Raw genomic sequence first — 57,671 nt, 5'->3', positions numbered from 1 at the left:
GTCGATCCGGAGTTGTGTTACCGCAACGTCGTTCGCCTGGCCGAGGCAACCGAGCGCGCGGGAGCCGAACTGATGATCTCGGCGGAAGGCTCCGACCGTACCGGTCTTGTACTCGATATTCACGGCAAGCTATCGGAACAGTTCACTCACGTCGGTGTCACCGTTCAGGCGAGACTGCACCGAACAGCGCAGGACATCGCGACACTCCTCGATCGCCCCGGACGCATCAGACTGGTGAAAGGCGCTTTCCTGGAACCGGATTCAGTCGCATATCCGCGCGGAAGTGCTGAATTGCGGGACGCATACCTGACCTACGCGTCGAAGATCGTCGAGGCCGGACATCTCGTGGCGATCGCAACACACGACCAGGACATCCTCGAAACACTTCGAGCAGAACATGGTTCGGCGTTGGCTGCGGAACACGTCGAGTTTGAGATGCTGCTCGGCTTGGGAACTGCGCAACTGGACGCTTTGCAGGCCGACGGTTTCACCACTCGCGAATACGTAATCTTCGGGACCGAGTGGTGGCTCTACGTACTCAATCGCATTGCCGAGGAACCGGCGCGCGTCTACACAGCAATTGCCGACGCCGCAGTCTGATCGGAAATGCGCAGTGGGGCCGCACTGGCCCCACTGCGTGTTCTCCTACTGCTCGAGATGCATCTTGATACGCGCCAAGGTGGTGTCGATCCCGGCCGCCATGATGTGATCGCGGTCGCGGCCGAGAACCCCACTGCCGGAAAGCATCCGCACATACAGGGGCGCAGTCGCAAAGATTTCACGAGTCTCGGTGAGTAGAGTCCCCGTTCCCGACGACTCCACCAGAAAGCTCCATCGCGCCTTCGACTCAGCTACTTCGAAGGCGAACTTCTGCCCACCGACAACCTCGGTAATGGTGCAGCGCGTGCTCCACCGCACCGGACCATGCTTGTTGGTGCCCTTGAATGTTGCGCCCACCGTGCCCGGCTTTCCGGAAGTCCATGCACCACCAGTATTTTCGGGACTGAAACGACCCATCCCTTCGAGGTCGCTGACCAAAACCCAGACTGCGTCTGGCGTAGCTTCGATGTACGCGCTCGCGCGATCCACCCGCACCCCTACCGACCCGGAACCCAGGACATGATCTTGATGGCATGGGGCATGATCTTGGCCCACAGCTTGGCCGGAACTCCGCGTGGCCCACCAAGATTCATGACTCGAGTGGTCGCAACCGTCTGCGGTTCGGTGTACTTGATCAGACCTTCGGCGCCGTGCCGGCGTCCCACGCCCGAAACGCCCATGCCGCCCATCGGCGCAGCAGTGCTGCCCCAGGTAGGTGCGTAGCCCTCGTCGACGTTGACGGTTCCGGCGCGCACTCGCGCGGCGATTGCTTCACCAGCGGCTTTGCTTCCCGCCCACACGCTGGCATTGAGACCGTACTCGGTGTCGTTTGCAGCGGCGATTGCCTCTTCGGCGTCCTTGACAGGGTAGATCGAAACGAGGGGGCCGAAGGTCTCGTCGCGGTAGCACTCCGCGTCCTCGGGCACGCCCGTGAGGAGTGTGGGCTCGTAGAACAGCGGTCCGATATCCGGGCGGGCTTTTCCACCGGCAATGACGGTGGCGCCCTTCACCACAGCGTCGTCGACATGCGAAGAAATAGCCTTGACCTGGGCTTCGGAGACGAGGCTGCCCATCTCGGTTCCGAATTCGTACCCGGCGCCGATATTCATCTTCTTGACGCGGTCACCGAACATCCGGATGAACTCGGGTGCGATGGACTCTTCGACGTAGATGCGCTCGATGGAAATACACAACTGGCCGGAGTTGGAGAAGCACGCGCGCACAGCGGCGTCGGTGACCTCACGCAGATCTGCGCCGGCCAGAACGATCATCGGGTTCTTGCCACCGAGTTCTGCGGAGAACCCGATGAGACGACGGCCCGCCTGCTCGCCGAGCAACTGTCCGGTCGCGGTGGAACCGGTGAACATGAGGTAGTCGGTGTTCTCGACCAGCGTTGTTCCGACAACGCCGCCCGGGCCGGGAACAACGGCAAAGAGATCGCGGGGAAGCCCGGCCTTGTAGAGCAATTCGACGCAGGCAAGAGCGCAGTACGGAGTCTGGCTGTCGGGCTTGAGCACAACTCCGTTGCCGGCCAGGAGCGCGGCAATGGCGTCGGACACCGCCAGTGTCATCGGGTAGTTCCACGGCGAGATGACGCCCACAACACCCTTGGGCTGGTATCGCACAACCGTCTTGGTCAGGCCGGGAAGCATTCCGGATACTCGGCGCGGACGCAGCAGCTTCGGGGCGACGCGCGCGTAGTGCCGCGCCGTCATCGAAATGTCGAGAACTTCTTCTTGCGCGGCCGCGCGCGACTTGCCGGTCTCCGCCTGCGCCATGTCCATGAGGGCGTCGCGGTTCTCGAGGATGAGGTCGCGGTAGCGATGGAAGATCGCGGCACGCTCGAGGACGGGGCGCTTTGCCCACTCCTTCTGCGCGACGCGGGCGCGAGCGATGGCGGCAAGTGCGTCGTCGGCGGTGCCCACGGGGATGGTCGCCAGCTCCTTGCCGGTGAACACCTCGGTGATGGACTTCGTCGGGCGATCGGCAGCGTTGTCGATGGCGATCAGTTCGGCGAGCCGCGAGAAGGTCGCAGCGGACGGAGCTGGCATTTCGGTACCCCTACTGGTGAGTAGTTCTTGGAGTTACGTATAACTTACCCCGTCGGTGGTGCCGATCACAGTACGGCGTTTCGCAATCATCAGCGACATCACAGCGGCGATCGCGCACAGAGCGCCTGCCACGTAGAAGGCCGCGTCATACGAGCCGATCTGATCGCGGATCAGGCCCGCCAGGAAGGCCACCAGTCCCGCGCCGATCTGGTGCGAGGCCAGCACCCAACCGAACACGATGGGAGCGTCGGCGCCGAAGTGCTGACGGCACAGCGCGACGGTCGGCGGGACCGTCGCCACCCAGTCGAGTCCGTAGAAGATGACAAAGGCGATCATCGGCGGGTTCACCGTGTTCGCGAGGAGTAGCGGCAGGAAGAGCAGCGAGATTCCTCGAAACAGGTAATAGATGCCGAGCAGTTTCCGCGAGTCCACCCGGTCGGTGAACCACCCCGACGCGATTGTTCCGATCATGTCGAGGATTCCGATCAACGCCAGCAGCGACGCGGCCGTGGTGATCGGCATGCCGTGATCGTGCGACGCCGGAACGAAGTGAGTGCCGATCAGGCCGTTGGTGCTCGCGCCGCAGATCGCGAAAGTGCCCGCAAGAAGCCAGAACACCTTGGTCTTCGAGGCCATGATCAACACGGAAATTGCGCGGCCCCCAGCGCCGCCGCGCTGATGAACCGGCGCAGCGGGCGCGACGTAATCGGCTGGGGCACCGTATGGCGTCGTCCCGACGTCCGATGGGTAGTTGCGCAGGAACAGCAGAACGAACGGCACGACGGCCAGCGCGGCAAAGGAGACCGTGAAGGCGACACTCTTCCAGTCGTAGGTTTCGGCGATCCTTGCCAGGACGGGCAGGAACACCAATTGGCCGGCCGCTCCACCGGCTGTCAGGATGCCGGTGACGAGCCCACGGTTCTCGACAAACCAGCGGTCGACGACGGTGGCGACAAAGGCCAGTGCCATCGATCCGGTCCCCAGGCCGACAAAGACGCCCCACAGCAGGATCAACTGCCAACTCGACGTCATGAAGATCGTCAAACCACTGCCGAGCGAGATCAACGCCAGCGCCGAGGTGACAACAGCGCGGATACCGAAGCGCTCCATCAGGGCCGCAGCGAACGGCGAGGTGAGTCCGTACAGGACCAGATTCACCGATACCGCAGCCGAGATACTGGCTCGTGACCAGCCGAAATCCTCGTGTAGAGGGTCGATCAGAATGGACGGCGCCGCACGGAAACTGGCAGCACCGACCAACGCCAGGAAGGCCACGATCGCCACCGACCAGGCACGGTGGAAGCGCGGCGGGCGCACCCGCTGTTGGCCCGATTCGGGGAGAGCGGTCTCAGAAGTCACAAGAGGATTCTGCTGTACATCGCCAACCCACGACAGTGGCCAGATTGCCAATATATGAAAGAATCAGGCCATGAGCGGACCGCATCGAGTTGTTGTCCTTGCCCTCGGCGGTGTCATTCCCTTCGAGCTCGGCATCCCGGCGCGCATCTTCGGACGCGCGGTCGACGCCGAGGACAAGCCTCTGTACGAGATCCTCACCTGCACTGTCGATGGTCGGCCCGTGCAAACGGATGCCGATTTCAGTATCACCGTCGACCACGGCAGTGAACTACTCGCCACTGCGGACACCGTCGTCATTCCGGCGTCGTACGAACTTGGTCCCGCATACGAGGACGGTTACCTGTCCCCCGAGTTGGCGGCAGCATTCGAACACATCCGCCCCGGAACGCGGCTTGTATCGATCTGCACGGGCTCGTACGTTCTGGCCGCGGCCGGCCTGCTCGACGGCTTGAGGGCCACCACTCACTGGCGCAACACGGATCACTTCCAGCGCATCTACCCCAAGGTGAAGGTGGACCCCGACGTCCTGTTCGTCGACGAGGGCCACATCCTGACCTCCGCCGGAGTGGCCTCAGGCGTGGACCTGTGCCTCCACATCGTGCGGCGCGATCACGGCATGGAAGTGGCGAACACCGTCGCCCGGCGATGCGTCGTACCGCCGTGGCGCGACGGTGGGCAAGCCCAGTACATTCGACGCCCACTTGCCGACAAACCTTCCGAATCGACTGCCGCCGCTCGGCATTGGGCTCTCGAGCATCTCCGGGAACCGATCACTCTGACGGACCTCGCGAATCACGCCAACATGAGCGTCCGCACCTTCAGTCGTCGATTCCGCGACGAGGTCGGGACAACACCGAACCGCTGGCTCACCGCTCGGCGCATCGATCACGCCCGCGAACTACTCGAAGAAACCGATCTCTCGATCGACACGATCGCGGCCCGCACCGGATTCGGGACCGCCACATCGATGCGTCAGCACCTCAGTGACACGCTCGGTGTCTCGCCGAGCGCCTATCGCCGCACTTTCCAGGCACCGGGGTAAATCTGCCATTCCCGGCAACTACCCTGGAGGTATGGCTGAATCGACCCGCCCGAATTTCCTCCAGTACTGCGGATACCTTCTGGGCAAGACACTCCCCGACAGGTACCAGGATTGGGTTCGGAACGATCTAGTCGGACCGGGCGCCCAGGTTCGCTACATCGTTCGCTTCACCGTGCCGGCGACGCTCATCCTCCTGCTGTTTCTTCTGATTCCGGGGCCCATCTGGATCCCTCTCGCAATGATGGCGCTACTGCTCATTCCGCTGGCCTATTTTGTCGTGGCGCTGGGCAACATCTACCGCCGCCACCGACTTCAGAGTCACGGCCTGGACCCCGAACTGATGAACGAGAAAGCCCAGCGCCGCGCCGATCGCACTCGTGAGGACTACGAAAAGCGTCACGGTCGTTGATGTAGCGCTCGACCTTAGCGCGGTCAGCACGCCCCGGGGTTCACCTCTCCGCCCGCGAGCATCCTTGTCGTGAAGTCCATCGCATCGTTGTAGGACGCCGCGATTGCTCCGCGGTGATCGGCACCCTCGTAAGTCTTGAACTCGATGTCCGAGCCTTTGGCGCAGTAATCCTTGACGGCACCGGATGTACTTGCCACCGAGACAAGAACATCCGTGGTTCCCTGCGCGAACAACGTAGGCACCTTCGGGGTCACGGTCGACAGTTCCTGCTCGTTCAGGTTTGCCGTCAACGCCGTCAGATCTGCACCCTCACGGAAGATCTGATCAACGGGGACAGTGGGTACCGCACGCACTGCCGCCAGGCACCCCGTCCGGGCAGCTTCGAGGAGCGGCTGAGCCTGATCCGACAGCAAGTCTTCAGGAACTACAGACGGATCAACGGCCTGGACGCCCAGCAGGATGACCGGAACAAACGGCACTCCCCCAGCCATAGCCTGATTTCCCGTAGCAACCAATTCCGGGATCTGGGCGGTGCCGTTTCCGGGGGCTATCGATACCGCGCCCTTCAGATTCAGTTCCGGTGCCCGATCCTTGCCGATCTGCGACGTGAAAGCCGCTGCCTGCCCGCCTTGGCTGTGGCCCATCGCAAACCAGTCCTTACCAACCTGGTCGTCCACCTGCCGAGCGGCTCGAACGATATCTGTCACGGTATTGGCAGCGCTGGTTCCGTTCATGTACGAGTGCCCGCCGGGAGTACCGAGACCCTCGTAATCGGTTTGGACCACAACGTACCCACTGCTGACCCACTGGTCGAGCGTCTGGTCGACCACCGACAGGTAGTCGTGAACCGGACCGGCGGGAGTATCCGCCGACGGTGCACAGGCATCGGCAACACCGGTTGTGCCGTGTGCCCAACTGATCACCGGCCAGCCGCCCGCCGGCGCTGGCGCCTTGGGGATGGCAACAACACCAGAGACGAGAATCGGTTCGCCCGAAGCGCTTTGGGACATATAGGTAATGCGTTCATTCTTCGCAGCGCTGGGCAGTGCGGCAGATTCGGTGAGGTTGTGTGCGGTGATCAGAGTTCCCGGTGACAGCTGTGGTGCCTGTGGGTCTCCAAAGGACAGTGAACCTTCAGCGGACGCCGGGGCAGAACAGGCCGCTACTGATGCAGCCGCACACAGTGCCAGAGCTCCACTGGACACTCGGATCAGACGTTTCTTGCGGTCGAGCTTCACGAAAACTCCTCCAGATGAGTGAAAGTCAGTGCAGTGAAAGTCAGTGCAGTGAAAGTCAGTGCAACGCAACCGTTGCGCCGATCAAACCTTGCGCCTCGTAGATCTTGGCTGCGACTTCGTCACGCATCGCCACGAACTCGGGGGTCGAACGGATAGCGGTGTCGACGGGTTCGCGATTGTCACCCTTGAACCACACCTTGCGGTCGTAGATAACCCGACCTGGCCTGGCGCCCATCACAATCACTCGGGTTCCGAGGAAGATCGCCTCCTCCACACTGTGAGTGACGAAGAAGACCGTCTTACGACGCTCGCGCCACAAGTCGAGCAGTTCGAGCTGCAACTTCTCGCGGGTCATGGCGTCGAGTGCGCCAAAAGGCTCGTCCATCAGAATAATTCGCGGGTCGGTGATAAGAACACGGGCAATCTGGCAGCGTTGCTGCTGGCCACCGGAAAGCTCGTACGGCTTACGGTCACCATACAACTCCAAGCCGACCATTTCCAGCATCCGATCGGCCTCGGCGGCACGCTCGGCACGAGGAACTCCCCGCATCTTCAGCCCGAACTCGACGTTCTTCCGCACCGACAGCCACGGGTACAGATTTGCTTGCTGGAACACCACACCACGATCCGGGTCCGGCCCCTTGATGTGAGTGTTCCCGACCATGATGGTTCCCTCGGTCGGCGCCTGGAAACCGGCAAGCATCTGCAGGAGCGTCGTCTTGCCGCAACCGGACGGTCCGACGAGGCAGACAAATTCTTCCGGTTCGAAGGTCAAGCTGGTGGGGGCCAGCGCGAGTACCGATTCACCTGCGGTGACGTACTCCTTCCGAACCTCGGTGAGTACGACGCGAGTGCTGAGATCTGTAGCCGTGCTTGTCATGACTGGCCCACTTTCGTCACTGCGTCCGAGTAGATTCCCTCGGCGTAGGTACTGCTGGGGCTTACTGCGTCGATGTTTCCCTGCTGGAGCAGGAATTCCGCAGTGCCGAAAAGACTCTGAGTAAACTCGCCGCCGAGGAAGGCGGGGCCGGCTTGCTCCGCCGCCGAGAGGTACGTGTAGCCCGCCAACTGCGGCTTGATGACGTCGGGGGCAATACCGAGTTGAGCGGACATCGATACTGCAGCACCAGTGGGATCGGCATTGATCCGGCCGGCTGCGTAATCCTGCAGTTTGGTCCACATGAGCATGAATTCCGGATTGGCAGAGACGAATTCAGTGGTGGCACCCGAAAGATCGAACGTGGGCGCACCCTGTGCCGCAACATCGGCGCTACTCATGATGATGTGACCGTCGGCCGTCAGCTTCGACAGCGTCGGATCCCACACCCAGGCCGCGTCGATCTGTCCACCCTGCCACGCTCCGAGCATCGCGTCCGGTTTCAGACTCATGAGGGTGACATCGGCAGTCATGTTTGCCGCTCCGAGGGCTGCAAGCAGACTGTAGTGCGACGTACTACCGAACGGAGTCGCGATCTTCTTGCCCTTCAACCCTTCCAACGTGGTGATCGACGGGTCTTTGACAACCAGCGACTCGGCTTCACCGATCACGTCCTGAATCCACACGACCTGCATCGGGATGTTCAGCGGTGCCGACAACGCCATTGTTGCCGGACTCGACCCCAAGGTTCCCAGATCCAGGCTTCCGGAACCGAAGGCCTGCACTACATCCTGACCGGAACTGAACTTGCTCCACGTGATGTCCGCGTTGGGCATACACGCCTCGAGCAGTCCCTGATCCTTGACGATCAGATCACCGTTCGGAATATCCTGATACCCGATCCGCGCCGACGTAGTCACCGATTCATCCACTGTGACGGGACAACTCACCGAACTGTCCATCGAACGGCTCATCTCACCGCGACCCGTTTCCACACACGCCGTCAAAGTTGTTCCCAGAGCTGCAGCGGAAACCACCGCGATTGCAATACGCCTCGACTGACCGGTCATGCCTTACCCTTCCATGGTGCTACGAGTGTTCCGATTGCCTTGATCGCGGAGTCGAGAACAAGTGCGGCGCAACCGATCACGATGATGCATGCGATCGTGAGTGGTGTATTGAGCTGCGTGCCCGCAAGATAGGCCAACCCGCCGATACCGGGAATGCCGTTGTTGAGTTCCGCGGCCACCACGGTGGTCCATGCAAAGCCGACCGCTATTCGAATACCGTTGATCACTTCCGGCAACGTCGACGGAAAGACCACATTGGTGAGCACCTGAGTGCGGCTCGCACCCAGAGCTCGAGCGGCGTTGATCTGATCGACCTTCACCGAGGTGACGCCGTTGAGTGTCGCTATCGCGATCGGCGGGAAGGCTGCGAGGAACAGCAGCCAGATCTTCGACGTGTCGCCGATGCCGAACCAGACGATCAGCAGGCCGATGTAACCGAGCGGCGGCAACGCACGCAGGAAGTTCAGGTACGGCTCCACGAAGGTTCGGATCGGGACCGACATTCCCATCGCAAAACCGATCAGGGGGCCTACGATCACGGCCGCGCCGACGCCTGCCGCTATGCGCTGCCCACTGGCAATCAGGTGTTCCCAGAGAAAGTAGTTCTGTTCACCGAGCACCTCGCGGTCGACGCCGGGCGCCACCTGATGCCAGGTGTTGGCCCGAATGAACGCATCCCACACCGAACCTGGTGAAGGAAGGAATAACTCGTCGATCACACCGGCTGCGGTAATACCCCACCACACCACGAGGAACACAACCAGGGCCGCAATCCGAACTCCGATGGAGCGCAACCGTTCCGGTGTGAAGATCGGTGTGCGCTTCTTCGCAGACACTGCGGGCGGAAAAGGGGGCGCCGGCGCGACTTCGGTAGAACTTGCTGAAACAGTTGAACCCGGCGAAGCAGTTGTGGTCATGCCGTCCTCCTGTGCACTCGCTGAGCTGAGGTCTGGTCGCGAGCCAGTACAAGCATCGAGTCGACGTTGACTCGGCTCGGTCGGGTCACAACCCAGGCAACGCATTCCGCAATGTCGTCCGCGGTCAACGGATCGGCGCCGGCGTACACCGCGTCGGCGCGCTCCTTGTCGCCACCGAAGCGCACCATGCTGAACTCCGTCTCCACCATGCCGGGATCGATCTGGCAGACACGGATGGGTTCACCGAGCAGTTCGAGGCGCAGAACCCGAGTAAGCGCTGTCACAGCATGTTTCGCGGCGTTGTACCCAGCGCCGCCGAGGTACGGCTCGCGTCCGGCAATCGACCCGATGGTGACGACAGTAGCGTTTCCGCTTTCACGAAGGCGCGGGAGAAGTCGCTGTGTGACGCGCAGTACACCGAGCACGTTGACGTCGAACATCGCGGTCCAGTCGGCTTCGTCGGTGTCGGCGATACTGTCGGCTCCCAATGCGCCGCCGGCATTGTTGACCAGCACGTCACACCGCTCGATCGCGTCACAGAAGGCGTCGACGGATTCGACGTCCGTCACATCGAGAGACAGAGCGCGAGCACCTGTTTCGCGTGCCAACTCCTCGAGTCGGTCCATTCTGCGTGCACCCATCACCACGTCGAAACCCTCTTTGACGAGGTGGCGCACCGTAGCGGCACCGATGCCGCTGCTGGCCCCGGTGACCACGGCAACTGGAGCTTTCATGACGGACATAGTTGTGAACTCCTCGATGAATGATGTTTCGGCCCTGAGAGATCCGCAGACTCGAGATCCCGACGGCAATGAATGAACTGCTCACCAGTGTGCTCGTGATCTGGCACCCACTCCAGTGCCACCTGCGTAGTGAATTTCTCGGGCCAGTCGTAACGTAGCCGTCTCGTGTTAACGCAAGAGTTCCATCGTGTAACTGGCCCCAGGAGATGCCCTCGAATCTGGATCTGGCGCAGGACCACAACCATTCCCCATCCTTGAGTGGACTGAAGAAGTTCCAACCCTCGATCAGGAGGTTTCTGCCATGGCAGCTCCCGCAATCAGCACGTCACAACGCACGTACGAGTTGGATCGCGCACACGTCTTTCACTCATGGTCGGCACAGAAGTCCTTGCAGCCCATGGTGGTCGAGCGCACCGACGGCTGCTATCTGTGGGACGGCGACGGCAGGGAATACCTCGACTTCTCGTCGCAGCTCGTGTACACGAACGTCGGTCACCAGCATCCCAAGGTTGTCGCGGCGGTACAGGAGCAGGCTGCAAAGCTCTGCACCATCGCGCCGGCGCACGCAAACGAGGCCCGGTCCGAGGCAGCCCGTCTGATCGCCGAGATTTCACCCGAGGGTATGGACCGGGTGTTCTTCACCAGCGGCGGCGCAGATTCCAACGAGCACGCAATTCGCATGGCACGCTTGCATACCGGTCGGTACAAGATCCTTTCGGCCTACCGCTCGTACCACGGCGCTACTGCCGAGACGATCAATCTGTCGGGCGATCACCGTCGGTGGCCGAACGATTACGGAAACTCGGGCGTCGTTCATTTCCATGGACCGTTCCTGTATCGGTCCGAATTTCGTTCCGAGACAGAGGAACAGGAATGTGAGCGAGCTCTCGAACACCTCGAAACTCTGATCCGCTTCGAAGGTCCGGCCGCGTTTGCCGCGATCATCGTCGAATCCGTTCCGGGCACCTCCGGAATCATGCCGCCGCCGCCCGGATATCTGAAGGGTGTCCGTGACATCTGCGACCGATACGGCATCGTCTTGATCTGCGACGAAGTCATGTCCGGCTTCGGCCGCACGGGTGCCTGGCTGGCAATCGACCACTACGACGTCGTTCCCGACCTCATTACCTTTGCCAAGGGTGTGAACTCCGGTTACGTGCCCCTGGGCGGAGTCATCGTCGGCGAGAAGATCTACAACTCGTTTGCCGAGCGTCCGTACCCCGGCGGCATGACGTACTCCGGCCACCCACTTGCCTGCGCCGCAGCCGTGGCCACTATCACCACGATGCACGAGGAACGCATAGTCGAGAATGCCGAATTCATCGGTCGCACGTCGCTCGGACCGGGCCTACGAGCTCTCGCCGACAAGCACCCGAGCATCGGGGACGTCCGCGGTCTCGGAGTCTTCTGGGCACTCGATCTCGTCACGAACCGCGAGACGCGGGAGCCACTGTCGCCGTACGGCGGCACCAACGCCGCGATCGGCCAGACGATGGCCGCCGCCCGCGACGCCGGACTGCTCGTCTTCAACAACTACCACCGCATCCACGTCGTCCCGCCGTGCACCGTGACGCCGACGCAGGTCGACGCCGCACTCGCCATGCTCGACACTGCTCTCGACGTAGCCGATTCCTATTACGACGGTCCCCGGTGACAACGTCGGCCGTCCACACCAGTGCGCTCGACGACGCGCGCACACAACTCGCGGAGGCCGCGGCGGCCCTGGGCTACCCGGACGGCCTGCACCGCATCCTCGGGTCCGCCAGACGCGAGACGACTGTCAGCGTTCCCCTGGTCCGCGACAACGGCGACGTCGAAGTGTTCACCGGATACCGCGTGCAGCACAGCATCGCGCGCGGGCCGGCGAAGGGCGGAATCCGATACAGCGCCGGCGTGAATCTGGACGAAGTGCGCGCTCTCGCCATGTGGATGACGTGGAAATGCGCGCTCCTCGATATTCCGTACGGCGGGGCAAAAGGTGGGGTGGACGTCGATCCCCTGACTCTCTCCCCGGCCGAACTAGAGCGTCTGACACGAACGTATACCCAGGGCATCTCACCGGTTATCGGGCCGGACAACGATATTCCCGCTCCTGACATCGGAACCGACGAGCAGACCATGGCGTGGATGATGGACGCCTACTCCGTAACTCGGGGACGCGGTGTGCCCGGTGTGGTGACGGGCAAGCCGCTTGATCTCGGCGGCTCGCTCGGCCGTCGGACGTCGACGTCACGCGGAGTTGCGCACATTGCATTGTTGGCACTGAAAAGAGAAGGTGTAGAACCGCGCTCGGCCACTGCCACCGTCCAGGGATACGGCAAGGTGGGAGCCGACGCGGCCGACTACCTCGCCGATGCGGGAGTCCGAATCATCTCTGTCAGTGACAGATTCGGTGCGGTGCACAACGCCGACGGATTGAGCCTTCCCTCTCTGCGTGCCCACGTCACCGAGCACGGTTCCGTCGCAGGCTTCCCCGGAGGTCAGCCGATCGACCCGGATGCCGTTCTCGAACTCGAGGTCGACCTCCTGGTTCCCGCTGCGATTGAGGGTGTTATCCACGGCGGCAACGCACATCGCATCCAGGCACGAATTGTCGTGGAGGGCGCAAACGGGCCCACCACCGCCGAGGCCGACGACGTACTCGAGCGAGCCGGGGTGTTAGTGGTCCCGGACATCCTGGCCAACGCCGGCGGTGTAGTCGTGTCCTACTTCGAATGGGTTCAGGCGCAACAGGGTTACTGGTGGACTCTCCCCGAAGTAGAACGGGGACTCGATGATCGGATGACTGCGGCCTGGGCTGCGGTACTGGATCAGGCCAGAGCTACCGGCACCACGCTACGGCGCGCCGCGATGACCCTGGCGGTCGGTCGCGTCGCCCGGGCTCACCGAGCGCGGGGCCTCACTCACTGATCCGGCGAGATTCGTCCAGTAGCCGGTGAGCGATTCCGCCGAGCAGAGCGATCCCCGGTTCGATCGAATTCTGGTCTATCGAACCGAAACCCAGTCGCAGGCAGTTTCGGGAACCTGTCCCTGGAAAGAAGTAGCGCGAGCCGTCGGCCACCAGGATTCCCTGCAGGGCTGCACGTTCCGTGAGTTCGGCAGCGTCAAGATCCTCCGGGCCGGTGTACCAGACACTGACACCGCCCGGAGGAAACGACGGCGTCTCAACTCTTGGCATGTACTTGTTGATCGAGTTCGTGATGATTTCCCAGTTCTGCTTGAGCCGACGGCGATGCGAGCGCAACACCTTGTGGTAGTCACCGGACATGATGAACAACGCCAGCGACCGCTGGATATGTCCCGGAAGATGTTTGGTTCGATGGTGCCGTTCCGCTCGAAGTGCCGCAATGACAGGCGGATCTGCCACGATGTACCCGATGCGCAGGCCGGCCGAGAGAAACTTCGAGAAGGAACCGAGGTAGATCACCCGGCGGTTGTCTCCCAAGGACTTGAGGGAAGGAGTCGGCCTCCCACGAAAGCGGAATTCGCTGTCGTAGTCGTCTTCGATCACAAAACCGTTTCTCTCCTCCAGCAATTCGAGAAGCAACTTGCGGCGAGGCAGGCTCAATGTGACGTTGGTGGGGTGGTGATGGCTCGGAGTGAGGTACATGGCATCGAAGACGGTCGAGCGGTCGAACACCGCGCCGCGGCCGTCAACCGGAATGGGGGACAGTTCCACACCGGAGCGCTTGAAAATGTGCATGGCGTCGAGGTATCCGGGGTTCTCGAACCCCACGATCTTGTCGGGTCGCAACAGGACGTCGGCAATCAGCGACAAACCCTGCTGGGTTCCACTGGTCACCAATATCTCGTCGGCCGCTGCTTCGATGCCTCTTGACGGGAGAATCTCCTTGCGCAGCGCCTCCACCAGCAATGGGTCGTCCTGATCGACAGCGTCACGCACGCTGTATCGCAGATGCGGGCCCGTCATCGCCTCACTCGCCGCGCGCAACCAACCGCGGACCGGGAAGGAGCGCAGTTCGGGCTGAGAACTGATAAACGGGTACGGGTAGTCGAACGCGTCGGGATACCCAAGCGTGCGGGTGAACTCGACGCTCTCGCGGGGCTGGAGCAACGTGGACCAGTCAACTGCCGCAGCGGCCGGCGACGACTCTGCCGAAGGTGTTCGAGTGAGCGGGGCCGCCGCGTAAAGACCACTGCGAGGACGACTCTCGATAACTCCGAGCGCTATCAGTTCGTCATAGGCCGCTGCCACCGTGTTTCGGGAAACACCGAGTTCCTGCGCCAGGTAGCGGGTGGACGGCATGGGTCGACCACCGTCGAACACTCCACGTGCAAGTAGGTCTTCGAGCATGGCCCGGACGCGCCGGTACATCGGCGTGTTGGTGGCCGAGTCGAGATACTCCGACCTGCCCTCGAGAAACTCTCCGAGATTTTCGTGTGATCGCAACCGGCTCCTCCTGATTCTGGCCCCATTAATGCTCCCACGATCTGGATCTTCCGTCAGTGCCAGATTGCCCAGAGAATGGGATTGTGATTCTTCTCCTGGTTGCCTGCGTACTTGTTGCCTCTTCGGCGATTCAATCGGCAACCGGCTCGGGTTTCGGCTTGATCGCCGGACCCGCCCTGATTCTGATAGCCCCGTGGCTTGTTCCAGCCCCGCTACTGATTCTCACCATTCCGATGATGCTGATGGTGGCGGCGCGAGAACGCGGGCACTGTGACACTCGCACGGTCAAAATCGCGACCGTCACAATGATTCCCGGTATCGCCGCAGGCCTGTGGTTCATCCAACGCGTCGATACGGCGTCGGTTCAACTCCTGGTGGCAGTTCTCGCGCTGGCAGCGGGAGCCGCGATGCTCGCGGGCAAATCCATCACCGGATCGCGGCGAACCCTGGCAGGCGCCGGGGCCGCGGCCGGGTTCATGGGCGCACTGGCCGCGATGCCCGGTCCGCCGCTGTCGCTGACCTATCGGCCGAACGATGCTGCCGCCCTGCGATCTACGTTGTCGACGATCTTTCTTGTCATGGCCGCGGCGACGCTTATCGCTCTCCAGTTCCAGATCGGTGTTACCGGAAGCGAATTGCTCGCCGCAGTCGCATTGTCTCCACTGCTGGTGTGTGGACATCTGCTCGGCTCGTACCTGGCGCGGCGGATCTCTCTGGCGCTCTTGAGTCGCGCAACCACCTACATCATCCTCGTCGCGGCAACCGTGCTGTTTGCCAAAAGCGTAGCCGGGCTGGCCATGTGAATCCGAGTTTTAACCCTGCGGCCACCTGGACGCCTGTCCTATGGCCACTTACGGACGCTTAGCCGATCTAACTTCCTGTTCGTCGTGCCATATCGGCGCGAGCAGAAAGGAATCATCACATGCGAAGCCCCCGCTTCGGTTTGCTGGCGGCCGCAGGCGCTGTCGGACTCATGCTTGTCACGACCGGCACTTCGGCAGTTGCCGGCGCAACACCCTTCAGTTCATTCGACACAGGTTCTCTCGGCACTGGTTCTATCGAGACAGGTACACCTGCCGTCGGGGGCTTCACGTCCAAGACGCCGTATTCACCAGGACAGACTATCGGCGGACTCCAGGCCGTGCCGGCCGGTTTCACTCCCGTGTACACGGAAAGCGTTGCACGTCATGGTTCCCGCGCGCTCTCGAGCCTGAAGTACGACGACCTGAGCCTGCAACTCTGGGAGATCGCCGAAGCCGAGAACGCTCTAACTCCCGTCGGTAAGGAGTTCGGCCCCGTACTTCGTGAACTCATGGCGGCCAACCAGACGTTGGGCTACGGCAATCTGAGCGGCCTCGGCATCACCGAGCATCGCGAGATGGGTGCCCGTGTGACGGAACGCCTTCCACAACTATTCGACGCAATCGCCAGGCAGGACGGCTCGATCACCCTGACGTCCTCGGGTGTGGACCGCGCAGTGGACAGTGCCGCCAACTTCGCCCAGGGCGTGAGCACCGCCTTCCCGGCCGTCGCCGGAAATATCGGAGCCGTCACGTCTGATCCGGAAGTGCTCTACTTCCACGATTCCGATCTGAACGCGGACTACAAGGAATACGAGGATTCCGATCCTCGCCTCGAAGTAGTGGACGAGCAGATCGAGAACCTGCCTCGCACTCGCGACGTGTCACGTCACATGATGGAGAAGCTGTACTCGAAGGGCTTCGTGGATCGTCTTGTCGCCGGCGAGTTCTCACTCGTCGACCGCGGCAAGGGCTCGGAGGAGATCAACAACGAGGTCGACGCCGCGTACATGCTCTACAACACGTACATCATCACCCCGGGTATGTCCGAGGAAGGCGACTGGAACTTCGGTCGCTTCATCGACCAGGACGACGCTCAGTGGCTGGCGTACACCAACGACGCCGAGGACTTCTACGCCAAGGGTCCGGGATTTGCCGGTGAGGACGTCACCTACCGGATGGCGACGGTGCTCCGCGACGAATTCCTGGCGGGGCTCAAACAACATTCAGGCGCAGATTCCTTGCCCGGAGCCGACTTTCGATTTGCGCATGCCGAGACGATCATCCCCTTTGCAGCGCTGCTGAAGCTACCCGGCAGCACGGTCGCGCAGCCCGAAGGCACCCTGTACACGTACGACAACAACCCGTGGCGCGGCGAGCAAGTCAGCCCGATGGGCGCCAACATCCAGTGGGACGTCTTTGCCGGACCGGACAACGCGCAACTGGTTCGCATGCTCTACAACGAGCGTGAAACCGCGTTTGCCGCGCCCTGCACGCCGGTAGCGAGCGGAAGCTTCTTCTACACGCCGGCCGAACTCGAGCGCTGCCTACCGGAAATCGCTATGCGATAAACCGGCCGATCGTCGGATTGCTTTGGCAGATAGGGCTGCTGCCCCAGTTGATGGAACCGAAAGCGGTCGCAACAACGTTGCCGACACCGGTATTCACCGTCGCCGACAGATAGGGGTACGTCCCCATCAAATCGACGATTCCGGCCTTACCGGTGTCGGTGTTGACCCAAGCGACCGTGACCTGCCCGGCGGCCGGTATCGGTGCTGCCGCCGGGAAGGACTCGAAGCGTATGTCCCCCTTTGCGATCGGCGGATTAGCTTCGGGTCCGGACTGCCCCGTGAGACCGGTCATCGATGCCAGTGATCCCTGGTTGGGGCAACCGATGGTGACGGCAGCACCACCGAACGGATGCGGTGGATCCGCCGAAGCGGTGCCCACGTATGCGAGTGACGCAACGATCGGCAAACCTACGGCTGCCAGGATTCGGGCAGTACGGGAGATACTCATGGAAACTCCTCGGGTCGACAACTCCCTGATCGGATACCCCTGGTACAACACCCGAAACGACCGAACAGTGGCAATTCGACACCTCTAGACAACATGCGTTGTCAGAACTACTCTCGGTGGCACAGCTCACACCGAAGCCATGGGAGTGTTCACATGAAGCGCTACGACCTTCGCACGCGCACGGATCAACTCGATCCCGAAAACGACTACGAAGAGATGTCTCGCATTCTTGCTGCTCAAGAGTTTCCCTGGGACATCAACCAGGCTCTCAGTTTTGCGCTGTTCCGCACCTACGCGGTGCCGTCGATCGGCAATTTGCTCTTCTCCACGGGTGAATTCACCGACAGGGTCCAGAAACGATACGACGACACCAGCCTTATTCTCGATGCAGTCCTCGAGCACGGCCTGAGCAGCGACGAAGGTCGATCGAGTGTTCGCCGGATGAATCAGATGCACGGTTCGTACGACATCTCCAACGACGACATGCGATACGTATTGGCCACTTTTGTCGTCACTCCGGTGCGCTGGCTCGAGTCGTACGGTTGGCGCCCGTTGACACCCAACGAAATAGCCGGATCCACCTTCTATTACCGCGAACTCGGCCGTCACATGAACATCAAGGACATGCCCACCACCTACGACGGATTCGCGACGCTCTTGGACGAGTATGAGCGCGAACACTTTTCGTTCGATCCGGGCGCCAGGGCGGTTGCCGACTCAACACTTGAACTCATGTGCACGTTCCCGCCTAACAACCTGGCGCCGAAGCCCCTGATCAAGGCATTCGCCTACTCACTCATGGACGATCACCTTCTCGAGGCCTTCGGGTACAAGCGCCCACCCGCGGTGGTTCGTGCGCTCTCCCGCGGTGCACTCAAAGCTCGCGGCCGCCTGCTGCGATTCTTCCCACCGCGCACCACCCGGAAATTCGCCCACGATCTTCCGAATATCCGCAGCTACCCAGCCGGCTACAAGGTCGATCAACTCGGCACATTCCCCACGGGGTGTCCCGTCAAGCACGTGAAGTCGAGTGAGCAAGCCCAAGCGTGACGCGGCAGCACTCGTAAGACAAGAATGGGGCGCTTCCTTCGGCACAGATCGCGAAGGAAACGCCCCAAAAAAGTTAGATCGTGGATTCCAGTTCGTACTTACCCAGACCGGGTGCACCGGCGAGAAGTGGTCCCAAATCCTTGATAGCTCCCGGACCCGCGCGCCATTCGCGGTAAGCGGCATCAGCCTCGGCAGACGCCCACTTCTCGACGCACAACCAGTGCGTTTCGTCCTCTGCATCGATCACCACGTCGACGCCTTCGCAACCCTCGAAAGCACGGGTTTCAGCCAAAACTCGCCCGAACACCTCGCGCGCGGTATCAAGGCTCTCCTTCTTCAACCGCACATCCAAAATCGCGAAAATCGTCACAGAACACTCCTAGTCGTCAGCTGCGGTGGAATCGAATAATTCTCGGCAAGATTATCGGAAGGTCGTTCCGAAAACTATGTGTTGGGAGACGTTTCGCACCCAGTCGTAGAAGCCAATTTCTCGCCGGCGACTATTCTGTCGTGCATGACCGAGCCTGTAGCCACTGCTGACCTTGCCGACGAAATTGGACCAGACATCCGTAGCTGCGACACGCAGTTCACCCAGTTCGGTGGACGTGAGGTCTTTGCCGGCCCCATCACCACCATCAAGTGCTTCCAGGACAACCTGCTGGTGAAGCAGACCCTCAGCGAACCGGGCAACGGCGGCGTCCTCGTCGTCGACGGTGATGCGAGTATCCACACCGCACTGGTCGGCGACATCATCGCCGGCCGCGGAGTCGACAACGGCTGGGCCGGAGTGATCGTCAACGGCGCCGTCCGTGACTCCGCAATCCTGCGCACCCTCGACATCGGCGTCAAAGCGCTCGGCACCAACCCGCGCAAGAGCACACAGACCGGCTCGGGCGAAAAGAACGTGCCCGTCGAAATCGGCGGCGTCACCTTCAATCCCGGTGAAATTGTCTACAGCGACCAGGACGGGGTAGTCGTCCGCGAAAGCTAGAAGTGGAGCTCGAGATCAGGCGGGAGCTTCCACCTTGGCGGCCATCCCGCCGATCTCGACTACATCACCGTCACGCAGCTGACGCCCGCGACGGTCCTCCACCTCTCCGTTGACCGACACCATGCCGTCGGCGATGACTTCCTTGGCTTCTGCGCCGGATTCGATCAGGTTGGCGAGCTTGAGGAACTGGCCGAGACGGATCATTTCGTCGCGGATCGGTACAGCGGGAATGTTGGCGCTCATGGCAATCATTCTGCTCCTCACACAAAACCGGACATGAACGGCCACACTGAACAGTGAGACTGATCGACCGGTATGGGAGGAAGCTCGATGGCACCTATCAGCGAGATAACGGATACAACCGCGGAGTTGGTTGAAACTCCGCCGGAGAATCCGCGAAAGGCACGCCGCTTCCAGTCGGGGCGACTGAGCCAGGTCCCGCATATCTCAGGCTTGATCCTCGGAGTCTTCTCCGTCCTCGTCTTCCTGTGGAGCCTGTCGCCGACGCTGCGTCATATCGTCCGGGTCCCACGCGAATACATCGACAACTACTACTTCGACGCACCGGATACGAGCTTGTCGTGGGCGCTCGTCGTCGGTCTTCTTGCTGCCGCACTTGCCAGTCGCAAGCGCATCGCGTGGTGGCTGTTGACGGTCTATCTGTCCGTGATCGCTCTGAGCAACATTCTGTTCACGATCACCGACAAGAATCCGAACAATGCTGTCGCTGCTGTCGTGCTGCTGGTCGTCATCGGAATTCTGATCGCGGCCCGTCCCGAGTTCTACACTCGCGTACGACGCGGTGCCGGCTGGAAAGCTCTCGGCGTCCTGATCGGCGGTTTGACAATCGCCACCCTGTTGGGCTGGGGACTGGTCGAACTCTTCCCAGGCACACTTCCGGAAGATCAGCGTTTTGCGTGGGCGATCAACCGCGTCACCGCTGCGGCGGCGGTCGACAACGAAGTCTTCGACGGTCATCCGCATGCCTTCGTGAATACGATCCTCGGTCTCCTCGGTGCTATCGCACTCCTCGCTGCCGTCATCACGCTCTTCCGCGCCCAACGTTCCAACAACGCACTCACGGGCAACGACGAATCAGCGATCCGCGGTCTCATCCAAGGTTTCGGCGCCGACGATTCCCTCGCCTACTTCGCCACCCGACGCGACAAGGCAGCGATCTTCGCTCCGAGCGGGAAAGCCGCGGTCACCTACCGCGTCGAGATCGGCGTCTGCCTCGCCAGCGGCGATCCGATCGGCGATCCGGAAGCCTGGCCGCATGCGATCGAAGCGTGGCAGGACCTGGCGTCGCAGTACGGCTGGGCCACCGCCGTCATGGGTGCCAGCGAAACCGGCGCAACCGCCTACAAGCGGGCTGGACTCAACGTCCTGCAACTCGGCGACGAAGCCATCCTGCGTACGCGCGAATTCAATCTCAACGGACGCGACATGCGCCCCGTGCGCCAGGCAGTCACGCGCGTACGACGCGGCGGCGTGACCGTCCGGATGCGACGCCACCGCGACGTACCCCCGGTCGACATGTCCGCCGCCATCGTTCGCGCCGACGACTGGCGCGACACCGAAACCGAACGCGGCTTCTCCATGGCACTCGGCCGATTGGGCGATCCACTCGACGGCGACTGCCTCCTCGTCGAAGCCGTGATGGACGAAGGTACCGACGACGAGTCCGTCGTCGGCATGCTCTCGCTCGTCCCGTGGGGGGCGAACGGAGTCTCCCTCGACCTGATGCGTCGTAAGCCGACGGCACCCAACGGTGTTGTCGAGTTGATGGTCTCCGAACTTGCCACACGCTCCGACGAATTCGGCATCGTTCGGGTCTCACTCAATTTTGCGGTGTTCCGCTCCGTGTTCGAGGAAGGCTCCCGCATCGGCGCCGGACCGATCCTGCGTATCTGGCGATCGGTGTTGGTCTTCTTCTCTCGTTGGTGGCAACTCGAGGCTCTGTACCGCTCCAACGTGAAGTATCAGCCGGACTGGGAACCGCGCTTCCTGTGCTTCGAGGACAATCGCGAACTTCCACGCGTCGGATTCGCCTCGGCGATCGCCGAGGGTTTTGTGGTTCTCCCCTCCTTCAGTCGCAGATCGAGCAAGGCCACCAAGCACACCGGAATTCACGAAACGCTGCCTGCGGCACTGGTCACCGCCGAAGGTCTTCACGCCGACGGCAGCCTGCCGGACTCCGCACCCGCGATGGCAGCGCCGGGACCGCGGCGACCCGAGCAGGTTCGCGTCCGGATGAACAAACTGGCGGCGCTCGAGGACGAAGGCATCAGCGCGTATCCCGTCGCCTACCCCCCGACCCACACGATCGCCGCGGCGGCACAGTCGCCGGAAGGCACTCGCGTACGAATTGCCGGTCGAATCCTGCGGGTCCGCGACTACGGCGGCGTTGCATTCGCCGACGTACGCGATTGGTCCGGCGACATTCAGGTACTGGTCGACCAGGATCACGTCGGGCGCGAGAAGTTGACGGAGTTCGCCGTCGAATTCGATCTCGGCGACCTGATCGAGGTCAGTGGAACCATCGGTCGCAGCCGTAAGGGTGAACTGTCGCTGATCGCGCTCGAATGGCGCATGAACGGCAAGTGCCTGCATCCGCTTCCGGACAAGTGGAAGGGCCTGTCGGATCCCGAAACTCGCGTTCGTCAGCGGTACCTCGACATCGCTCTCAACCCGAAGGCCCGCGACCTACTCGAAGCCAGAAGTGCCGTCGTCAAGTCGCTGCGTGATTCACTCGGCAACCGTGGGTTCCTCGAAGTGGAGACACCGATCCTGCAGCAGGTTCACGGCGGCGCCAACGCTGCACCGTTCCTGACGCACATCAACGCGTACAACCTCGACCTGTACCTGCGCATCGCGCCCGAGCTGTACCTGAAGCGGTTGTGTGTCGCCGGCATGGAGAAGGTGTTCGAGATCGGTCGCGTGTTCCGCAACGAAGGTGTCGACTTCAAGCACAACCCCGAATTCACGATCCTCGAGGCGTACGAAGCGCACAGCGACTACGAGGGCATGATGCGAATGTGCCGCGAGCTCATCCAAGCTGCGGCCGTGGCTGCTTTCGGGCGCGAGATCATCATGCGGCCAGGACCCGACGGCGAACTGGTCGAGGTCGACATCTCCGGCGAGTGGCCCGTCAAGACGATGCACGGCGCCGTTGCCGAAAAACTAGGCGTTGACGTCTCTCCGGAGACGAGCCTCGAAAAGCTGCAAAAACTGTGCGACGACAACGAAATTCCCTATCAGTCCAACTGGGACGCGGGCGCCGTGGCACAGGAAATGTACGAGCATCTGGTCGAGGACTTCACCGAGTTTCCGACGTTCTACACCAACTTTCCCACCTCGATGTCGCCGCTCACCCGCCCGCACCGCAGCATCCCCGGCGTTGCGGAGAAGTGGGACCTGGTGGCGTGGGGAGTGGAACTCGGAACGGCGTACAGCGAGCTGACGGACCCGATTGATCAGCGCAATCGCCTCACCGAGCAGTCGATGCTGGCGGCAGGCGGCGATCCGGAGGCCATGGAATTGGACGAGGAATTCCTCCAGGCTCTCGAGCACGCAATGCCGCCGACCGGTGGACTCGGAATGGGCGTCGACCGTGTTGTCATGCTGATCACCGGCGGCAGCATCCGCGAAACCTTGGCGTTCCCCCTCGCGAAACCACGCCAGTAATCGAGGCACTGGTGCCGGGACTGTTCCACGTGAAACCACCGGGCGAGTTGATGACGGTCGGCGGGAACCGTCTGCACGTGCTCGTAGAGGGCGACGGACCCGCCGTCGTCCTCTGCGGCGGACTGGCCGGCAACTGGTTCGACTGGGACGACTGCGCGCGCAACCTCAGTCTCGATCACACCGTGGTCCGGTTCGATCGGCCGGGTTTCGGACTCAGCGAACCCTCGGCCGAAATCCCGACCGTTCACGGCGAAGCGCAGCGCATCGCCGACGTCCTCGATGCCGTGGGAATCACCGAACCAACTGTGGCAGTAGGTCATTCGATAGCCGGATTCTATGCTGAAGGCTTTGCCCGGTTGTTCCCCGATCGGGCGGCCGGCATCCTGCTCCTCGACTCCAGCGCCGAGAAGAACCCGAAGCGGCTCGTCCCGCGCAACCTTCTTCTCACGGCCTCACACCTGGCCGCTGCAACCGCCAGTACCGCTGGGATACAACGGCTTCTGGGCACCACCACCCGAAAGATTCTCAACCAATCCGTGCCCCCGACAGGCCCGTCCCACGCAATGACCGAATGGGTTGGGCACATCTACCGCGAACCGCACTACCTCGAAGCCGCCATGATCGAATACGTCGCCTACACGGATATGGCGATGGAGCTCAACAAGTTACGCGAATCCGAGGATCACCGACTGCCGGACATCGGCATCAGCGTCGTAGCTGCTCACACCGGCCACTCGACCCCGTGGTCGGTATCCTGGATGGCCAAACAACAGCGGCTCGCAACCTACCTGGGTGGGCGCTTCCACGTCCTGCGTCCCGCCCACCATCACGCGATGATCGATCAGCCCGAAAAACTCGCCGAGCTGATCCGATCCGTCAGATGAGAATGATATTCTCATTTCATGGTCCTCGCGAACGGCTCGTCGCCGCAGGTGCTTGCAAGCATGAAAACCTTCACTTCCGACTTCGGGCTGGCCTCGTTCCAGCCGACGCGGGAGCGCTCGCTGATGCGCGCCGACCTCACCGACAAACTGCGGTCACACGGGGGCCAGGCTTCCCTGGGGGTTCTGGTCACCGTGGCGGATTATGTGACCTCCGACCCGGCATTGGTGGCCTGCCGACCCGATTGGACTGCAACCCAAGACCTCTCGCTGCATTCCGCCGGTCCGCTAACCGAGGGGCCGATCGTCGTCGACAGTAACCTCGTGCGCATCGGCAAGAAGACGATCATCGTCTCCGCCGATGTCTACGACGGCCACGGCCTCACCGACCTCCGTGAGCTGGCCGACGCGATCGACTCGGGCAGCGGACCCACCCTCGCTGCCCGCGGACTCGTCACCTTTGCCCGTATTCCCCGTTCGGCCGCTGGGGACGCGGATTCGTACACCCCGGACCAGTGGATCGGCACAATCAGGGAGCATCCGACCGAAGAGGTCGAAGGAACGATTTACTCCCGGCTGGCAATGCGTGTCATCGATGCTTCGGCCGGCGTTCTCGAACTCGATCTCACTCCGTTCGTGGTCAATCAGATCGGCACGATCATGGGCGGCGCGCAGGCGCTGCTCGTGGAGTCGGCAGCCCAGGCCATGCGGCCCGAGCTGGTTGCAACAGACATGCAGATGCACTACCTGTCGCAAGTCCGAACCGGACCAGCGCGGTCCTACGGCACGGTGATCCGCGACGCCGATGATCACGCCGTGCTGAGCATCCAACTGGTCGACGCCAGTGCGGACGATCGACTGCTCGCATTGGCAACGGTGACTCTCCACAAGCCGCTGCTTACGCAGCCCAACCGTCTTACGCAGCCCAACCGTCCAGAATGACGCTGACTGCGTGATTCAGGCGGAGGGCGTCGCCGCCCCAGTCGGGCACTACCGCATCGTCGGCGATCTCACCACTGAGCAATCGATCCGCGAAACCCACTGACGGCGGCGCCGGTTCCATCACCGAACCGCCACGAAGCCGGAACTCGAATTGTTGCTCTCCACTCGCAGTAATCGTGAATTCATCGCGGTGCAACGCCCGATGGCACGTGCCGCACAACATGATCAGATTGTCCAGATCCGTCTTCCCACCAGCGCGCCAGAATCGAACGTGATGAGCGCGCAAGAAGCGCGTGCGTCCACATCCTGGTGTGCGGCAACACCCGTCGCGGTACATGAGCGCCGTCATCTGCTTTGCGCTGGTGATGCGGGTGCGCCGACCCAGACTGAGCATGCACTTCTGCTTGGTAGTTGCGGCCCGCACCCGTGCGTCACACAGCACTTCGTCGGCATCAGCGTCCTCGAGCGCGGGCCCGCCGGACTTCGGCTGGGCGGGTACGTTTGCCGGCATCCGTTGCTACCGCGACGATGTCAGCCATCGCGACCAGTGCCGGACCGATGTTGCGCAGTGGGCGCCGCACCGTCTTGCGCTGCGAGGCGTCCTCGGAAAACGAAGTCACCGGTATCCGGATCCCAGTGCCATCGGGTTTCGAACCGGTCCAGTTTCGGCTTGCCCTGATCATCTTTCGTTGCCTTACGCAGGCCGGCAACAAGACGGTCGATCTGGCCGGCCGGAGCACTCGTACCGAGGCGCACCATCTGTTGGTCGTTGAGCGGCGTGGCGACGCGAGTCAAAGATCGGACTTTGGAATAGGACAGGCGACCTTCTTCAAACGCAGCACGCATGTTCGGCAGCGTTGTGAGAGCTTTTGCAACCCGGACATATTCGCGCCCGGTATGCTGGCTGAGCCCACACTTCCAGGAAAGCCAATGGGCGCACGAATGCAGGCCAGGCCCCGTCCAGCCGCGAGCCTCGTCGAATCGCGCCACCAAAGTCAGAAATCTGGCGGTAGCTGCCGCAATGTGCGTCGACAGTAGCCGCGGGTACCGACAGGTTTGCCGAAAGCGTCCCCGCGGGGACGTCTCGACCTCGAAACCTCGGACTTCTCACTCAACAAGACTGCCGAAATTCGAACGTACTCAACCTGTTAGAACGGAAGGGTGCCCCACGAATCCCCGAATCTGCCTGACAAAATCTCCCGCGACAGCGAATGGTGGCGCAGCGCCGCGATCTACCAGGTGTACATTCGCAGCTTTGCCGACGGAAATGGTGACGGCGTCGGCGACATCGCCGGAATCCGAAATCGATTGAGCTATCTGGCAGAGTTGGGCGTCGATGCCATCTGGGTCAACCCGTGGTACCCGTCGCCGATGGAGGATGCGGGCTACGACATCTCCGACTACCGCAGCATCGAACCGTCATTCGGCACGATGGAACAGGCCCAGGCCATGATCGCCGAAGCTCATGATCTCGGGATGCGCGTCATCCTCGACCTGGTGCCCAACCACGTCTCCGAGGCACATCCCTGGTTCCAGGAAGCCCTGCTCGCACAGCCCGGATCGCCCGAGCGCGACCGGTTCCACGTCCGCCCGGGCAAAGGCGCGGCCGGCGAAGAGGCACCCAACGACTGGGTCAGTTCCTTCGGCGGTCCCGCGTGGACTCGGATCAAGGATTCGGACGGCAATCCGGGTGAGTGGTACCTACACCTGTTCACACCGGGCCAGCCGGATGTGAACTGGCGCAACGAGGATATCCGCGGCGACTTCGAGACCACGTTGCGGTTCTGGTTCGATCGCGGCGTCGACGGATTCCGCATCGACGTCGCCCAGTCACTGTGCAAGGACCCTGATCTGCCCGACCTGAACGGGCTGACGTACCCCACGCCGGTCCCCGCCGACGGATCCGAACCGGTGGAGCATCCGCACTTCGACCGCGACGAGGTCCACGACATCTACCGTTCCTGGCGGGCGGTGGCCGACAGTTACGACCCGCCACGCGTTTTTGTCGCCGAAGCCTGGGTGGGCAACCCCGCGCGCCTCACCCGCTACCTGCGTCCGGACGAACTCCACAGTGCCTTCAACTTCAACTTCCTGCTCGCTCCGTGGAACGGGTCGACGCTGCGCAGCGTCATCGATACGACAATCACGTCGCACGCCGCGGTGAATGCATCTCCCACCTGGGTACTGTCCAACCATGACGGCGTCCGGCACCTGTCGAAATATGCGAGGCCGCAGACAGATTCGCGCACCTGGTTTCTGAGCCAGATCCGCGACATCCCCGGCGACTTCGAACTCGGCGAGCGCCGGGCACGCGCCGCGGCAATGCTGATGCTTGCACTCCCCGGCGGCGTCTACATCTATCAGGGCGAAGAACTCGGCCTGGCTGAGGTGGAGGACATACCGGACAACCAATTGCAGGATCCGATCTGGGAGCGGACCGGGCACCGCGAACGTGGGCGCGACGGCTGCCGTGTCCCGCTGCCGTGGTCGGGCGAGGCGGCGCCGTACGGGTTCAGCCCCGCGAACGCCAATCAGGCGCCCTGGCTGCCGCAGCCGCAGGGTTGGGGTGAGCGCACCGTCAAGTTCCAGACGGGCAGGGCCGACTCCACCCTCGAGCTCTACCGAAGCGCCCTAGCGCTACGCCGAAGTCTGTCGGCGCTTGCCAGCGAGCCACTGACTACCGCACCACTGACCTGGATGAGCGACGACAACGATCAAGTGCTGGATTTCCGGCGTGGCAGTGCGCTGCGCTGCGTCGTCAACACGTCCTCGCAGTCGATCGCGCTTCCCGACGGTGAGGTTCTGCTTGCCAGTGGTCCGCTACCCGGCGACGGCACGATTCCCGCCGACACAGCCGTCTGGCAAGGTGTCCCGTGTGCAACTACTCCTGATCCGACACGCGCTCCCTGAACTGGCAGAGGTCACCGAGGGTCGCGCTGATCCCGCGCTGACAGACGAGGGCCACGCCCAGGCACACCGGCTGCCTGCGGCGTTGGCCCCGTACCGGATCACGGGACTCTTCAGCAGCCCGCAGAAGCGCGCTCTGGAAACCGCTGCACCGGTATCGGACGTTCTCGGGCTACCGGTCACCGAGCATGCGGGCCTGGCCGAGTACGACGCCGAGCAATCCCACTACATCCCCATGCACCAGGTCTTGGAGCGAGCACCTCAGACCTACGAGCGCATCAAAGCCGGTTGGCTGCCCGAATCGATCGACGCCGACGCCTTCCGCACGCGTGTCCTCGGAGCGATCGACGACATCGTCGCGTCAACGGACAACGACGCCACCGTGGCGGTGTTCTGCCACGGCGGCGTCGTCAATATCGTTCTGCAGGAGCTACTCGGTCTGGAGCGTCCTCTGACGTTCCCGATCGAGTACGTCTCGGTCACTCGTATTCTCGTGTCCCGCAACGGTAACCGACGGGTTGCGTCGGTCAACGAAACGGGACACGTTCGAAACATGTTGCGCGTCTAGCTCATCTCACACGTTGTGGCACGCCACCTGGTGGCCACCGTCGACGAGTCGTAGCTCCGGAACTTCCTCGGCGCAGCGATCCGTGGCAAGAGGGCACCGGGTGCGGAACCGGCAGCCGCTCGGCGGGTTCAGCGGCGACGGAAGCTCGACGACCTTCTGGTCGACGTTCTGCGCCGCGGTCACCGTTGCGTCGGGATCGGGGATCGAGGACAGCAGCAGCTGCGTGTACGGATGCAGTGCACGGTTCTGCATGTCTTCTGCTGGAACGATTTCGCAGACGCGGCCCAAGTACATGATCATCACGCGGTCGCTGATGTTCTTCACAACGGCCATGTTGTGCGCGATGAAGAGCAGTGACAGCCCGTGCCGCTTCTTGGCATCTTCGAGCAGGTTCAGGATCTGGGCCTGCACCGAGACGTCGAGACTGGAGACGGGTTCGTCGCAGATCAGCACCTTGGGATCGAGCATCAAAGCTCGTGCGATGCAGACACGTTGGCACTGGCCGCCAGACAATTCGCGAGGGGTGCGATCCCAGACCACGTCCGGGTCGAGGCCGACCTCGGCGAGGACGGCGCGGGCGCGAGCCTCGATCGCGGCCTTGTCCTCTCCACCCCAGATCGACGGTCCTTCGGTCACGAGCGCCTTGACCTTGCGGCGCGGGTTGAGCGAGGAAATCGGATCCTGGAAGATCATCTGCAGCTGAGTACGGCTGCGACGCAACTCCTCCGAGCCCAGCTCCGTCATCTCCACGTCACCGAGTCGGATGGAACCCGATGTCGGCGAGGGCAACTGCATGATGGCTCGTCCTGCGGTCGATTTACCGCAACCGGATTCACCCACCACGCCCAGGGTTTCACCCGCAGCGACGGTGAAGCTGATTCCGGACACAGCATGAACTGTCTGGCCCTTGCCGACGTTGAACTCGACAACGAGATCTTCGACCGTCAATGCGTCGTCGAGCTTTGCCGGCTTCTTGGTATCGGTTGCTGCAGTCATCAGACCATCTCCTTCACCGCGAGCGAGAGGCCCGCTGCGGTCTTGCCGGCCTTCTCGTTGGCTACCAATGCCGCCGTGCCCTCAGGGGTGTCGACGGGGAAATGGCACGCAAACGAGTGGCCGTCCGACGTATTGTCGCCCGGTCCGCCGAGCGCGAGTGCCGGGTCGCCGGTCAGGCAGTCGTCCTGCGCGTACTTGCAGCGAGCTGCAAAGCGGCAACCGGTCATCGGCTTTGTCATGTCCGGCAGTCCACCCGGAATGGTTTGCAGCACCGTATGCGTCGGCGATTCGAGTCGCGGAATCGCGGCCATCAACGCTTCGGTGTACGGGTGCCGCGGACGCGAGAAAAGCTCTTCCGTCGCCGATGTTTCCACAACGGAACCGGCGTACATGACGGCAACGCGATCGGATCGTCCCGACACCACGCCCAGGTCGTGACTGATGAGAATCACAGCCATGTTGAGCTTGTCGTTGAGCGATGCGAGCAGATCCAGGATCTGCTTCTGCACCGTCACGTCCAGCGCTGTGGTCGGCTCGTCCGCGATCAGCAGCTTCGGCTCGCAAGCCAAAGCCATTGCGATGACAACTCGTTGGCGCATACCACCGGACAACTCGTGGGGGTACTGGTCGAGGCGACGCTTCGGCTCCGGAATTCCCACCATCGACAGGAGTTCCGCGGCGCGGTCACGGGCCGCATCCTTCTTGAGTCCGAGATGGAACTTCAAGGATTCGGTGATGTGCGTGCCGATGCGCTTGAACGGGTTGAGCGACGTCATCGGATCCTGGAAGACCATGGCGATCTCCGGGCCCCAGAAGTGCTTCATCTCCGACTTTTTCATCGTCGACATGTCGCGGCCGGCAAACGTGACCGTTCCGGTGATGTCGAGAGCCGGTCCCTTTTGGAGCAGACCCATGATGGTGCGTCCGAGAACCGACTTGCCGGAACCCGATTCACCGACGATGCCAAGAGTCTCACCCTCGGAAACGTGGATCGACACACCGTCGACGGCCCGCAGTTTTCCTCGGGGAGTCGCGAATACGGTTCGGATGTTGTCCGCTTGCAGCAGCGGTACGCCATTGTTCGTCACAGTTTGCTCCGATACTTCTCACCGATGAGGTTGAAGGAGAACACCGTCAGGAAGAGGAAGACGCCGGGCACCAGGACGATGAACGGGTGCTTCTCCACGATGCCACCCTGGCCTTCTGCGATCATGTTGCCCCACGTGGGATCCGGCTGAGCGATGCCGAGTCCGAGGAAGCTGAGCGATGCTTCCGCGACGATCAGGCCGGACACGGCGACGAGGCCGAGTGCTGCGACGGGAACCAGAACGTTGGGTACCAGTTCTCGCCAGATGACTCGCCATTTGGTCGCACCCATCGCCCGGGCGGCGAGCACGAACTCGCGTTGGGCGACCACTATCGTATTGGCCCTTGCTATTCGAACCATGCTGGGAATGCAGAGGATCGACAGTGCGAGCGTGATGTTGCGCAGGTTCGACGTGAGGACGGCAGCCAGCGCGATCAGCAGAACCAGGGACGGGATTGCGAGCAGCGAGTTGGTGAGGATCCCGACTACCGCGTCGATCTTGCCGCGGAAGTACCCGGCCATGACGCCGATCGTGCCGCCGATGACGATACCGATGAGCACGGCGCAGATCGCGACGGTCAGCGAGGCACGCGCTCCGTACAGCGCGCGGGCCAGGAGATCGAGACCGAAGTTGTTGGTACCGAGCGGATGCTCCGAAAGCAGGCTCGGAGGTGCGAAGCCGGGCTCGGCCAGAGTCTTGACCGTGTCCTTGTATTCACCGAGCGGCAAGAGCGGCGCGACGATGGCCGCAACAACCAGCGCTACGAGCCAGATGCAGGCCAGCCAGTAGGACAGGTCGAATTGGCTTCCCCACTTGCCCACACCGATCTTCCCCAGTCCCTTGAACAGGAACACGAGCGAGGCCAGGCCGATGACGATCCGAACGACCATCATGATGCCGGACCCGAAGAGGGCGGTGCCGAGTAGAGCGATACCGACGACGGTCAGGATCGTGCCGATCAGGACCAGATTCTTCGGCTTCTCCAGCGTCTCTATCGGACCGGGCGCAAGCAGGACGGTCTGCTGCCGATATGTCATCACCTCGGACGGGGCCGGCGCGGGGGCCGCTCCGTCGGGCGTCACTTCAGACATGGACACGACGACTCCTCGGGTCAAGATAGGTGTACAGAACGTCGATCGCACTGTTGACGACCACGTAGATGACGGCGATCACGACCACCGCACCCAACAGCATCGGCGAATCGCCTTGTTGTGCAGCCCGAACGATGAGTGTGCCCATGCCGGGTAGCGAGAACAGTGTCTCGACGATGACGGTGCTGCCGATCATGCCGCCGAGCGCCAGACCCATCATCGTGATGAGCGAGAACGACGACGGCCGCAAGGCGTCACTGAACAGGACGCGCAGCGTGGGCATACCCTTGGCCTTCGAGGCGAGGATGTAATCCTCACGCAAGGTGGTCACGAGGTCGCTGCGCAGAACGCGGGTGAACATCGCCATCTCGAGAAGACTGATGGTGATTGCGGGAAGTATTGCGTGCGAGAGATTTCCGGAGATGCTGTCACCGATACGCACCCACTGCGAGCGGGGGAACCAACCCAACCAGTTCACCGTCACCATGATGAGGAGCAGACCGGCCAGGAAGCTCGGAATCGAGAGAACACCGAACGTTGCGGCGCTGATGACGCGGTCGATGACGCCACCCTCGTGATGTGCCGACCACAGTGCGAGCGGAACGGCGACGACAAGAGCGATGACAAGGCCCATCACTGCAAGCTGAACGCTGACGGGTAGTGCCGAGCCGATTGCCGTGAGAACTTCCTGCTGCGGCGGGACCAGCGAGGTGCCGAGATCACCGGTCAGGGCGCTCGTCAGCCAGTCCCAATAACGAACCAGGAGTGGATCGTTGAGTCCGAGCTGCTGGCGCATTTCCTCGTATTCGGCGGGGGTACGACCCTCACCCAATACCGCGACCGCCGGGTCACCGGGGATCAACGACGCCAGTACGAAGGTTCCGAAACTGACGATGAGGAGCACAATGACGAGCTGGCCCAACTTCTTTCCGATTGCGCCGATGTTCATAGATTTCGTCTCCTTCGGGCAGCCAACTCGCACATCACAGCAATTCCTCGTATCTCATTCGTCTCGGTTAACGTGTCCGGGTCCCGCGGGACCCGGACACGTCTAGATCGAGTCAGGACTTCCAAACGCTGTCGAACAGCATGATTCCGTCGATGCTCTGCTTCAGGCCGTGAACGTTCTCGTTCCACACGTCCAGCGTCGGGACGTTGCCCCAGACGATCCACGGCACCGTCTCGGTGGCGCGTTCCTGAATCTTGGCGAGAACAGCCTTCTTGTCCTCGTCGTTGGTGGCAACACCGAGCTGATCGAGAAGGAGATCCATCTCGGCGTCGGCGTAGTTGGTGACGTTGTTACGGCCACCGGACTTGATGCCCGTGTACAGACGCTCGAACGGATCGGCCTCGGACAGCGAACCGGCTGCGGTGCTCATGTCGTAATCGCGGTCGACGTACATCCGCTTGACCAGATCGCCTGCGCCGGTGACGTACTCGATCTGCGTGTCGAAACCGACTGCATTGAGCATTGCCTGCACGCCGAGAGCGGTCGACTGTGCCGACGGCTCCTGGATGGAGAGGAAGGTGACCTTGCCGTCGAAGCCGTCTGCCTTGGCCGCATCGAGCAGTTCCTTGGCCTTGGCCGGATCCACACCGGTCGGTGCGACGTCGTTGTGCCAGCGGGAGGTGTCCTGGAAGATCACCTGTCCGGGAAGGCCCTTGCCGTTGTTGACGCGGGTGTTGAGCGTTTCGGGGTCGATCGCCAATGCCATTGCCTGGCGCACACGAAGATCCGAACCGGGGCGACCCTCGGCCATGTTGACGTTGGCGATGTAGCCGAGCGACGGGATGTCGATGAAGCCCGGGTTGCCGTTCTCGATCAGATCGAGGATCGGGGTGAGCGTGCGCATGTACGCCGCGTCGATGCCACCGGTCTTGAGAGCCTCGGCGGTGGGCTGAGCTCCGACGATGCTGATGAGCTTGAGCTTGTCGACCTTCGGTGCGCCGCCGAAGTAATCGGGACGGGCAGCGAGCAACAGCTCCTCGTTGGGAGCAAAACGTTCGAGCGTGAATGCACCGGCGCCGATCGGGGTGAACTGATCACCCTGCTGCGCAGCCGGAGCGACGATCATCCCGGGACCGGTCGAGAGCATCGACTCGATACCCGTCCACGGATCAACCAGGTTGAAGACAACCGTCGACGCGTCGGGGGCGTCCATGGAGGCAACCTTGGCTGCCCACAGGCTGGACTGCGCTGCCTTGTTGTTGACGTAGCGGTTGATGCTGTCGACAACTGCCTTGGAATCGAGAGCCGTTCCGTCACTGAACTTGACGCCGTCACGAAGCTTCAGCGTCCACGTCTTGCTGTCCGAGCTCGGCTCGAGCGACTGCGCCAACTGCGGAACGAACGTCTTCTCGATGGGGTCGTAGCGCATCAGTACGTCGTAGATCGCGCTGAGTTCACTACCACCCGTTGCGCCGGCGACCTGGATCTTCGCCGGATCGAGGGACGTCACCGCGGAATAGCCACTGAACGTCAGCGTGCCACCCGTGGTCGGGGTTCCGGGATCGGACTGTTCGTTGACCATTCCGATCTTGAGCGCGGAACCCGACTCGACGGATTCACCGCCGCCGCTCGAACCGTTGTCGGCGCACGACGCCAGGAACATACTTGCGGTGATCGCCAGCGTGACCGCAGCTAATCTGCGATGCCCGCGGCGGGAACTACGACTCATTCTGATGCCTCCAAGGCAGGAAAAACTGTGACTTCTTGTTGAACAAGAAACAGTGTGTGATGCGACGCACAGAATGGTTCGAACGAGTCCCGCTCAGTGGAATTGGTTAAGTTGCGGTCCTCAACGGTTATCTAAATCGCCCTGGCCTGCGCATACCGACAAACCAAAGAGACCTATCGGTCTAGTCCCGAACTAGTCCCGATCAAGCGTCGCTTCCTCCAGATCCAGCTCACGTAGTACCTTCCGTAGGACCTCGTCATCGATGCGGCCGCCATCGCGTTCAGCAATGAACACTGTCCGCTCGGCGTCGATCATCTCGAGACGCAAAGCCCGGAATGCCGCCGACGGGCTCTCCCCCAGATCGTCGTCGCTACGCCCCAGCCGCTCCCACGCCGAATTGGCTCGGTGCGTGTTCCAGGTCCGCAGGATGTCCGCGGCTCGATCCCGCACCGCGGGCACACCTCCGTCCTGCTCTGCAACCAACTCGTCCAGCCGCGCTGCTGCTGCCCGCGCCGCCTTGTCCTGCGCCGCCGCCTCCGCTCTCGCGTCGGACTGCGCTTCCTCCCCCTGAACACCGAGTGTGCGGATCACCCACGGCAACGAAAGACCGTGCAGGAGCAACGTTCCGACCACGACGACAAAGGTCAGGAACAAGATCAGCGAACGCCCCGGGAACTCCGCGCCGCTGTTCACCGTCAAGGGAATGGCAAAAGCCGCTGCCAGCGACACAACTCCGCGCATCCCTGCCCACGACACGACAAAGACCGATCGCACCGAGACGTCCGGCTCCCGCGCGCGGATCCGCGGCGACAACCACCGCGGCAGGTAGGTGAACGGAAAGACCCACGCGATCCGCACAACCACAACGGTCGCGAGCACGGCAATGGACGCCCACACGACCATCGAGGTGCTGTACCCCTGCAATCCGCTGACGACACTGGGTAATTGGAGCCCGATCAACAAGAACACAAACGACTCGAGGATCAGGTCGACGGCCTTCCAGACCGCCGTGTCCTGCAGGCGTGTCGCATAACTGGCCCGGGTAGAGCGCTGTCCCAGGAAAAGTCCGGCCACTACTACGGCAATGACGCCCGACGCATGAATCTCTTCCGCGGCCAGGTAGGTGAAGAACGGCACCACCAAGCCGATTGCGCTCTCCATCACCGGATCGCGAAGTTTGCCACGCACTTTGGAGATCACAAACCCCACCGCAAGCCCGATCGCTGTTCCGCCGACAGCGGCGATCACAAACGTCTCGAACCCGCTCGCCAATGTGGCACCCGTGCCCACGGCAGCCGCCAAGGCAACCTTGTATGCCGTCAGGGCGGTGGCGTCGTTGAGCAGACTCTCACCGCCCAGGAGTGTCATGATCCGACGCGGCAGGCCGAGCCTGCGTCCGATTGCGCTCGCCGACACCGCATCCGGCGGCGCCACAATCGCACCGAGAACCAACGCCGCGGCAATCGAGAACTCCGGCACGATCAGATATGCGACCAAGCCGACTGCGGCCGTCGTCGCGAGCGGCAGACCCACCGCGAGAAAGCCGATGGGCCGCAGGTTCGATCGCAATGCCAGATATGAACTGTCCAACGCAGCCGAGTACAGCAACGGTGGTAACACCACGAACAAAACAAGATCAGGATCGAGCTCGAGATCCGGTACGCCGGGTATCTGGCACGCGATCAAACCGAAGACCACCAGTATCAGCGGCGACGACAATCCGAATCGACGCGCAACCGCTGCGACCAGCAAAGCCGCTACAACAACCCCCAGTAATATGCCGTTCACTCTGGCAGCATGCAGGATCGGCGGTCACCGTGCACTATGGATGGTGATGAAAAAAATCCTGAAGCGCGTCGCCGCCCGCACACCGGCACCCGAACCGGTGGCAAGCGGTTGCGAAGAATTGGCTGAAACGCCCGAAACCGACCCGGCCGCTTTAACTCCCGGCGTCTGCCAAGAATGCGCCGAGCTGGGCGAGGACAACTGGTCACACTTGCGAATCTGCCTCACCTGCGGCCACGTCGGATGCTGCGACTCCAGCCCGCACCAACACGCCACCAATCACTATCGCGAGACCGGACACCCGGTGATGCGGTCACATGAACCAGGCGAGTCCTGGCGCTGGTGCTACGTCCACGATCTGATGGGCTAGATACCGGAAATACACCGAAGCCGGAGATGCAGTGCGCATCCCCGGCTTCAGCCATGCCCGTATTCAGTTATTCACGTTCCGTCAGTTGGTCTTCCACGCCTCGTCGAAGAACATGATTCCGTCGATGCTCTGCTGGACACCGTGAACGTTCTTGGCCCACACGCCAAGCCACGGCGTGTTGCCGAGGATCTGCCACGGCACAACCTCAGTGGCGCGTGCCTGGATCTTGGCCAGGACCTCTCTCTTCGCGTCATCGGACGTCGCGACACCCAACTCGTCGAGCAGCGTATCCATCTGAGCGTCGGAGAAGCTTGTTGCGTTGTTACGTCCACCGGTCTTGAGGTTCGAGTACAAACGCTCGAACGGATCGGCTTCCGGAAGGTTGGCGGAGCCGGTCGACATGTCGAAGTCGCGGTCGACGTACAAACGCTTGACGACGTCGGCAACCGAGTTGACGTACTCGATCTGGAAATCGAAACCAACGGCATTTGCCATCGACTGCAGCGCGAGAGCCATCGCCTGAGCCGAATTCTCCTGCATTGTCAGGTACGTGATCTTGCCGTCGTAACCGTCAGCCTTGGCCTCGTCGAGAAGCTGCTTGGCCTTGGCCGGGTCGACACCGATCGGAGCCTCGTCGTTGTGCCAGCGTGAGCTGTCCTGGAAGATGACCTGCCCCGGTAGGCCCTTACCTTCATTGAGTCGGTTGTCGAGTGCAACGGGATCCGTTGCCAGAGCCAGTGCCTGGCGCACGCGCACGTCGGCGCCCGGGCGACCCGGAGCCGTGTTGAGCAGCGACAGGTACGACAGCGACGGGATGTCGACGTAGCCGGGGTAGCCGGTGTCGATGAGGTCGAGCACGTTCGGCAGTGATCGCATGTACGCGGCATCTGCGCCGCCACTCTTGAGTGACTCACTCGTTGCCTGCGAACCGACGATGCTGATCATGCGCAACTTGTCCACGTTCGGGGCACCCGCGAAGTAATCCTCACGAGCGTCGAGAATCAGCTCCTCGTTGGGAGCGAACTTCTCGAGTGTGAACGCACCCGCGCCGATCGGCGTGAACTGGTCACCCTGCTGCGCGCTGGGCGCAACGATCATTCCGGGGCCGGTGGCGAGCAGCGACTCGATACCCGTCCACGGGTCGACGAGATTGAAGACAACCGTCGACGCGTCCGGCGTGTCAACCGACGCGACCTTCGACGCGTACAGGCTGGACTGCGGTCCCTTGTTGGTGACGTATCGAGCCAGGCTCGACGACACTGCCGCAGAGTCGACCTGCGTGCCGTCACTGAACTTCACACCGTCGCGCAGCTTGAGCGTCCAGGTCTTGAAATCCGAGCTCGGCGACATCGAGTTGGCGAGCTTCGGAACGAACTTCTGCGACGTCGGATCGTAACGAAGCAGGGTGTCGTAGATCGCCCCGAGCTCCGAGCCGGCCACCGAGCCGGCAATCTGCGTCTTCGAGGGATCGAGACTTGTCACCGCGGAGTATCCACTGAATGTCAGCGTTCCCCCCTTGACCGGATCGCCCTCGTTCGTCTGCGCGTTAACGGGACCGATCGTCAGAGCTGAGCCGGACTCGGGTGCGTCGCCGCTGCCGCCGTCCGCTCCACTGTCGGCACACGAAGCCAAGAACAAACCGGCGGAAACAGCCAGTGCGACTGCTGCGACCTTTCGACTGCCGCGCCTAGAACTGCGACTCATTTACGAACCTCCAGATCGGACCTTCAACTGTGATGTGATGCGAAGCTGTCACAGTTTGTGACCTAAGGCACAAGTATTAATTCTCAGTCCCACTCAGTGGAAAGTGTGTGGCCAGGGCTGTGCGCCTTTCCGGCAGCGGGGGCCACCAGAAAGGCGCACTGGGACGTAGCCCCTACTTCTTCCACACCTCGTCGAAGAGCAGGATCCCGTCGATACTCGGCTGAAGTCCGTGCACATTCTGATTCCACACGTCCAAAGCCGGTCCGGTGCCCCACACCTGCCACGGCAGGGTTTCGTTGGCGCGTTCCTGAATCTTCACGAGGACGGCCTTCTTGTCGTCGTCACTGATTGCAACACCCAACTCGTCGAGCAACTGATCCATTTCGGCGTCCGAGTAGCCCGTGGTGTTGTTACGCCCACCGGTCTTGAGACCCGTGTAGAGACGTTCGGAGGGGTCCGCCTCGGTGAGGTTGAGAGCAGCGGTCGCCATGTCGTAATCGCGATCGGCGTACATCCGCTTGACCAGGTCACCGACGTTGTTGACGTTCTCGATCTGGACGTCGAACCCGACAGCGTTGAGCATGGCCTGCACAGCGAGTGCCGTGGCCTGCGCCGACGGCTCCTGCATGGTGAGGTAGCTGATCTTGCCGTCGTAACCGTCCGCCTTCGCCTGATCGAGCAGTTCCTTGGCCTTGGCCGGATCCACACCGATCGGAGCGACATCGTTGTGCCAGCGAGACGTGTCCTGGAAGATCACCTGACCCGGAAGTCCCTTACCGTCATTGGCCCGGACATCAAGAGTGGCCGGATCGACGGCGTATGCCATCGCTTGGCGCACACGCAGATCCGCTCCGGGTCGACCAGGGGCCATGTTGACGTTTGCGATGTAGCCGAGCGAGGGAATGTCGATGAATCCCGGGTAGCCGGACTCCACCAGATCGAGGATCGGCCCCAACGTTCGTATGTACGCGGCGTCGATGCCGCCGGACTTCAACGCCTCGGAGGTGGGCTGTGCACCGAGAATGCTGACCATCTTGAGCTTGTCGACATTCGGTGCTCCGCCGTAGTAATCGGCGCGAGCGGCGAGCAGCATTTCCTCGTTGGGAGCAAACTTCTCGAGCGTGAACGCGCCGGCGCCGATCGGCGTGAACTGATCACCCTGCTGCGCAGCCGGAGCGACGATCATGCCGGGGCCGGTGGAGAGCATCGGCTCGATTCCCGTCCAGGGATCAACCAGGTTGAAGACGACCGTCGTCGCATCCGGCGTGTCCATCGAGGCGACCTTGGCAATCCACAACCCCGACTGCGGTCCCTTGTTGGTCATGTACCGATTGATACTCGCCGTGACGGCCTGCGCATCGAAAGGTGTTCCGTCGCTGAACGTCACACCGTCCCGCAGCTTCAACGTCCACGTTGTGCTTTCTGCATTCGGCTCGAGCGACTCCGCCAGCTGCGGTTCAAACGTCTGCTCGATGGGGTCGTATCGCATCAGCACGTCGTAAATTGCACTGAGCTCACTGCCGCCGGTGGAGCCACTCACTTGAGCCTTGGCCGGATCAAGCGTCGTCACCGGCGAGTAGCCGCTGAACGTGAGAGTGCCGCCCTTGGTGGGCGAGCCGGGATCGGCCTGCTCGTTGACCATTCCGATCTTCAACGCCGACCCGGAATCAGCCGACTCGCCTCCGCCCCCGCCCTCGTTGTCGTCATTTCCAGCACATGAGGCAAGGAACAAACTTGCGGTGATCGCCAGCGCGGCAGCCGCCGCGCGGCGACTACCTGATCGGGAATTGCGGCCCATCGAAACCTCCAGGTCGGTCGTACAACTGCGGTGTGAAGCGAAGCTCTCACAGTTTGTGACCTGAGACACAGTGTTTCGCAAAATAGCTTAAGCTGCGCAAAACGACGGGGGAAACACATGAGACTGAACCGCATGGGACTGAACCGCATGGGACTGATCAGGGACATCGGGAGTTGGCGACGCGGAGCAAAGCTGCAGCGACGCCTACGCGACCTCACGGGAACCCTCGTGGTTGTCACCGGAGCCGGCAGTGGCATCGGCCGCGAGACCGCGCTCGCTTTTGCCGCCGAGGGTGCAATCGTCGTTGTGTGCGACGTCAACCTCGAAAGCGCCCAGGACACAGCCGCACTCGTCAACTCACCGGCGAGTGCCGGCGGAGCCGAAGCCGTCTTCGGTGGCGGCGCCCACGCGTATCACGTAGACGTTTCCGACGAGCAAGCCATGACTCGATTCGCGGAAACAGTCGCAGCACACCACGGAGTTCCCGACATCGTGGTCAACAATGCCGGTATCGGCTTCTCAGGAACCTTCGCAGACACCACTGTGGCCCAGTTCGAGCGAGTCATGAACATCAACTTCTGGGGAGTTGTGTACGGCTGCCGCGCCTTCTCACCGATGATGATCAAACGCGGCTCCGGCGGACACATCGTCAACCTCTCGTCCGCCGCGGCATACACACCCCAAAAAGCGTTGACCGCATACTCGACCAGCAAAGCCGCAGTCTTCATGCTCTCCGATTGCTTACGCGCAGAACTACTTCCGCACGGAATCGGCGTCAGTACCATCTGCCCGGGAATTGTCGACACCAACATCGTCAAGACCACCGAATTTTCCGGAACCACTGCAGCGGAACAGCTTCGAAATCAAACCAAAGCGGACAACTTCTACCGTCGTCGAAACTTCACGCCCGACCGAGTGGCAAGCGCGATCGTCAAGGCAGTGCGGACCAACAAGGCAATTGTGCCTGTCACCCCCGAAGCGAAACTCGGGTACCGGCTCAGCCGGTTCTACCCGAGTTCCATGCGCGTCGGAGCCCGCCTCAATGCTTTATGAGGCAGCTTTATGAGGCGGCTGTCAGCTTCCGAATGAAAGACTTCCCGTAAATCCTTGCCGGACGTCGTCTTTCGAACGGGGAAGCACTTCATACGTGTCCGCGTACTGCCCACTGAAGCCGGTCACGGTGATGGGTCGACCAACCAGAATCGACGCTGGGTCGAGACCCGCCTGCGTGTTCACGAAGATGACAGTGTTTCCTCCCGCTCCCGACACCAAGATCTTGTGTCCGTACGGCAGATCGTCGACGACCGGCGCGCTGACGATGCCGGACACCGTGACAAGCCGTCCCTCACTGCTCTCGCCGATGGCACTGAGCGGCAACCGCTCCGGCCGTACCGCCGGGGCGGAACCAAGACGCGTGATCGCGTTCGGACGAATGACAAGCAGGCCCTCCTGATCCGCGAGAACACCACTGACCTCGACCTGGTCACCAACAGATACGGCCGAATTATCAGGATCACTGATATAAATGCCCGAATTACCGTTCTGGAGACCAAATCCCTTGTCATAGAAGCTGGATTCGAAATCCCCGGACGACGTGGTCGCGCTTCCCGACACCGTAACCTCGGTGCCGATAGGCAGCGAGCGAGCGACCTCGATCGAATTGACCGCTACCACCGATGGCGCCAGGGGCAAAGGTTCGGCAACTGCAGGTGCGCCTGTGAATAACGCTACTCCCACGGCACCTGCAGCCGCCCAAGACAGAACTCGAACATGATTCATCGGTGAATCTCTCCCGTATGTAGTGAGCAGCCGACAATGACTGCTGACAATACTGAGCTACGGGCAAATATGAGGCAACCGATGGCGAAGCTCGGCAAGAATGGTCAGGAACCCGAGCTACCACTCGACCCGAGTGAGCCCGTTCCACCACCGAGGTCGTCGAGTGGATCGGATCCGTCCAGACCGCCCGGGAACAGGTATGCCGTGGACACCGTGTTGAGCGACGTACCCGACGTTGCGGGCGCCTTGGCTCGCCAATTGACGATCGGATTCAACACACCGAACGGGCCACAACCACTGGCAGACGGAATAGCGAAATCGGTTGTCGCACTCTTGACCGGGCTGACCTTCAACGCGCCGGACGGCGCTACCTCGAAGGCCGGACTGGAGTCAGCCGTGGGCGTGAGATGGAAGTTCACCGGCGCCGCTTCGGATCCCAAGTAGCAGTTGTTGCCAAGGAAGGCGTTGTTGATCTTCATCCGAACCGGAAGGCTGATGTCCATGTTGGTGATCAGGTCGTTGAAGACGGGCACGCCCACCGCCTGCACCTCAGCGGTGACTCCCGCCAACCCGAACAGATTGTTGAACGGCAGATCAAAACCGAGTACTCCACCCGGCACCGTCATCGGCTTGGCGTAAACACCGAAATGACCGTCATCGCGAGGCAGGAGAACAGTGCTCACACCCTCCCCCGCACCGGCTTCTGCAGCAATGATCATGTCGCCGTCGCCGATGGGCAGGTTGAAGCCGTTGTTCTCGAAGGTCCCACTGTTGACTACAACGGATACACAAGATTCTGCGGTTGCGGGACAAACGGCCGCGCCCGGAATCGACTCGGCCACAGGATCTTGCGCCGACGCCATCGGAGCCGATATCGCCAGGACGACACCGACAGTGCCCGCAACTACAGTCGCGCGAATACTTGTTTTCTTGTGAGAATTCCGCACAGATGACTCCCTTTTCGAGATCGATAAATGGACTGTCGCTGCTTGTGTTCTGCTGGGCGACTGGGCCGCAGGGGAATGTTCTTACTCACAAGTAACAACTTAGGGATATATAACACGGCATTTCGGTCCAAAGGAAGAGTGAAAGGAAATTTCCTTAAAACGTACAAACTACCCGGGACGATGTGTAACACTCACTAGCGATGAACACCAGACTTCTGATCGCGTGCCTTGCCGCCGGCGGCCTGCTCCTCGCAGCCTGCGGCAACGAATCAGCAACTGAGACAACAAGTTCCGCTTCCACGGAACCGACCGCCATTGTTGCGGCAGCGTCATCTACGGCAACCTCCGAAACAGCGACGTCCGAGATGGCGCCACCCACTCCTGCGGCGTCGACGTCTGCGGTACAGTCACCGCCGACCGACTCTGTGGAATCGACTCCGGCACAACCGTTGCCGCCGGCAGTTACCGAAGCAGGTGCGCCGATCGACGCGCGCTCACCGGACGAGATTGTTGCCGGAGCCGGTGAACGGGGTCAGCGTTATCTCGCGGCACTGAGGTTGGCGGGAATCCCCCCGAGCGGCATGGACTCCGCCGAGATCCTTTATGCCGACGGAACCTGCAACGCCATCGCCCAGGGCATGCCACGATCCGAGGTGCTCGCAGAGTTCAAGGCAGTTGCCGACGTCTATGCCCAGATCACGCCGATGTCGTCACAGCGAATCGCCGAAATCTATGTGGAGACAGCAGAAAACACGTACTGCTGATTTCAGGCTTTACCAGCCAGCCAGTTGTGCAGCCACGACGTAGCCGTTGTGCCCGAACCGTCGACCACATAACGGGTGTAGTCGGTATGCACCTGTGACCCGTAGAAATCGACCAACTGATCGACGCGTCGGCTGTTGGCGCCGGGATCAAGTTGCGCCATGAGTGCGGGAAGTCCACCCGCAGTGATCAAGTCACGAACGATCACAGCGGCTTCGTCGCGCAGAGCAAGAGCCGATGCCGGAGTGGGATCGGAAACCTGGGCCATGAATCCGGCCAGACGCATGACAAAATCGTCTTCGGGCGTCGAGCAGTACAGATCGCCAGCAGCACACAAAGTGACGGTATCGGCTGACAGCCAACCGAATCCGCCGATGCGAGCACCACTGGCGCCGTTTCCGCCAACCCAGGGACCGACCAACACATCGGACTCGGCTCGACGCGGATCGGACAACAAACCGACTCCGGCAACACGATTGGGCGGTACGACGCCGATGCCTGTCCCGATCTCGGCAGCGAGGTCCCCGGCCGCGTCGGCGCCCTGGCTGTACCCGACTATCGCGAATCGAGTGTCACCGCACGATGCCGCCATTGCGCCGATCATGCCGCGCGCATTGTCGACCGCCTGCTTCTTCGACCTGGCATAGACATTTGATTCCCACGGGAAGGCGGTAGCCGAGTACGTGACGTAGTCGGTTCGCACCGACGACGGGAGGCCACTGGTTACCGGCGCGAGCATGCCTGCACCGGGCGAAGCGCCGGAGGGCTCCCACGTTCCCGGAATCGCCACGACATACAGTTCGGGGCAGGGCGCTGCGGACGCCGTCGGTGCGCCGACGGCCTGCACAACACCTGCGGCCGCAACAACCGACAACATCGCAACAAAGCGCTTCACGCCCATCAAACACCCCACATCCGACCAGGCAGACCCCTGCGGTCACCACAGATATTTGAGCAGCATACTTGGTCAGAGCCCTCCTGCGGCGACCTCAACCAGTACTTTCATCCGGCGACCGGCAGACGCCGCCTCAACTCCTTCGACCACGATGTCCGCAAGGGGGACACATTCCACCCAGTGGTCGAGTGGATAAGCGCCCGCCGCCATCCGGTCGATGACGCTCTCGAATTCCTTACGCGAACACGAGAGCGACGACATCACTCGTGCCTCGGTCAACATCAGCGCATACGGGTTGAACTGGAGCGGTTCCTTGTACGTCGCTACCAGGACGACTGCGCCGCGCGCTCGCACCGATGCCAGTGCACTCTCGACTGTCGCTGCGACACCGGCACATTCGAACACCGCGTCGGCGCCGTTCCCGTCCGTTCGCTGGGCGACGGCCGCAGCCAGATCATCGATACCGGGATCGATCACGTCGAACCCCATCTTCGTGGCCACAGCTTGGCGTAACGGCGAGGGCTCACTCAGCAGAATCCGGTCCACTCCACCGGCCCGGAGGTTGAGGGCAGTCGCGATACCGATGGGCCCCGCTCCCAGGACGAGGGCAAACTGACCCGCCTCCGCGCCGGAGAGCTCTACCGCATGCAGTGCGACGGACAACGGTTCGATCACCGCGCCCTGCCTGAGCGTCACCGAGTCCGGGAGGACGTGCACGGCACTCGCCGGGACTGCAGTGCGCTCGGACAACCCGCCGCCATGCGCGTTGATCCCATGGAAGGCCGCCATCACACACAGATGCTCGAGACCGCTACGGCATCGCGCGCATTCACCACAGCAATAGTTGGGCGCCACCGCTACTCGGTCACCGACTGCCACGTCCACGACACCGACACCGATCTCACAGACGATTCCGGAGAATTCGTGGCCGAGGACCTGCGGTCCACACGCACCGGTCAGGGGATGCGGCTGATCGGAAATTCCGTAGGCGTGAATCAAGCCGAGGTCGCTGCCGCAGATGCCGTTGAACGCCACCTCGACCATCACGTAGCCCGCGCGAAGTTCCGGTTCCGGAACATCCTCGACGCGAAGGTCGTCGATGCCATACAGGACAGCCGCCCTCATGCCTTTGCCGCCAATTCGTCTTCGTACTTCTTTGTCATGTGCGCTATCGCGGCATGTTGTGCCTCGTTGTGACTTTCGCGTACCTTGCCCGCCCTGGTTGCCGCGTCGAATGTGGGCTGCGACTGTCCCTGGAAGTGCGGCGCCACTTGCTGCGCGATCAACTCGAACGAGCGCCGAGTTGCAGCGGGGTTCGCCCAGTCGGTACCCATGATCAGCATCGATCCGAACCCACCTGACTGCTCGACGAGTTTGCCGATCAGTTCCCGCGCCTGAGCCGGAGTTCCGATAACGCCCATGCCGGAGTGGTTCATGTACGCGATCATCTGTTCCATGTCGGCGCCGCCGGAGCCGAAATGCGGGAACGCCGCGACCTTGCCGAAGTAGTCGATCCACTCCCCGAGCCCGAACCGCACATCTTCCTGCGCTTGCTCTTCCGTCTCCGCAATGTGCATGGGGCACACCAGTCGCCACTGGTCACGATCGACGACGGTACCGAACTCGGTGGCACGTTCCTCCATGATCCCGAAGTGGTGACCGAGCGCGTCGAAGCCTTCCGGCGTGAGGGTCGCACCGATCGAGAGCAACCCCAGACCGTGCTTACCGGCCAACCGGGGTCCGGTCGGCGAGGCCACGCCGGCGACCACAATGTCGAACATCGGGTGCGAGTACGGACGAAGCTGCAGTTGCGCGTCGACCAGACTATGCGTCTTGGTCTTAGCGGTGACGCGCTCACCGTTCAACAGTCGTACCACGATGTCGAGGTTGTCCTCGAGCAGTTCGCGGCACTCCGTGGGATCGAGTCCGATCATTGACGAGTCGGTCGGCAGTGAACCTGGACCGACACCGAGCATTACGCGGCCACGAGTGAGGTGATCGAGAAGCACCAACCGGTCCGCGACCCAAAGCGGGTTGTGGTAACTCAGCGACGTCACACCGGTGCCGAGCTTGATCCGTTTGGTGCGTTCTGCCGCTGCGGCGATGAAGATCTCGGGGCTGCTGATAATCTCACTGCCCGCGCTGTGGTGCTCACCGATCCACACCTCGTCGAAATCGAGACGATCGAGATGCTCCACCAGCTCCAGGTCACGTTGCAACGCGAGCGTCGGGTTCTGTCCAACCGCATGATGCGGTGCTACGAAAGCACCGAAACGTAGCCTGCCCATGGAAATACTCCTCAATATCGATTGAACCAGTCGATACGACGCTAGAATTAGTTCTAGCTCAGCACCAGTGCACTTTGGGGGACATCAGTGAGTGACATCGCGTTGACCGCTGCCGAATACGAGCGAGTTTTCGCAGTCCTCGATCGCTGCGATTCGGTGCGAACGGTGACGGAGTTCCGGGACGTCGTAGTCGAGGCGATACCCGCAGCATTCCCGATCCGGCACGCATCCTGTTTCGTAGGCGACACCTTCGAGAGCCAGTTCACCGACCGGAACGCCACGGTGACAGCTGCCGGCTCCGGCAGCTGGGAGACGATCAAGGCGAATTACCAAGATCATTGGGCACGCCACGACGTATTCAATCTCCCGCAAGCCCGGCAGCAGCTCCAATCGACAAGAGTCGCGTCACTTTCCGAGTTGGGCGGGCTACCCAAGCCAGCGGCGGTTTACGTTCACGAATATCTTCATCCGCACCAGATGCATTCGATCACTGCGATGCACCTTGATCTGGCGGCGGGCGGGCATGCACTGATCGGGCTGTTCGATCCCGACAAAGATGCGATAAGGCCGAAAGATCTTCTGGCTCTTCGACTCTTGGCCCGGCAGCTCTCGATACTCACTCGCGGCCTCCAGACCCTGCCCGGACTCGACCTGTTTGCAAAGCTCACGGCGCGCCAGCGAGAGGTAGCAACATTGGTCGCCGACGGCTGCAGCAATGCCTCGATCGCCCAGCAACTGAATCTCACCCAGGACACCGTCAAGAAGTACGTCAGCCGAATCCTTGCTGCGACCGGATGCGCATCCCGCACCGAGCTGGCAATCGATGTTCGACGCCAATCTGTCTGATCAGTCGCCACTCGGATAAACCCGCTTCACGAAAAACCGCACCCCACCGTCGAGGTGGGGTGCGGTTTTGTCTTATCTCGTGCGACTAGCGCTGCGGAGCCGCCGTCGGGAGGATCGGAGCCGGAAGCGCCGTCTCACCTTCGAGGTAGGTATCCACAGCAGCTGCTGCGGAACGTCCCTCGGCGATGGCCCAGACGATCAAGGACTGACCGCGGCCCATGTCGCCGGCCACGAAGACACCGTCGACGTTGGTGTTCCACTTGGACGTGCGGGCGACGTTGCCGCGCTCGTTCAAGTCGACACCGAGATCGGTGAGCAGACCCGGCTTTTCGGGTCCGACGAAGCCCATCGCCAGGAACACGAGGTCAGCCTCGAGCTCGAAGTCCGAGCCCTCGACCTTCTCGAAGCGACCCGACTTCATCTCGACCTCGTGAGCCTTGAGGGCGGTGACCTTGCCGTCTTCACCGACAAACTTCTCGGTGTTGACGGAGAACAGGCGCTCGCCGCCCTCCTCGTGAGCCGAAGCCACGCGGTACATCAACGGGTATGTCGGCCACGGAGTCTGCTCGGCGCGAGTCTCCGGCGGGCGCGGCATGATCTCGAACTGATGGACGCTTGCAGCGCCCTGACGGTGCGAGGTACCGAGGCAGTCGGCGCCGGTGTCGCCGCCACCGATGATGACAACCTTCTTGTCCTTGGCATCGATGGTCGGAGCATCGAGATCACCGAGCTGAACGCGGTTGGCGATCGGGAGGTACTCCATAGCCTGGTGGATGCCGTCGAGTTCGCGGCCGGGGATCGGCAGGTCGCGAGCTGCGGTAGCGCCGCCGGCCAGAACCACTGCGTCGAACTGCTCGCGCAGCTCGTCAGCCGTGATGTCCACGCCCACATTGACGTTGGCCTTGAAGACGGTGCCTTCGGCTTCCATCTGCTCGAGACGGCGGTCGATGTGGCGCTTCTCCATCTTGAACTCGGGGATGCCGTAGCGCAGCAGACCACCGATGCGGTCAGCCCGCTCGAAGACCGTCACTGCGTGACCGGCGCGGGTCAGCTGCTGCGCTGCAGCCAGACCAGCAGGACCACTACCGACAACTGCGACGCGCTTGTTGGTGGAACGAGCGGCGCGAACCGGCTTGACCCATCCCTCGTCGAAGGCCTTGTCGATGATCTCGACCTCGACCTGCTTGATGGTGACCGGATCCTGGTTGATGCCCAGGACGCAGGACGCCTCACAGGGAGCGGGGCACAGGCGACCGGTGAACTCCGGGAAGTTGTTGGTCGCATGCAGACGCTCGATAGCGTCGTGCCAGTGGTCCTTGTACACCAGGTCGTTCCACTCGGGAATCAAGTTTCCGAGAGGGCAACCATTGTGGCAGAACGGAATTCCGCAGTCCATGCAACGGCTGGCCTGGGTCTTGAGGGTTTCCTTCGGGAACTCCTCGTACACCTCTTTCCAGTCGAGCAAGCGCAGTGGAACGGGACGACGGACCGGCAATTCGCGCGAACCGTGCTTCAGGAAACCGCTTGGATCACCCACGAGCTGCCTCCATGATTGCCTCGTCGACGTTTGCGCCGCGAATCTCGGCGTCCTTGATTGCCATCAGTACCTTCTTGTAGTCACGCGGCATCACCTTGGCGAAGTGGGTCACCTGCTGGGACCAGTCCGCGAGGATCCGCGCAGCAACCTCGGAACCTGTTTCGTCGCGGTGCCTTTCGATGACACTCTTGAGCCAGACGTACTCGTCGCCCTCGAGGTCCTCGATATCCACCAGTTCGCTGTTGACGTTGGCTTCGAAATCACGGTCCGGATTGAAGACGAAAGCGACGCCACCGGACATACCGGCACCGAAGTTACGTCCGGTCTTACCGAGAATGACCACCTTGCCGCCGGTCATGTACTCGCAACCATGATCGCCCACACCCTCGACGACGGCAGTGGCGCCGGAGTTACGGACTGCGAAGCGTTCGCCGACGATCCCACGCAGTAGCGCCTCGCCACTGGTGGCGCCGAACAGGATCACGTTGCCACCGATGATGTTGTCCTCGGCGACAAAGCCTTCCGCTGCGTTGAGCGGCGGGCGTACGACGATGCGTCCACCCGAGAGACCCTTGCCGACGAAGTCGTTGGCGTCGCCGTTCAGGCGCAGGGTCATACCGCGAGGCACGAATGCACCGAAGCTGTTACCGGCGGAACCGGTGAACGTGATGTCGATGGTGTTGTCGGGCAAGCCCTCTCCACCGAACGCCTTGGTGACCTCGTGGCCGAGCATGGTGCCGACCGTGCGGTTGACGTTGGTGATCGCGGACTCGAATGCGACCGGCTCACCCTTGTCGAGTGCATTGCGAGCGGAGACGATCAACTGCTGATCGAGCGCCTTGTCCAGGCCGTGATCCTGCGTGCCGGTGCAGTGGACATCCTGATCCATGAACGCGGACTCGACCTGGGTGAGGATCGGCGACAGATCGAGATTGCCTGCCTTGCTTCCCTTCCAGTGATCGAGAGCGCGCGTGGTGTCCAGCATGTCGACCTGGCCGACTGCTTCGAGCAGCGTGCGGAAACCGAGTTCCGCGAGAAGCTCGCGAACCTCTTCGGCGATGAACATGAAGAAGTTCTCGACGAATTCCGGCTTGCCACTGAAACGCTTGCGCAGCACCGGGTTCTGCGTCGCAACACCAACGGGGCAGGTGTCGAGATGGCAGACGCGCATCATGATGCAGCCCGAAACCACCAGCGGTGCGGTAGCGAAACCGAACTCCTCGCCGCCGAGCAGAGCAGCAACAACAACGTCGCGACCCGTCTTGAGCTGGCCGTCGACCTGCACGACGATGCGGTCACGAAGACCGTTGAGCAGCAACGTCTGCTGGGTCTCGGCGAGGCCGAGCTCCCACGGTGCGCCGGCGTGCTTCACGGAGGTCAGCGGGGTGGCACCGGTGCCACCGTCGTGACCGGAGATCAAGACGACGTCGGCATGTGCCTTGGAGACACCGGCCGCGACGGTTCCGACACCGACCTCGGAGACCAGCTTCACGTGGATGCGGGCCTGCGGGTTGGCATTCTTCAGGTCGTGGATCAGCTGAGCGAGATCCTCGATCGAGTAGATGTCATGGTGCGGCGGCGGCGAGATGAGTCCGACGCCAGGCGTGGAGTGCCGAACCTCGGCCACCCACGGGTACACCTTGTGAGCCGGAAGCTGGCCGCCCTCACCGGGCTTGGCTCCCTGCGCCATCTTGATCTGGATGTCGGTGCAGTTGCTCAGGTAGTGCGAGGTGACACCGAAGCGTCCCGACGCGACCTGCTTGATCGCACTGCGACGCGAGTCACCGTTCTCGTCCGGCGTGAAGCGTGACGGATGTTCGCCGCCCTCACCGGAATTGGAACGAGCGCCCAGACGGTTCATCGCAATGGCGAGGGTCTCGTGCGCCTCGGCGGAGATGGAGCCGTAGCTCATCGCACCCGTCGAGAAACGCTTGACGATCTCGCTGGCCGGCTCGACCTCGTCGATCGAGATCGACGGCCGCTTGCCGATGTTGAAGTCGAACAGACCACGCAGAGCCGCAAGGCGCTCCGACTGGTCGTTGACCATGGTCGTGTACTCCTTGAACACCTCGTACTGACCGGTGCGAGTTGCATGCTGGAGCTTGAAGACCGTGTCCGGGTTGAACAGGTGGTATTCGCCCTCACGACGCCACTGGTACTCGCCGCCGACCTCGAGCTCGCGGTGAGCGCGCTCTTCCGGACGATCGAGGTACGCGATGCGGTGACGTGCAGCTACATCGGCTGCGATCTGATCGAGGCCGATACCGCCGAGCTGCGACTGCAGACCGGTGAAGTATTCGTCCGTCAGCTCCTGCGACAGGCCGATGACCTGGAACAGCTGAGCACCGGTGTACGACGCGAGCGTCGAGATGCCCATCTTGGACATCACCTTCAGGACGCCCTTGCCGGCCGCCTTGATGTAGTTGGCAATGCCCTTCTCGAGGGTCAGACCCTCGAGTTCCTTGTTCTGCAGGAACTCGTCGATGGTCTCGAAAGCCATGTACGGGTTGACCGCGGCAGCACCGAAGCCGATGAGGAGCGCCATGTGGTGCACCTCGCGGGCGTCGCCGGCCTCGACGATGAGACCGACCTTGGTGCGCGACTTCTCACGAACCAAGTGGTGGTGCACAGCCGAGGTCAGGAGCAGCGACGGGATCGGCGCGTAATCCTCGGTGGACTCGCGATCCGAGAGCACGACGAGGCGTGCGCCACCCGCGATTGCCTGCGAAACCTGGTACTTGATGCCGTCGAGCGCACGACGGATACCGTCGCCGCCTTCCTTGACGGGGTACAGGCCACGGATGACAACACTGCGGAAGCCGGGGAATTCGCCGTCGTCGTTGACGTGAACAAGCTTCGACAGATCGTCGTTGTGAAGGATCGGCTGCGGGAGCGCGATCTGCTTGCAGGAATCAGCGCTCGGGTGAAGAAGGTCGCCCTCGGGACCGAGCGTGGCGCCGAGGCTGGTGACAACCTCTTCACGAATAGCGTCGAGCGGCGGGTTGGTGACCTGAGCGAACAGCTGCGAGAAGTAGTCGAACAGCATCCGAGGACGTGCGGAGAGCACGGCGATCGGGGTGTCGGTACCCATCGAGCCCAGAGCCTCGGCGCCCGAGAGAGCCATCGGCTTGACGAGCAGGTTGACCTCTTCGCTCGTGAAACCGAAGAGCTGCTGACGCAGAACGACCCGCTCGTGCGACATGTACGTGTACGGGCGATCCGGCAGATCGTCCATGTGGATCAGACCTTCGTCGATCCACTGCTGGTACGGGTGCTCGGCAGCGAGTTCGGACTTGAGTTCGTCGTCGCTGATGACCCGGCCCTGAGCCGTGTCCACGAGGAACATGCGGCCGGGCTGCAGGCGGACCTTCTTGACCACGGTGGACGGATCGATCGGCAGAACGCCGACCTCCGACGCCATGACGACAAGGCCGTCTTCGGTGATCCACAGACGCGACGGACGCAGACCGTTGCGGTCCAGCACGGCGCCGATGACGGTGCCGTCGGTGAAGCACACCGACGCCGGTCCGTCCCAAGGCTCCATGAGAGCCGAGTGGTATTCGTAGAACGCCCGACGAGCGGGGTCCATGCTCTCGTGCTTCTCCCAGGCTTCCGGGATCATCATGAGAACTGCGTGCGGCAGGCTGCGGCCGGCGAGGTGCAGCATCTCGAGCACCTCGTCGAAACGAGCGGTGTCGGATGCGCCCTGGGTGCAGATCGGGAAGATCTTCTCGAGGTTCTCGCGGCCACCGAAGACGTCGCTGTCGATGAGGGACTCGCGAGCGCGCATCCAATTCTCGTTGCCGGTGACCGTGTTGATCTCACCGTTGTGAGCGACCCGACGGAACGGGTGCGCCAGCGGCCACGACGGGAACGTGTTGGTGGAGAAACGCGAGTGGACGAGGCCCAAAGCGCTCTCGACACGATCGTCCTGCAGATCCAGGTAGAAACCCTTGAGCTGCGGGGTGGTGAGCATGCCCTTGTAGACGAACGTCTGGCCGGAGAGGCTGGGGAAGTACACCGTCTCGCTACCCGGGCCGCCCTTACCGGCGCCCGCGCTGCCGAGTTCGTGCTCGGTGCGCTTACGCACGACGTAAGCACGACGCTCGAGGTCCATGCCGGTGAACTTGTCACCCTCGGAACCGATGAAGATCTGACGGAACGTCGGCATCGCGTCGCGCGCCAGTGCGCCAAGCGACGAGTCGTCGGTTCCGACCTCACGCCAACCGAGAACCGTCAGGCCCTCTTCGACGACGATCTTCTCGACCGCGGCAGCGGCCTCGTGAGCTTCGGCATCGCCCTGCGGCAGGAATGCGATACCCGTTGCGTACGCGCCTTCGGCGGGCAGCGAGAAGTCCACGACAGCTCGGAAGAACTTGTCGGGAACCTGCAGCAGAATGCCCGCGCCGTCGCCCGTGTTGGGTTCGGATCCGGCAGCACCGCGATGCTCGAGGTTCACCAGAGCGGTAATCGCCTTTTCGACGATGTCGCGACTACGGCGACCCTTCATGTCGACAACAAATGCGACTCCGCAGGAGTCGTGCTCATTGGACGGGTGATAGAGGCCCTGGGGGCCTGGAAGTTGCTTCATACCCAGCCTTCGTATGCCATAAATATGCACCGACGACCAGCAACGCTGATGGCCATCAACTTGCAATGCAAGTCACTGCGCACCGGCACGACGATGTGTCCGGCACAGTCGGTTGAAACTACTGTGAGTCAACCGTGTAACAAAAACGATAATTCAGAACCCCAGCATCCGCGCAACTAAGGTAGCCCTATGTTTGCTCTGAACTGCGGCGATGCAGGACGCTGGAGAGCGCCTCGGGAAGATTCAGGGCTGCGTTCGTGCAGAAAAGTTCCGCTTCACAGGATACCGAATCCCCAGGCAACCGGCCTAAAAGTGCGATAAATGCAACAACTGGCCGCAGCGATAAAGATCAGCTGCGGCCAGTGTGTCTGAAACTGTAGCAAAAGTTGATCGATCAACCAAGGGCCGCTGCGGCATCAATTGTTAACGGAATCTCATTGGTGTGATTTCCCTACGCTCCCTGTGATTTACGTACGCTCAGCCGCATGACAACAGCGGTGGTCGTGGGCAGCGGCCCCAACGGCCTGGCGGCGGCAATCGAACTCGCCCGACACGGCGTCGCGGTCCACGTCATCGAAGGCGCCGACAAGATCGGCGGCGGCACCCGCAGCAGTGAGTACATCGTCGACGGACTCATCCACGACGACTGCGCGGGCTTCCACCCCACTGCACTGGCATCACCGTTCTTCCGCGGACTCGACCGGGAATTCGGTTTCGCCGATCACGGATTGGAGTGGCTCTGGCCAGAAATCGATCTCGTCCACCCACTCGACGACGGGACCGCCGGGGTCCTGTGGCGCGATATCGACCGAACTGCCGACGAGATGGGCGTCGACGGTAAGCGGTGGCGCTCGGTATTCGGGTATCTGTCGGAACACTTCGACGAGTTGGTGGAGGACGTCTTTCAACCGGTCGTCCACACCCCGAAGCACCCGCTGATACTGGCCAGGTTCGGCGCCGGCGCGATTCTTCCGGCAATGAGTTTCGCGCGGATGTGGAAGACCACACAGGCCCAGGCACTGTTCGGTGGCAGCGCCGCGCACATGTTCGGGGCGCTGACTACACCGCTGTCCAGTGCGGGCGGACTCATGCTCACCGCCGGCGCCCACGCACACGGCTGGCCAGTCGCCCGCGGCGGCTCCGGCTCTATTGCCTCTGCTCTGACCTCCATTCTGCGTAGCCTCGGCGGCACCATCGAAACCGGGAACCGGGTCAAAGACTTCTCCTCGTTGGCCGGCTACGACATCGTCATGCTCGACCTCGCACCCGACGCCGCGGCACGACTCCTCGACGGTCGTCAGCCCGATCGAATTGCGCGGGCCTACCGCAAGTACCGCTACGGACCCGCCGCCTACAAAGTCGACTACGCCGTGCGCGGTGACTCCGACGGAACCGTCGTACCGTGGACGAATCCACACGCCCGAAAAGCCGGCGCCTTGCATCTCGCCGGGTCGATGGCGGAAATCGGCGCCGTCGAACGTCAGACTGCCCGGGGTCAAATGCCTTCTGCACCATTTATTCTCGTGGGTCAGCAGTTCCTGGCCGACCCATCGCGATCGGTGGGAGACACACACCCACTGTGGTCGTACGCACATGTCCCGCACGGATATTCGGGGGATGTCACCGAGTCCGTCACTCGGCAGATCGAACGCTTCGCGCCGGGTTTCCGGGACCGGATCGTGGGCGTGCATGTTCGCAATGTCCCGCAAATGGAGGCCTACAACCCCAATTACGCGGGTGGGGATATATCTGCAGGAGCGAACACCCCGAGGCAGCTCATCGCCCGCCCCAGATTCGGGTTGGATCCTTATGCCACCGGAGTTCCTGGTGTCTTCCTCTGCTCGTCCGCAACTCCCCCGAGCGGCGGCGTCCACGGGATGTGTGGCTACAACGCGGCCCAATCGGCTTTGAAAACCAGGAGCTGAAACGTCCCCGCGGGGACGTCTTTTCGGACAAATACGTCGCCACCAGAGGATGGTCGCCTAGTCGTCCGGACACCACTTCAATGTCACAGGCGTCAGCTCACCCGATTCGGGATCGAAAGGGACTATGCGGAAATATCCTGAGTTCGGATCAACCTCGTCCTTAGCGTTGAATTTGATTCCCGACCAGATACCCATCATTGTCGAACCTGCGTGAGCGAGTGCATGTTCGACTTCGCGTTGGGTCACCAGAACAGCAGCGCCAAGAGTCTGTGTGCCTTTGGCTTCCAGGTACAGGAGCTCTCCGTTCTTTTCGGCCGTCGCGTCGAAGGGACTTCCAAGCCTGGTATCCGTTATCTCCCAGCCGCGCGAACGATAGTGTTCCATCAGGCGCTCTTGTGCAGCATCTTCGATCTTCTTCCGGAGCACCGGGTCCTGCAGCCGCCCCTGAGTTTTCCCGCTGCCCGAGCGACCTTCCGCCTCGACATCAAGACTGTCACGGTGTGCCACCCACAACATTTCGAGATTCAGCGCTGCGTTCGCCGCCAGCATGATGCCGCCGCCCTGAGGCCGCCAATGCTGTTCAGGCATAGCCTCTTCCAAGGACTCGGTCGGTAGTAAATCTTCTACAGCAAGGACTGCGTCCCATCTGAGGTCGACATAGTTTGCCGGACGCTTGGAACCATCCCAATGATTGCTCTCGTAAATTTCGCTGGTCACTCTTCCGCTGGCAACTATTCCTCGTCCCTTAGTTCCCTGACGAAGCAAAAAGACCCGGTCACCTGGGCCGACCCCGCCCTTCCGTCCACCGGTAGACCAGCTGTCCTCGACCTTGACGCGTTTTGCTGTTTGGTCGATGGCATCGAGATAGGCGGCACCCCAATCCCATTGATCCGGATTCCACGTAACTATCAATGCGGCATGCATGGCCAGTACCTCCTGCGCAGACTGGTCCGTACCAAGATTCGTCCACGATGCTTGGTACGGATATTGACTGATGGCCAATAGTAGGGTTCTGACGCACTTAGAGTTCGACTACGAGCAGCATCTGTCTGAAGTGCGTAGATTCTGATCGAAACGTCCCCGCGGGGACGTCTTTTCGGACAAAGCGGGAGGCAACGGCATTGGACGATCCACCCGAAGAGGCATACGGACGAGTGACGAATCCGGAACGATTCACCCCGTTGATACCTGCTGCCGAAGAGCTGATCAGCGATCTCGCCCGCAGGTTCGACGTGACTATTGCCCGCGATCCGGCGTCGCCGTCGAAATCGAAAACTATCGCGACGCTGGAGTCGGTGCGGATAACTCCGGTTCACCCGGACCAGGCACCGCTCACGATCACCTTCACGTCGTTTCCCGGGCTGTATCTCGACGTCGGTGCGTGGCAGCACATCGCGCTCCCCTCATGCGGATGCGATGCGTGCGGTGAGGACGCAGAAGACGCCATACGGGAATTGGCTGAATACAAAGAGGCTCTGACCGCCGGGCAACTTTCCGAACGCATCACCGGCAATCTTCGGCCAATGCTCGAGCATTCATGGAAAGGGAACGGCTGGGGTCGTAGCGGCAATACGCCGCTATCGAAGGAGCGAGCCGCTGAGCTTCGGGCAGGACCTGTGCAACCGCCGGCGGATGGGCGTTGGAAACCGTGGTCAACGACAGTGCCCTCCTAACGACACTGCCCTCCTAGACTGAAATCTCAGACGCGAAAGACAGGAGGCTGAGGTGGCCGATACAGGTGGGGTGGCCGATACGACGGTGGCCGAGGTGATGACCGAACTGGCCGAGCTCGAGGATCCGAGGGCCCGCGCGGTGAACGAGAAGCACGGCGACGACCACGGCGTGAACCTCACCAAATTGCGTGCCATCGCGAAGCGGCTGAAGACGCAGCAGGAACTTGCACAACAGCTTTGGAAGACGGATGACACCGCCGCTCGCTTACTGGCGATCCTGATCTGCCGCCCGAAGGCGTTCGACCGCGAGGAGTTGGACGCAATGTTGCGCGAGGCGCGCACGCCCAAGGTGCACG

General features: G+C 61.9%; 51 protein-coding genes (2 of these 51 cut by a window edge). 21 read left to right on the top strand and 30 right to left on the bottom strand.

Going from position 1 to position 57,671, the window contains the following annotated elements:
- Window positions 1–600 carry the 3' portion of a proline dehydrogenase family protein gene (locus V2B23_RS08055; protein ID WP_430949872.1) on the top strand. The gene continues 342 nt to the left of window position 1, outside the view, so 600 of the gene's 942 nt are visible here — the last part of the coding sequence; the start codon falls outside the window, past its left edge; it ends in the stop codon at window positions 598–600.
- 45 nt (window positions 601–645) lie between these two features.
- Here the strand turns inward: V2B23_RS08055 and V2B23_RS08050 are convergent, their stop codons facing one another.
- Genes V2B23_RS08050 through V2B23_RS08040 form a run of 3 tightly spaced genes read right to left on the bottom strand, consistent with a single transcriptional unit; the run spans window position 646 to window position 4,010 of the window.
- Window positions 646–1,089, bottom strand: coding sequence for an SRPBCC family protein (locus V2B23_RS08050; protein ID WP_430949871.1), 444 nt, complete (start codon window positions 1,087–1,089; stop codon window positions 646–648).
- 8 nt (window positions 1,090–1,097) lie between these two features.
- Window positions 1,098–2,651 (bottom strand): succinic semialdehyde dehydrogenase, encoded by a 1,554-nt coding sequence (locus tag V2B23_RS08045; protein ID WP_430949870.1) that lies wholly within the window; start codon window positions 2,649–2,651, stop codon window positions 1,098–1,100.
- Between the two features lie 33 nt (window positions 2,652–2,684).
- The gene (locus tag V2B23_RS08040) at window positions 2,685–4,010 is read right to left on the bottom strand and encodes an MFS transporter (RefSeq protein WP_430949869.1); all 1,326 of its coding nucleotides are present in this window, start codon (window positions 4,008–4,010) and stop codon (window positions 2,685–2,687) included.
- 70 nt (window positions 4,011–4,080) lie between these two features.
- On the opposite strand from V2B23_RS08040, the gene V2B23_RS08035 reads away from it, so the two are divergent.
- On the top strand, window positions 4,081–5,052 hold the full coding sequence (locus tag V2B23_RS08035) for a GlxA family transcriptional regulator (RefSeq protein ID WP_430949868.1): 972 nt from the start codon (window positions 4,081–4,083) through the stop codon (window positions 5,050–5,052).
- 31 nt (window positions 5,053–5,083) lie between these two features.
- On the top strand, window positions 5,084–5,461 hold the full coding sequence (locus V2B23_RS08030; protein WP_430949867.1) for a DUF5313 family protein: 378 nt from the start codon (window positions 5,084–5,086) through the stop codon (window positions 5,459–5,461).
- 23 nt (window positions 5,462–5,484) lie between these two features.
- On the opposite strand, the gene V2B23_RS08025 is transcribed toward V2B23_RS08030, so the two are convergent.
- The 5 genes from V2B23_RS08025 to V2B23_RS08005 are packed head-to-tail and all read right to left on the bottom strand — an operon-like array spanning window position 5,485 to window position 10,306.
- Window positions 5,485–6,699 (bottom strand): lipase family protein, encoded by a 1,215-nt coding sequence (locus V2B23_RS08025; protein ID WP_430949866.1) that lies wholly within the window; start codon window positions 6,697–6,699, stop codon window positions 5,485–5,487.
- Window positions 6,700–6,754: 55 nt separating this feature from the next.
- Window positions 6,755–7,579 carry an ABC transporter ATP-binding protein gene (locus tag V2B23_RS08020; protein ID WP_430949865.1) on the bottom strand — a complete coding sequence of 275 codons (825 nt, stop codon included), beginning with the start codon at window positions 7,577–7,579 and terminating at the stop codon, window positions 6,755–6,757.
- Entirely contained in the window at window positions 7,576–8,646 is a 1,071-nt protein-coding gene (locus tag V2B23_RS08015; protein ID WP_430949864.1) for an ABC transporter substrate-binding protein, read from the bottom strand. Before V2B23_RS08015 ends, V2B23_RS08020 begins: the two co-directional genes overlap by 4 nt.
- On the bottom strand, window positions 8,643–9,563 hold the full coding sequence (locus V2B23_RS08010) for an ABC transporter permease (RefSeq protein ID WP_430949863.1): 921 nt from the start codon (window positions 9,561–9,563) through the stop codon (window positions 8,643–8,645). The genes V2B23_RS08015 and V2B23_RS08010 overlap by 4 nt, the downstream gene beginning before the upstream one ends.
- A complete protein-coding gene (locus V2B23_RS08005; protein ID WP_430949862.1) occupies window positions 9,560–10,306 on the bottom strand; it encodes an SDR family NAD(P)-dependent oxidoreductase in 747 nt (248 codons plus the stop codon). Before V2B23_RS08005 ends, V2B23_RS08010 begins: the two co-directional genes overlap by 4 nt.
- A gap of 301 nt (window positions 10,307–10,607) precedes the next feature.
- Between V2B23_RS08005 and V2B23_RS08000 the strand changes: the two genes are divergently transcribed.
- Window positions 10,608–11,960, top strand: a complete 1,353-nt coding sequence (locus V2B23_RS08000) for an aspartate aminotransferase family protein (RefSeq protein WP_430949861.1) — start codon at window positions 10,608–10,610, stop codon at window positions 11,958–11,960.
- Window positions 11,957–13,216 carry a Glu/Leu/Phe/Val family dehydrogenase gene (locus tag V2B23_RS07995; protein ID WP_430949860.1) on the top strand — a complete coding sequence of 420 codons (1,260 nt, stop codon included), beginning with the start codon at window positions 11,957–11,959 and terminating at the stop codon, window positions 13,214–13,216. The genes V2B23_RS08000 and V2B23_RS07995 overlap by 4 nt, the downstream gene beginning before the upstream one ends.
- Here the strand turns inward: V2B23_RS07995 and V2B23_RS07990 are convergent.
- Entirely contained in the window at window positions 13,206–14,717 is a 1,512-nt protein-coding gene (locus tag V2B23_RS07990) for a PLP-dependent aminotransferase family protein (RefSeq protein WP_430949859.1), read from the bottom strand. The two genes, V2B23_RS07995 and V2B23_RS07990, sit on opposite strands and share 11 nt — an antisense overlap.
- A gap of 83 nt (window positions 14,718–14,800) precedes the next feature.
- Here V2B23_RS07990 and V2B23_RS07985 point away from each other — a divergent pair, with 83 nt between their 5' ends.
- Together V2B23_RS07985 and V2B23_RS07980 are read left to right on the top strand one after the other, a co-directional pair.
- Window positions 14,801–15,520 (top strand): TSUP family transporter, encoded by a 720-nt coding sequence (locus V2B23_RS07985; protein ID WP_430949858.1) that lies wholly within the window; start codon window positions 14,801–14,803, stop codon window positions 15,518–15,520.
- A gap of 119 nt (window positions 15,521–15,639) precedes the next feature.
- On the top strand, window positions 15,640–17,088 hold the full coding sequence (locus V2B23_RS07980; RefSeq protein ID WP_430949857.1) for a histidine-type phosphatase: 1,449 nt from the start codon (window positions 15,640–15,642) through the stop codon (window positions 17,086–17,088).
- Here V2B23_RS07980 and V2B23_RS07975 read toward each other — a convergent pair.
- The gene (locus V2B23_RS07975; RefSeq protein WP_033235361.1) at window positions 17,078–17,536 is read right to left on the bottom strand and encodes a hypothetical protein; all 459 of its coding nucleotides are present in this window, start codon (window positions 17,534–17,536) and stop codon (window positions 17,078–17,080) included. The genes V2B23_RS07980 and V2B23_RS07975 overlap by 11 nt on opposite strands.
- A gap of 153 nt (window positions 17,537–17,689) precedes the next feature.
- Between V2B23_RS07975 and V2B23_RS07970 the strand changes: the two genes are divergently transcribed.
- The gene (locus V2B23_RS07970) at window positions 17,690–18,586 is read left to right on the top strand and encodes an oxygenase MpaB family protein (protein WP_430949856.1); all 897 of its coding nucleotides are present in this window, start codon (window positions 17,690–17,692) and stop codon (window positions 18,584–18,586) included.
- 73 nt (window positions 18,587–18,659) lie between these two features.
- Here V2B23_RS07970 and V2B23_RS07965 read toward each other — a convergent pair whose 3' ends face one another.
- Window positions 18,660–18,956 carry a putative quinol monooxygenase gene (locus V2B23_RS07965; RefSeq protein ID WP_430949855.1) on the bottom strand — a complete coding sequence of 99 codons (297 nt, stop codon included), beginning with the start codon at window positions 18,954–18,956 and terminating at the stop codon, window positions 18,660–18,662.
- Between the two features lie 144 nt (window positions 18,957–19,100).
- On the opposite strand from V2B23_RS07965, the gene rraA reads away from it, so the two are divergent.
- The gene (rraA, locus tag V2B23_RS07960) at window positions 19,101–19,577 is read left to right on the top strand and encodes a ribonuclease E activity regulator RraA (RefSeq protein WP_095888081.1); all 477 of its coding nucleotides are present in this window, start codon (window positions 19,101–19,103) and stop codon (window positions 19,575–19,577) included.
- A 15-nt stretch (window positions 19,578–19,592) separates the two neighbouring features.
- Here rraA and V2B23_RS07955 read toward each other — a convergent pair whose 3' ends face one another.
- On the bottom strand, window positions 19,593–19,820 hold the full coding sequence (locus V2B23_RS07955; RefSeq protein ID WP_033235435.1) for an RNA-binding S4 domain-containing protein: 228 nt from the start codon (window positions 19,818–19,820) through the stop codon (window positions 19,593–19,595).
- 87 nt (window positions 19,821–19,907) lie between these two features.
- On the opposite strand from V2B23_RS07955, the gene lysX reads away from it, so the two are divergent.
- Genes lysX through V2B23_RS07940 form a run of 3 tightly spaced genes read left to right on the top strand, consistent with a single transcriptional unit; the run spans window position 19,908 to window position 25,087 of the window.
- Window positions 19,908–23,264 carry a bifunctional lysylphosphatidylglycerol synthetase/lysine--tRNA ligase LysX gene (gene lysX, locus V2B23_RS07950; protein WP_430949854.1) on the top strand — a complete coding sequence of 1,119 codons (3,357 nt, stop codon included), beginning with the start codon at window positions 19,908–19,910 and terminating at the stop codon, window positions 23,262–23,264.
- 11 nt (window positions 23,265–23,275) lie between these two features.
- Window positions 23,276–24,148, top strand: a complete 873-nt coding sequence (locus V2B23_RS07945) for an alpha/beta fold hydrolase (protein WP_430949853.1) — start codon at window positions 23,276–23,278, stop codon at window positions 24,146–24,148.
- 18 nt (window positions 24,149–24,166) lie between these two features.
- Window positions 24,167–25,087, top strand: coding sequence for a hypothetical protein (locus V2B23_RS07940; RefSeq protein ID WP_430949852.1), 921 nt, complete (start codon window positions 24,167–24,169; stop codon window positions 25,085–25,087).
- On the opposite strand, the gene V2B23_RS07935 is transcribed toward V2B23_RS07940, so the two are convergent.
- Window positions 25,062–25,598, bottom strand: a complete 537-nt coding sequence (locus V2B23_RS07935) for an HNH endonuclease signature motif containing protein (RefSeq protein ID WP_430949851.1) — start codon at window positions 25,596–25,598, stop codon at window positions 25,062–25,064. The two genes, V2B23_RS07940 and V2B23_RS07935, sit on opposite strands and share 26 nt — an antisense overlap.
- 20 nt (window positions 25,599–25,618) lie before the next feature.
- The gene (locus V2B23_RS07930) at window positions 25,619–26,077 is read right to left on the bottom strand and encodes a DUF222 domain-containing protein (RefSeq protein ID WP_430949850.1); all 459 of its coding nucleotides are present in this window, start codon (window positions 26,075–26,077) and stop codon (window positions 25,619–25,621) included.
- Window positions 26,078–26,248: 171 nt separating this feature from the next.
- On the opposite strand from V2B23_RS07930, the gene V2B23_RS07925 reads away from it, so the two are divergent.
- Both V2B23_RS07925 and V2B23_RS07920 read left to right on the top strand, forming a co-directional pair.
- Window positions 26,249–27,997 (top strand): glycoside hydrolase family 13 protein, encoded by a 1,749-nt coding sequence (locus V2B23_RS07925; protein ID WP_430949849.1) that lies wholly within the window; start codon window positions 26,249–26,251, stop codon window positions 27,995–27,997.
- Complete coding sequence (locus V2B23_RS07920; protein ID WP_430949848.1) at window positions 27,963–28,562, top strand: histidine phosphatase family protein; 600 nt, start codon at window positions 27,963–27,965, stop codon at window positions 28,560–28,562. The genes V2B23_RS07925 and V2B23_RS07920 overlap by 35 nt, the downstream gene beginning before the upstream one ends.
- 6 nt (window positions 28,563–28,568) lie before the next feature.
- On the opposite strand, the gene V2B23_RS07915 is transcribed toward V2B23_RS07920, so the two are convergent.
- The 6 genes from V2B23_RS07915 to V2B23_RS07890 all read right to left on the bottom strand — a co-directional run bounded on the left by V2B23_RS07915 (window position 28,569) and on the right by V2B23_RS07890 (window position 36,203).
- Complete coding sequence (locus V2B23_RS07915) at window positions 28,569–29,558, bottom strand: ABC transporter ATP-binding protein (RefSeq protein ID WP_430949847.1); 990 nt, start codon at window positions 29,556–29,558, stop codon at window positions 28,569–28,571.
- Complete coding sequence (locus tag V2B23_RS07910; protein ID WP_430949846.1) at window positions 29,558–30,646, bottom strand: ABC transporter ATP-binding protein; 1,089 nt, start codon at window positions 30,644–30,646, stop codon at window positions 29,558–29,560. The genes V2B23_RS07915 and V2B23_RS07910 overlap by 1 nt, the downstream gene beginning before the upstream one ends.
- On the bottom strand, window positions 30,643–31,737 hold the full coding sequence (locus V2B23_RS07905; protein ID WP_430950208.1) for an ABC transporter permease: 1,095 nt from the start codon (window positions 31,735–31,737) through the stop codon (window positions 30,643–30,645). Before V2B23_RS07905 ends, V2B23_RS07910 begins: the two co-directional genes overlap by 4 nt.
- Window positions 31,730–32,686: an ABC transporter permease gene (locus V2B23_RS07900; RefSeq protein ID WP_138871252.1), complete on the bottom strand. Its 957-nt coding sequence runs from the start codon at window positions 32,684–32,686 to the stop codon at window positions 31,730–31,732. Before V2B23_RS07900 ends, V2B23_RS07905 begins: the two co-directional genes overlap by 8 nt.
- Before the next feature lie 112 nt (window positions 32,687–32,798).
- Window positions 32,799–34,415, bottom strand: a complete 1,617-nt coding sequence (locus V2B23_RS07895; RefSeq protein WP_430949845.1) for an ABC transporter substrate-binding protein — start codon at window positions 34,413–34,415, stop codon at window positions 32,799–32,801.
- Between the two features lie 192 nt (window positions 34,416–34,607).
- Window positions 34,608–36,203, bottom strand: coding sequence for a Na+/H+ antiporter (locus V2B23_RS07890; RefSeq protein WP_430949844.1), 1,596 nt, complete (start codon window positions 36,201–36,203; stop codon window positions 34,608–34,610).
- Between the two features lie 46 nt (window positions 36,204–36,249).
- Between V2B23_RS07890 and V2B23_RS07885 the strand changes: the two genes are divergently transcribed.
- Complete coding sequence (locus V2B23_RS07885) at window positions 36,250–36,570, top strand: UBP-type zinc finger domain-containing protein (protein WP_430949843.1); 321 nt, start codon at window positions 36,250–36,252, stop codon at window positions 36,568–36,570.
- A gap of 81 nt (window positions 36,571–36,651) precedes the next feature.
- On the opposite strand, the gene V2B23_RS07880 is transcribed toward V2B23_RS07885, so the two are convergent.
- Both V2B23_RS07880 and V2B23_RS07875 read right to left on the bottom strand, forming a co-directional pair.
- Window positions 36,652–38,274 (bottom strand): ABC transporter substrate-binding protein, encoded by a 1,623-nt coding sequence (locus V2B23_RS07880; RefSeq protein WP_430949842.1) that lies wholly within the window; start codon window positions 38,272–38,274, stop codon window positions 36,652–36,654.
- Between the two features lie 172 nt (window positions 38,275–38,446).
- Window positions 38,447–40,072 carry an ABC transporter substrate-binding protein gene (locus V2B23_RS07875; protein ID WP_430949841.1) on the bottom strand — a complete coding sequence of 542 codons (1,626 nt, stop codon included), beginning with the start codon at window positions 40,070–40,072 and terminating at the stop codon, window positions 38,447–38,449.
- A 147-nt stretch (window positions 40,073–40,219) separates the two neighbouring features.
- Between V2B23_RS07875 and V2B23_RS07870 the strand changes: the two genes are divergently transcribed.
- A complete protein-coding gene (locus tag V2B23_RS07870; protein WP_430950207.1) occupies window positions 40,220–41,125 on the top strand; it encodes an SDR family NAD(P)-dependent oxidoreductase in 906 nt (301 codons plus the stop codon).
- A 21-nt stretch (window positions 41,126–41,146) separates the two neighbouring features.
- On the opposite strand, the gene V2B23_RS07865 is transcribed toward V2B23_RS07870, so the two are convergent.
- Together V2B23_RS07865 and V2B23_RS07860 are read right to left on the bottom strand one after the other, a co-directional pair.
- Entirely contained in the window at window positions 41,147–41,851 is a 705-nt protein-coding gene (locus V2B23_RS07865; RefSeq protein ID WP_430949840.1) for a hypothetical protein, read from the bottom strand.
- Window positions 41,852–41,955: 104 nt separating this feature from the next.
- Window positions 41,956–42,798, bottom strand: coding sequence for a hypothetical protein (locus V2B23_RS07860; RefSeq protein WP_430949839.1), 843 nt, complete (start codon window positions 42,796–42,798; stop codon window positions 41,956–41,958).
- Window positions 42,799–42,998: 200 nt separating this feature from the next.
- On the opposite strand from V2B23_RS07860, the gene V2B23_RS07855 reads away from it, so the two are divergent.
- Window positions 42,999–43,562, top strand: a complete 564-nt coding sequence (locus tag V2B23_RS07855; RefSeq protein ID WP_430949838.1) for a DUF732 domain-containing protein — start codon at window positions 42,999–43,001, stop codon at window positions 43,560–43,562.
- A 2-nt stretch (window positions 43,563–43,564) separates the two neighbouring features.
- On the opposite strand, the gene V2B23_RS07850 is transcribed toward V2B23_RS07855, so the two are convergent.
- From V2B23_RS07850 to V2B23_RS07840, 3 genes are all read right to left on the bottom strand, one after another.
- Entirely contained in the window at window positions 43,565–44,461 is an 897-nt protein-coding gene (locus tag V2B23_RS07850) for a cutinase family protein (RefSeq protein ID WP_430949837.1), read from the bottom strand.
- A gap of 66 nt (window positions 44,462–44,527) precedes the next feature.
- Window positions 44,528–45,580 (bottom strand): zinc-binding dehydrogenase, encoded by a 1,053-nt coding sequence (locus V2B23_RS07845; protein ID WP_430949836.1) that lies wholly within the window; start codon window positions 45,578–45,580, stop codon window positions 44,528–44,530.
- Window positions 45,577–46,743 (bottom strand): LLM class flavin-dependent oxidoreductase, encoded by a 1,167-nt coding sequence (locus V2B23_RS07840; RefSeq protein ID WP_430949835.1) that lies wholly within the window; start codon window positions 46,741–46,743, stop codon window positions 45,577–45,579. Before V2B23_RS07840 ends, V2B23_RS07845 begins: the two co-directional genes overlap by 4 nt.
- Window positions 46,744–46,830: 87 nt before the next feature.
- Between V2B23_RS07840 and V2B23_RS07835 the strand changes: the two genes are divergently transcribed.
- Window positions 46,831–47,589 carry a response regulator transcription factor gene (locus V2B23_RS07835; protein WP_430949834.1) on the top strand — a complete coding sequence of 253 codons (759 nt, stop codon included), beginning with the start codon at window positions 46,831–46,833 and terminating at the stop codon, window positions 47,587–47,589.
- Window positions 47,590–47,674: 85 nt separating this feature from the next.
- Here the strand turns inward: V2B23_RS07835 and V2B23_RS07830 are convergent, their stop codons facing one another.
- Complete coding sequence (locus V2B23_RS07830; protein ID WP_033235343.1) at window positions 47,675–49,126, bottom strand: glutamate synthase subunit beta; 1,452 nt, start codon at window positions 49,124–49,126, stop codon at window positions 47,675–47,677.
- Window positions 49,119–53,717 (bottom strand): glutamate synthase large subunit, encoded by a 4,599-nt coding sequence (gene gltB, locus V2B23_RS07825; RefSeq protein ID WP_430949833.1) that lies wholly within the window; start codon window positions 53,715–53,717, stop codon window positions 49,119–49,121. The genes V2B23_RS07830 and gltB overlap by 8 nt, the downstream gene beginning before the upstream one ends.
- 485 nt (window positions 53,718–54,202) lie before the next feature.
- On the opposite strand from gltB, the gene V2B23_RS07820 reads away from it, so the two are divergent.
- Entirely contained in the window at window positions 54,203–55,642 is a 1,440-nt protein-coding gene (locus tag V2B23_RS07820) for a phytoene desaturase family protein (RefSeq protein ID WP_430949832.1), read from the top strand.
- 57 nt (window positions 55,643–55,699) lie between these two features.
- On the opposite strand, the gene V2B23_RS07815 is transcribed toward V2B23_RS07820, so the two are convergent.
- On the bottom strand, window positions 55,700–56,566 hold the full coding sequence (locus tag V2B23_RS07815; protein WP_430949831.1) for a protein NO VEIN domain-containing protein: 867 nt from the start codon (window positions 56,564–56,566) through the stop codon (window positions 55,700–55,702).
- 197 nt (window positions 56,567–56,763) lie between these two features.
- On the opposite strand from V2B23_RS07815, the gene V2B23_RS07810 reads away from it, so the two are divergent.
- Entirely contained in the window at window positions 56,764–57,315 is a 552-nt protein-coding gene (locus tag V2B23_RS07810; RefSeq protein WP_430949830.1) for a DUF6226 family protein, read from the top strand.
- A gap of 97 nt (window positions 57,316–57,412) precedes the next feature.
- On the top strand, window positions 57,413–57,671 hold the start of the coding sequence (locus tag V2B23_RS07805) for a DNA alkylation repair protein (RefSeq protein WP_430950206.1). The gene runs 386 nt beyond the window's last position; the window shows 259 of its 645 coding nt (coding positions 1–259); the start codon lies at window positions 57,413–57,415; its stop codon lies beyond the right edge, outside the window.

The sequence above is a fragment of the Rhodococcus sp. 24CO genome (genome assembly GCF_050586165.1).
Classification (GTDB): domain Bacteria; phylum Actinomycetota; class Actinomycetes; order Mycobacteriales; family Mycobacteriaceae; genus Rhodococcus_F.
The sequence above is the reverse complement of the archived record's forward strand: the minus strand, read 5'-3'. Positions and strand labels throughout refer to the sequence as shown.

Bases quoted from the DNA above. Each gene is read 5' to 3' on its own strand.
- V2B23_RS08045 (WP_430949870.1), bottom strand. From the start codon at position 2,651: ATGCCAGCTCCGTCCGCTGCGACCTTCTCGCGGCTCGCCGAACTGATC.
- V2B23_RS08035 (WP_430949868.1), top strand. From the start codon at position 4,081: ATGAGCGGACCGCATCGAGTTGTTGTCCTTGCCCTCGGCGGTGTCATT.
- V2B23_RS08030 (WP_430949867.1), top strand. From the start codon at position 5,084: ATGGCTGAATCGACCCGCCCGAATTTCCTCCAGTACTGCGGATACCTT.
- V2B23_RS08020 (WP_430949865.1), bottom strand. From the start codon at position 7,579: ATGACAAGCACGGCTACAGATCTCAGCACTCGCGTCGTACTCACCGAG.
- V2B23_RS08015 (WP_430949864.1), bottom strand. From the start codon at position 8,646: ATGACCGGTCAGTCGAGGCGTATTGCAATCGCGGTGGTTTCCGCTGCA.
- V2B23_RS08010 (WP_430949863.1), bottom strand. From the start codon at position 9,563: ATGACCACAACTGCTTCGCCGGGTTCAACTGTTTCAGCAAGTTCTACC.
- V2B23_RS08005 (WP_430949862.1), bottom strand. From the start codon at position 10,306: ATGTCCGTCATGAAAGCTCCAGTTGCCGTGGTCACCGGGGCCAGCAGC.
- V2B23_RS08000 (WP_430949861.1), top strand. From the start codon at position 10,608: ATGGCAGCTCCCGCAATCAGCACGTCACAACGCACGTACGAGTTGGAT.
- V2B23_RS07980 (WP_430949857.1), top strand. From the start codon at position 15,640: ATGCGAAGCCCCCGCTTCGGTTTGCTGGCGGCCGCAGGCGCTGTCGGA.
- V2B23_RS07975 (WP_033235361.1), bottom strand. From the start codon at position 17,536: ATGAGTATCTCCCGTACTGCCCGAATCCTGGCAGCCGTAGGTTTGCCG.
- V2B23_RS07970 (WP_430949856.1), top strand. From the start codon at position 17,690: ATGAAGCGCTACGACCTTCGCACGCGCACGGATCAACTCGATCCCGAA.
- rraA (WP_095888081.1), top strand. From the start codon at position 19,101: ATGACCGAGCCTGTAGCCACTGCTGACCTTGCCGACGAAATTGGACCA.
- V2B23_RS07955 (WP_033235435.1), bottom strand. From the start codon at position 19,820: ATGAGCGCCAACATTCCCGCTGTACCGATCCGCGACGAAATGATCCGT.
- lysX (WP_430949854.1), top strand. From the start codon at position 19,908: ATGGCACCTATCAGCGAGATAACGGATACAACCGCGGAGTTGGTTGAA.
- V2B23_RS07940 (WP_430949852.1), top strand. From the start codon at position 24,167: ATGGTCCTCGCGAACGGCTCGTCGCCGCAGGTGCTTGCAAGCATGAAA.
- V2B23_RS07935 (WP_430949851.1), bottom strand. From the start codon at position 25,598: ATGCCGGCAAACGTACCCGCCCAGCCGAAGTCCGGCGGGCCCGCGCTC.
- V2B23_RS07915 (WP_430949847.1), bottom strand. From the start codon at position 29,558: ATGACTGCAGCAACCGATACCAAGAAGCCGGCAAAGCTCGACGACGCA.
- V2B23_RS07905 (WP_430950208.1), bottom strand. From the start codon at position 31,737: ATGTCTGAAGTGACGCCCGACGGAGCGGCCCCCGCGCCGGCCCCGTCC.
- V2B23_RS07900 (WP_138871252.1), bottom strand. From the start codon at position 32,686: ATGAACATCGGCGCAATCGGAAAGAAGTTGGGCCAGCTCGTCATTGTG.
- V2B23_RS07895 (WP_430949845.1), bottom strand. From the start codon at position 34,415: ATGAGTCGTAGTTCCCGCCGCGGGCATCGCAGATTAGCTGCGGTCACG.
- V2B23_RS07885 (WP_430949843.1), top strand. From the start codon at position 36,250: ATGAAAAAAATCCTGAAGCGCGTCGCCGCCCGCACACCGGCACCCGAA.
- V2B23_RS07880 (WP_430949842.1), bottom strand. From the start codon at position 38,274: ATGAGTCGCAGTTCTAGGCGCGGCAGTCGAAAGGTCGCAGCAGTCGCA.
- V2B23_RS07875 (WP_430949841.1), bottom strand. From the start codon at position 40,072: ATGGGCCGCAATTCCCGATCAGGTAGTCGCCGCGCGGCGGCTGCCGCG.
- V2B23_RS07870 (WP_430950207.1), top strand. From the start codon at position 40,220: ATGGGACTGATCAGGGACATCGGGAGTTGGCGACGCGGAGCAAAGCTG.
- V2B23_RS07865 (WP_430949840.1), bottom strand. From the start codon at position 41,851: ATGAATCATGTTCGAGTTCTGTCTTGGGCGGCTGCAGGTGCCGTGGGA.
- V2B23_RS07855 (WP_430949838.1), top strand. From the start codon at position 42,999: ATGAACACCAGACTTCTGATCGCGTGCCTTGCCGCCGGCGGCCTGCTC.
- V2B23_RS07850 (WP_430949837.1), bottom strand. From the start codon at position 44,461: ATGGGCGTGAAGCGCTTTGTTGCGATGTTGTCGGTTGTTGCGGCCGCA.
- V2B23_RS07845 (WP_430949836.1), bottom strand. From the start codon at position 45,580: ATGAGGGCGGCTGTCCTGTATGGCATCGACGACCTTCGCGTCGAGGAT.
- V2B23_RS07840 (WP_430949835.1), bottom strand. From the start codon at position 46,743: ATGGGCAGGCTACGTTTCGGTGCTTTCGTAGCACCGCATCATGCGGTT.
- gltB (WP_430949833.1), bottom strand. From the start codon at position 53,717: ATGAAGCAACTTCCAGGCCCCCAGGGCCTCTATCACCCGTCCAATGAG.
- V2B23_RS07820 (WP_430949832.1), top strand. From the start codon at position 54,203: ATGACAACAGCGGTGGTCGTGGGCAGCGGCCCCAACGGCCTGGCGGCG.
- V2B23_RS07815 (WP_430949831.1), bottom strand. From the start codon at position 56,566: ATGCATGCCGCATTGATAGTTACGTGGAATCCGGATCAATGGGATTGG.